57 protein-coding genes (2 of these 57 cut by a window edge) are annotated in these 55,553 nt (G+C 72.3%); 21 read left to right on the top strand and 36 right to left on the bottom strand.

Features of this window, described 5'->3' with window-relative positions; translation table 11 throughout:
• From AB0G52_RS25095 to AB0G52_RS25155, 13 genes are all read right to left on the bottom strand, one after another.
• On the bottom strand, nt 1–248 hold the 5' end (the start) of the coding sequence (locus AB0G52_RS25095) for a hypothetical protein (protein ID WP_132891205.1). Its footprint begins 337 nt before the window's first position; the window shows 248 of its 585 coding nt (coding positions 1–248); it begins with the start codon at nt 246–248; its stop codon lies off the left edge, out of view.
• 35 nt (nt 249–283) lie between these two features.
• Nucleotides 284–868 (bottom strand): pilus assembly protein TadG-related protein, encoded by a 585-nt coding sequence (locus tag AB0G52_RS25100; RefSeq protein ID WP_132891206.1) that lies wholly within the window; start codon nt 866–868, stop codon nt 284–286.
• Nucleotides 865–1,050: a hypothetical protein gene (locus AB0G52_RS25105; RefSeq protein ID WP_132891207.1), complete on the bottom strand. Its 186-nt coding sequence runs from the start codon at nt 1,048–1,050 to the stop codon at nt 865–867. The genes AB0G52_RS25100 and AB0G52_RS25105 overlap by 4 nt, the downstream gene beginning before the upstream one ends.
• A 93-nt stretch (nt 1,051–1,143) precedes the next feature.
• Nucleotides 1,144–1,899 (bottom strand): response regulator transcription factor, encoded by a 756-nt coding sequence (locus AB0G52_RS25110; RefSeq protein ID WP_361338786.1) that lies wholly within the window; start codon nt 1,897–1,899, stop codon nt 1,144–1,146.
• A 23-nt stretch (nt 1,900–1,922) separates the two neighbouring features.
• Nucleotides 1,923–3,314: a histidine kinase gene (locus AB0G52_RS25115; RefSeq protein WP_361338789.1), complete on the bottom strand. Its 1,392-nt coding sequence runs from the start codon at nt 3,312–3,314 to the stop codon at nt 1,923–1,925.
• A gap of 6 nt (nt 3,315–3,320) precedes the next feature.
• Nucleotides 3,321–4,208 carry a type II secretion system F family protein gene (locus tag AB0G52_RS25120; protein ID WP_132891209.1) on the bottom strand — a complete coding sequence of 296 codons (888 nt, stop codon included), beginning with the start codon at nt 4,206–4,208 and terminating at the stop codon, nt 3,321–3,323.
• Between the two features lie 11 nt (nt 4,209–4,219).
• A complete protein-coding gene (locus tag AB0G52_RS25125) occupies nt 4,220–5,164 on the bottom strand; it encodes a type II secretion system F family protein (protein ID WP_132891210.1) in 945 nt (314 codons plus the stop codon).
• A 4-nt stretch (nt 5,165–5,168) separates the two neighbouring features.
• A complete protein-coding gene (locus tag AB0G52_RS25130; protein WP_132891211.1) occupies nt 5,169–6,506 on the bottom strand; it encodes a CpaF family protein in 1,338 nt (445 codons plus the stop codon).
• Nucleotides 6,503–6,904: a TadE/TadG family type IV pilus assembly protein gene (locus AB0G52_RS25135; protein ID WP_361338794.1), complete on the bottom strand. Its 402-nt coding sequence runs from the start codon at nt 6,902–6,904 to the stop codon at nt 6,503–6,505. The genes AB0G52_RS25130 and AB0G52_RS25135 overlap by 4 nt, the downstream gene beginning before the upstream one ends.
• The gene (locus AB0G52_RS25140; protein WP_361338797.1) at nt 6,904–7,428 is read right to left on the bottom strand and encodes a TadE family protein; all 525 of its coding nucleotides are present in this window, start codon (nt 7,426–7,428) and stop codon (nt 6,904–6,906) included. Before AB0G52_RS25140 ends, AB0G52_RS25135 begins: the two co-directional genes overlap by 1 nt.
• Complete coding sequence (locus AB0G52_RS25145) at nt 7,425–8,657, bottom strand: P-loop NTPase (protein ID WP_132891214.1); 1,233 nt, start codon at nt 8,655–8,657, stop codon at nt 7,425–7,427. Before AB0G52_RS25145 ends, AB0G52_RS25140 begins: the two co-directional genes overlap by 4 nt.
• Before the next feature lie 14 nt (nt 8,658–8,671).
• Nucleotides 8,672–9,376, bottom strand: a complete 705-nt coding sequence (cpaB, locus tag AB0G52_RS25150) for a Flp pilus assembly protein CpaB (RefSeq protein ID WP_132891215.1) — start codon at nt 9,374–9,376, stop codon at nt 8,672–8,674.
• Nucleotides 9,377–9,468: 92 nt separating this feature from the next.
• The gene (locus AB0G52_RS25155) at nt 9,469–10,398 is read right to left on the bottom strand and encodes a hypothetical protein (RefSeq protein ID WP_207921839.1); all 930 of its coding nucleotides are present in this window, start codon (nt 10,396–10,398) and stop codon (nt 9,469–9,471) included.
• Nucleotides 10,399–10,590: 192 nt separating this feature from the next.
• Between AB0G52_RS25155 and AB0G52_RS25160 the strand changes: the two genes are divergently transcribed.
• A complete protein-coding gene (locus AB0G52_RS25160) occupies nt 10,591–12,315 on the top strand; it encodes a glycoside hydrolase family 18 protein (protein WP_361338801.1) in 1,725 nt (574 codons plus the stop codon).
• Between the two features lie 53 nt (nt 12,316–12,368).
• Here AB0G52_RS25160 and AB0G52_RS25165 read toward each other — a convergent pair whose 3' ends face one another.
• From AB0G52_RS25165 to AB0G52_RS25195, 7 genes are all read right to left on the bottom strand, one after another.
• The gene (locus AB0G52_RS25165) at nt 12,369–12,851 is read right to left on the bottom strand and encodes an ATP-binding protein (RefSeq protein WP_361338804.1); all 483 of its coding nucleotides are present in this window, start codon (nt 12,849–12,851) and stop codon (nt 12,369–12,371) included.
• Nucleotides 12,852–12,955: 104 nt separating this feature from the next.
• Nucleotides 12,956–13,876: an MEDS domain-containing protein gene (locus AB0G52_RS25170; protein ID WP_132891218.1), complete on the bottom strand. Its 921-nt coding sequence runs from the start codon at nt 13,874–13,876 to the stop codon at nt 12,956–12,958.
• Between the two features lie 15 nt (nt 13,877–13,891).
• Entirely contained in the window at nt 13,892–16,210 is a 2,319-nt protein-coding gene (locus tag AB0G52_RS25175; protein ID WP_361338807.1) for a LuxR C-terminal-related transcriptional regulator, read from the bottom strand.
• 122 nt (nt 16,211–16,332) lie between these two features.
• On the bottom strand, nt 16,333–16,959 hold the full coding sequence (locus tag AB0G52_RS25180) for a hypothetical protein (RefSeq protein ID WP_361338814.1): 627 nt from the start codon (nt 16,957–16,959) through the stop codon (nt 16,333–16,335).
• Nucleotides 16,960–17,039: 80 nt separating this feature from the next.
• Nucleotides 17,040–17,468: a RidA family protein gene (locus AB0G52_RS25185; protein WP_132891220.1), complete on the bottom strand. Its 429-nt coding sequence runs from the start codon at nt 17,466–17,468 to the stop codon at nt 17,040–17,042.
• Nucleotides 17,465–18,232 carry an IclR family transcriptional regulator gene (locus tag AB0G52_RS25190; RefSeq protein ID WP_132891221.1) on the bottom strand — a complete coding sequence of 256 codons (768 nt, stop codon included), beginning with the start codon at nt 18,230–18,232 and terminating at the stop codon, nt 17,465–17,467. The genes AB0G52_RS25185 and AB0G52_RS25190 overlap by 4 nt, the downstream gene beginning before the upstream one ends.
• On the bottom strand, nt 18,229–19,326 hold the full coding sequence (locus AB0G52_RS25195) for a sugar kinase (RefSeq protein WP_361338818.1): 1,098 nt from the start codon (nt 19,324–19,326) through the stop codon (nt 18,229–18,231). Before AB0G52_RS25195 ends, AB0G52_RS25190 begins: the two co-directional genes overlap by 4 nt.
• A gap of 145 nt (nt 19,327–19,471) precedes the next feature.
• Here AB0G52_RS25195 and AB0G52_RS25200 point away from each other — a divergent pair, with 145 nt between their 5' ends.
• Together AB0G52_RS25200 and AB0G52_RS25205 are read left to right on the top strand one after the other, a co-directional pair.
• Nucleotides 19,472–20,749, top strand: coding sequence for an alanine racemase (locus tag AB0G52_RS25200; protein ID WP_361338820.1), 1,278 nt, complete (start codon nt 19,472–19,474; stop codon nt 20,747–20,749).
• An 8-nt stretch (nt 20,750–20,757) separates the two neighbouring features.
• On the top strand, nt 20,758–22,368 hold the full coding sequence (locus tag AB0G52_RS25205) for a D-aminoacylase (RefSeq protein WP_361338822.1): 1,611 nt from the start codon (nt 20,758–20,760) through the stop codon (nt 22,366–22,368).
• Between the two features lie 55 nt (nt 22,369–22,423).
• Here the strand turns inward: AB0G52_RS25205 and AB0G52_RS25210 are convergent, their stop codons facing one another.
• Both AB0G52_RS25210 and AB0G52_RS25215 read right to left on the bottom strand, forming a co-directional pair.
• On the bottom strand, nt 22,424–23,251 hold the full coding sequence (locus AB0G52_RS25210) for a serine protease (RefSeq protein WP_132891224.1): 828 nt from the start codon (nt 23,249–23,251) through the stop codon (nt 22,424–22,426).
• Between the two features lie 189 nt (nt 23,252–23,440).
• On the bottom strand, nt 23,441–24,085 hold the full coding sequence (locus tag AB0G52_RS25215; RefSeq protein WP_361338824.1) for a hypothetical protein: 645 nt from the start codon (nt 24,083–24,085) through the stop codon (nt 23,441–23,443).
• Nucleotides 24,086–24,243: 158 nt separating this feature from the next.
• On the opposite strand from AB0G52_RS25215, the gene AB0G52_RS25220 reads away from it, so the two are divergent.
• Entirely contained in the window at nt 24,244–25,455 is a 1,212-nt protein-coding gene (locus tag AB0G52_RS25220; RefSeq protein WP_132891226.1) for a pyridoxal phosphate-dependent aminotransferase, read from the top strand.
• Between the two features lie 89 nt (nt 25,456–25,544).
• Nucleotides 25,545–25,952 (top strand): hypothetical protein, encoded by a 408-nt coding sequence (locus AB0G52_RS25225; RefSeq protein ID WP_132891227.1) that lies wholly within the window; start codon nt 25,545–25,547, stop codon nt 25,950–25,952.
• Between the two features lie 80 nt (nt 25,953–26,032).
• Here AB0G52_RS25225 and AB0G52_RS25230 read toward each other — a convergent pair whose 3' ends face one another.
• Nucleotides 26,033–26,212, bottom strand: a complete 180-nt coding sequence (locus AB0G52_RS25230) for a hypothetical protein (RefSeq protein ID WP_132891228.1) — start codon at nt 26,210–26,212, stop codon at nt 26,033–26,035.
• Between the two features lie 83 nt (nt 26,213–26,295).
• On the opposite strand from AB0G52_RS25230, the gene AB0G52_RS25235 reads away from it, so the two are divergent.
• Nucleotides 26,296–26,751, top strand: a complete 456-nt coding sequence (locus tag AB0G52_RS25235) for a hypothetical protein (protein ID WP_361338926.1) — start codon at nt 26,296–26,298, stop codon at nt 26,749–26,751.
• A gap of 173 nt (nt 26,752–26,924) precedes the next feature.
• On the opposite strand, the gene AB0G52_RS25240 is transcribed toward AB0G52_RS25235, so the two are convergent.
• On the bottom strand, nt 26,925–28,748 hold the full coding sequence (locus AB0G52_RS25240; protein ID WP_361338828.1) for a phosphoenolpyruvate carboxykinase (GTP): 1,824 nt from the start codon (nt 28,746–28,748) through the stop codon (nt 26,925–26,927).
• Between the two features lie 353 nt (nt 28,749–29,101).
• Between AB0G52_RS25240 and AB0G52_RS25245 the strand changes: the two genes are divergently transcribed.
• The 4 genes from AB0G52_RS25245 to AB0G52_RS25260 all read left to right on the top strand — a co-directional run bounded on the left by AB0G52_RS25245 (nt 29,102) and on the right by AB0G52_RS25260 (nt 32,911).
• Nucleotides 29,102–29,818 (top strand): hemolysin III family protein, encoded by a 717-nt coding sequence (locus tag AB0G52_RS25245; RefSeq protein ID WP_132891230.1) that lies wholly within the window; start codon nt 29,102–29,104, stop codon nt 29,816–29,818.
• A gap of 128 nt (nt 29,819–29,946) precedes the next feature.
• The gene (locus AB0G52_RS25250; RefSeq protein WP_361338831.1) at nt 29,947–31,518 is read left to right on the top strand and encodes an MFS transporter; all 1,572 of its coding nucleotides are present in this window, start codon (nt 29,947–29,949) and stop codon (nt 31,516–31,518) included.
• 5 nt (nt 31,519–31,523) lie between these two features.
• Nucleotides 31,524–32,156, top strand: coding sequence for a TetR/AcrR family transcriptional regulator (locus AB0G52_RS25255; RefSeq protein ID WP_132891232.1), 633 nt, complete (start codon nt 31,524–31,526; stop codon nt 32,154–32,156).
• Nucleotides 32,157–32,188: 32 nt separating this feature from the next.
• Nucleotides 32,189–32,911 (top strand): Mut7-C RNAse domain-containing protein, encoded by a 723-nt coding sequence (locus tag AB0G52_RS25260; protein WP_132891233.1) that lies wholly within the window; start codon nt 32,189–32,191, stop codon nt 32,909–32,911.
• Between the two features lie 26 nt (nt 32,912–32,937).
• On the opposite strand, the gene AB0G52_RS25265 is transcribed toward AB0G52_RS25260, so the two are convergent.
• The 3 genes from AB0G52_RS25265 to AB0G52_RS25275 all read right to left on the bottom strand — a co-directional run bounded on the left by AB0G52_RS25265 (nt 32,938) and on the right by AB0G52_RS25275 (nt 36,980).
• On the bottom strand, nt 32,938–34,968 hold the full coding sequence (locus AB0G52_RS25265; protein ID WP_361338835.1) for a thioredoxin domain-containing protein: 2,031 nt from the start codon (nt 34,966–34,968) through the stop codon (nt 32,938–32,940).
• A gap of 26 nt (nt 34,969–34,994) precedes the next feature.
• Nucleotides 34,995–36,302, bottom strand: a complete 1,308-nt coding sequence (locus AB0G52_RS25270; protein WP_132891235.1) for a recombinase family protein — start codon at nt 36,300–36,302, stop codon at nt 34,995–34,997.
• A 78-nt stretch (nt 36,303–36,380) separates the two neighbouring features.
• On the bottom strand, nt 36,381–36,980 hold the full coding sequence (locus AB0G52_RS25275; protein WP_361338838.1) for a helix-turn-helix domain-containing protein: 600 nt from the start codon (nt 36,978–36,980) through the stop codon (nt 36,381–36,383).
• A 162-nt stretch (nt 36,981–37,142) separates the two neighbouring features.
• Here AB0G52_RS25275 and AB0G52_RS25280 point away from each other — a divergent pair, with 162 nt between their 5' ends.
• Complete coding sequence (locus AB0G52_RS25280) at nt 37,143–37,559, top strand: hypothetical protein (RefSeq protein ID WP_132891237.1); 417 nt, start codon at nt 37,143–37,145, stop codon at nt 37,557–37,559.
• 90 nt (nt 37,560–37,649) lie between these two features.
• The gene (locus AB0G52_RS25285) at nt 37,650–40,868 is read left to right on the top strand and encodes a tetratricopeptide repeat protein (protein WP_361338841.1); all 3,219 of its coding nucleotides are present in this window, start codon (nt 37,650–37,652) and stop codon (nt 40,866–40,868) included.
• Nucleotides 40,869–40,874: 6 nt separating this feature from the next.
• Here the strand turns inward: AB0G52_RS25285 and AB0G52_RS25290 are convergent, their stop codons facing one another.
• On the bottom strand, nt 40,875–41,117 hold the full coding sequence (locus tag AB0G52_RS25290; protein ID WP_361338844.1) for a hypothetical protein: 243 nt from the start codon (nt 41,115–41,117) through the stop codon (nt 40,875–40,877).
• Entirely contained in the window at nt 41,110–41,991 is an 882-nt protein-coding gene (gene mca, locus AB0G52_RS25295) for a mycothiol conjugate amidase Mca (protein WP_361338847.1), read from the bottom strand. The genes AB0G52_RS25290 and mca overlap by 8 nt, the downstream gene beginning before the upstream one ends.
• Nucleotides 41,992–42,129: 138 nt before the next feature.
• Between mca and AB0G52_RS25300 the strand changes: the two genes are divergently transcribed.
• Entirely contained in the window at nt 42,130–42,528 is a 399-nt protein-coding gene (locus AB0G52_RS25300; RefSeq protein WP_132891241.1) for a DUF4307 domain-containing protein, read from the top strand.
• A 168-nt stretch (nt 42,529–42,696) separates the two neighbouring features.
• The gene (gene greA, locus AB0G52_RS25305; protein ID WP_132891242.1) at nt 42,697–43,197 is read left to right on the top strand and encodes a transcription elongation factor GreA; all 501 of its coding nucleotides are present in this window, start codon (nt 42,697–42,699) and stop codon (nt 43,195–43,197) included.
• 65 nt (nt 43,198–43,262) lie between these two features.
• Here greA and ilvA read toward each other — a convergent pair whose 3' ends face one another.
• Entirely contained in the window at nt 43,263–44,492 is a 1,230-nt protein-coding gene (gene ilvA / locus AB0G52_RS25310) for a threonine ammonia-lyase (protein ID WP_361338852.1), read from the bottom strand.
• Between the two features lie 169 nt (nt 44,493–44,661).
• On the opposite strand from ilvA, the gene AB0G52_RS25315 reads away from it, so the two are divergent.
• The 3 genes from AB0G52_RS25315 to AB0G52_RS25325 all read left to right on the top strand — a co-directional run bounded on the left by AB0G52_RS25315 (nt 44,662) and on the right by AB0G52_RS25325 (nt 46,062).
• A complete protein-coding gene (locus AB0G52_RS25315) occupies nt 44,662–45,156 on the top strand; it encodes a MarR family transcriptional regulator (protein ID WP_132891361.1) in 495 nt (164 codons plus the stop codon).
• Nucleotides 45,157–45,310: 154 nt separating this feature from the next.
• Entirely contained in the window at nt 45,311–45,817 is a 507-nt protein-coding gene (locus AB0G52_RS25320) for a sigma factor-like helix-turn-helix DNA-binding protein (protein ID WP_361338855.1), read from the top strand.
• Entirely contained in the window at nt 45,814–46,062 is a 249-nt protein-coding gene (locus AB0G52_RS25325) for a hypothetical protein (protein WP_361338858.1), read from the top strand. The genes AB0G52_RS25320 and AB0G52_RS25325 overlap by 4 nt, the downstream gene beginning before the upstream one ends.
• Before the next feature lie 4 nt (nt 46,063–46,066).
• Here the strand turns inward: AB0G52_RS25325 and AB0G52_RS25330 are convergent, their stop codons facing one another.
• Nucleotides 46,067–47,221, bottom strand: a complete 1,155-nt coding sequence (locus AB0G52_RS25330; protein ID WP_361338861.1) for a cystathionine gamma-synthase — start codon at nt 47,219–47,221, stop codon at nt 46,067–46,069.
• 96 nt (nt 47,222–47,317) lie between these two features.
• Here AB0G52_RS25330 and AB0G52_RS25335 point away from each other — a divergent pair, with 96 nt between their 5' ends.
• Nucleotides 47,318–48,436 carry a hypothetical protein gene (locus AB0G52_RS25335; protein ID WP_361338864.1) on the top strand — a complete coding sequence of 373 codons (1,119 nt, stop codon included), beginning with the start codon at nt 47,318–47,320 and terminating at the stop codon, nt 48,434–48,436.
• Between the two features lie 70 nt (nt 48,437–48,506).
• A complete protein-coding gene (locus AB0G52_RS25340) occupies nt 48,507–49,784 on the top strand; it encodes a bifunctional GNAT family N-acetyltransferase/ATP-binding protein (RefSeq protein WP_132891248.1) in 1,278 nt (425 codons plus the stop codon).
• A gap of 24 nt (nt 49,785–49,808) precedes the next feature.
• Here AB0G52_RS25340 and AB0G52_RS25345 read toward each other — a convergent pair whose 3' ends face one another.
• Both AB0G52_RS25345 and msrA read right to left on the bottom strand, forming a co-directional pair.
• Complete coding sequence (locus AB0G52_RS25345; RefSeq protein ID WP_132891249.1) at nt 49,809–50,306, bottom strand: hypothetical protein; 498 nt, start codon at nt 50,304–50,306, stop codon at nt 49,809–49,811.
• 49 nt (nt 50,307–50,355) lie between these two features.
• Nucleotides 50,356–50,868, bottom strand: coding sequence for a peptide-methionine (S)-S-oxide reductase MsrA (gene msrA, locus AB0G52_RS25350; protein WP_132891250.1), 513 nt, complete (start codon nt 50,866–50,868; stop codon nt 50,356–50,358).
• A gap of 157 nt (nt 50,869–51,025) precedes the next feature.
• Between msrA and AB0G52_RS25355 the strand changes: the two genes are divergently transcribed.
• Nucleotides 51,026–52,135, top strand: coding sequence for a serine hydrolase domain-containing protein (locus AB0G52_RS25355; protein ID WP_361338869.1), 1,110 nt, complete (start codon nt 51,026–51,028; stop codon nt 52,133–52,135).
• A gap of 13 nt (nt 52,136–52,148) precedes the next feature.
• Here AB0G52_RS25355 and AB0G52_RS25360 read toward each other — a convergent pair whose 3' ends face one another.
• Entirely contained in the window at nt 52,149–52,532 is a 384-nt protein-coding gene (locus AB0G52_RS25360) for a VOC family protein (protein WP_132891252.1), read from the bottom strand.
• A gap of 137 nt (nt 52,533–52,669) precedes the next feature.
• Nucleotides 52,670–53,713 (bottom strand): NAD(P)-dependent alcohol dehydrogenase, encoded by a 1,044-nt coding sequence (locus AB0G52_RS25365; RefSeq protein ID WP_132891253.1) that lies wholly within the window; start codon nt 53,711–53,713, stop codon nt 52,670–52,672.
• Between the two features lie 175 nt (nt 53,714–53,888).
• On the opposite strand from AB0G52_RS25365, the gene AB0G52_RS25370 reads away from it, so the two are divergent.
• Nucleotides 53,889–54,791: a helix-turn-helix domain-containing protein gene (locus AB0G52_RS25370; protein WP_132891254.1), complete on the top strand. Its 903-nt coding sequence runs from the start codon at nt 53,889–53,891 to the stop codon at nt 54,789–54,791.
• An 84-nt stretch (nt 54,792–54,875) separates the two neighbouring features.
• On the opposite strand, the gene AB0G52_RS25375 is transcribed toward AB0G52_RS25370, so the two are convergent.
• Nucleotides 54,876–55,553, bottom strand: partial view of a S8 family peptidase gene (locus AB0G52_RS25375; protein ID WP_361338874.1) — the 3' end only. It continues 2,634 nt past the right edge of the window; only the last 678 of its 3,312 coding nucleotides appear in the window; its start codon lies off the right edge, out of view; its stop codon occupies nt 54,876–54,878.

The following is a 55,553-nucleotide window of genomic DNA, read 5'->3' on the forward strand; positions in this document are numbered from 1 at the left end:
CGGACAGCGGAGGTCACTTGCAGGACCAGACCGGAGGGACCCTGCAGTTCGGCGAGGGGGGCCGCGGACTGCCCTTCCTGCGCACTCGGCTGGGAGCCACCACTCGGAGAGGCCGATGGCGACGCGCCGGGTTTCTTGTCGCCGCCGTCACCACCGCCGCCGCATCCGGCCAAGCCGAGAGCCAGACCGGCTGCGACGGCCACCGCCACCATCCCCCTACGAGCCCTCGCAGTGCACCGAATGCTCATCGCTCCGCTTCTTTCTTCACTCGTCGATTCGCTTGTCAGTCGGCCAGGTGGACGTCGAAGAGGTCCTCGGGACCCGGGAGATGCGTGAGATCGGTCGGGTCCAGGGTCCAGTTCCGGTCCCTGCAAGTGAGTTCGGGCAGTACACCCGCCCCGCCGGTCAGGGTGAACGTGCAGAGCGGATCGATCACGGCGGTGGCGTGGGCCGTCGACTTCATGTTCTCCGTACCGGGCACGACGGAGTCTCCGACGGTCTTGTTCGTCTCGGCGTCGACCTTGTAGCTCAACGGAGGCTCGGGCGTGCACTGGGCCGTCGCGTCGTTCTGGGCCGCCAGTTCGGCGGCCCGCCAGCAGGAGTCCGCGACGTCCACGTGCCCGTCGAAGATGTCCTGCCACTTGGTCGGGTCGAGTACGTCCTTCACCCACTGGTCCGCGAGCTCGTCACGGGTGTTCACGGCCGCGGCGAGCGCTGCCGCGTCGGCGGCCGTCTGGGCACCGTTCCGGTTCACCGCGGCCTGGCCGACGGCAAGATAGGCGAACGCGAGAAAGAGCAGGCCCCCCACAACGGTGATGTAGATGGGGAAGGCCTGCCCGGAGTCGCCGAAACGACGGACGCCTGTCACACGATTTTGGCAATCTGGTTCAGGATGGCCTGCAGCACCGCGTTCCCGATGCTCGTACCGGTCACCGCCAGCACGATCGCCACGACCACCGCGATGATTCCCAGATACTCGACCGCGGTCTGCCCCCGGTCGTCGGCGCGCCGCTGCATCGCAACAAGCATCCTCAGCATCAGGTCGCTCATGGTGCTCCCCTCCGGGTTCGGTACCGATCGTGGCACCGTACGGCGGAACATACCCTTCGGCGGAGGGTCTCAGGACCCAAATGCGGACCCAGTTCATCCTGAGCTCACCCCCAGCCACTTGGCCGTCGCCTGGGCGCGGGTGGTGGTGTGGAGCTTGGCGAAGATGCGGTTGATGTGGTTCTTCACCGTCTTCTCGCTGATGAAGCAGACGGCGGCGATCTGCCGGTTGTCCATGCCGGTCGCGATGAGGTCCATGATCTCCGCCTCTCTGCCGCTCAGTTGAAACCGGGACCGAGTAGACTGTCTCACATCTGATTGCATGTGCGAAGTGATTTGGGGAGAGAAATTCTGCCGATCCGCGGCCAGTTCCCCACGCGGGTGTGCAGTCGCAGCGTTCCTGATGTGCGCCAGCAACGCGTTCGTCGCCGTCGGGGAGAAGTGCGGTCGGCCCGTGCCCACGTCCCGGACCGCCTGGGTCAGCTGGGCGGTGGTGAACTCGCCGTGGACCAGGTAGCCGGCGGCGCCGAGGCGAACGGCCTCCTGGACGAGGGCCGTCTCGTCGCTGTACGTCAGCATCATGACCGGGGCGAGCCGGACCAGGTGGGGCAGGGCCGCCATGCCGTCGACGCCGGGCATGCGGACGTCGAGGAGGACGACGTCGGGGCGGTGGCGCAGGGCCGCCTCGTAGGCCGTGCGGCCGTCCTCGGCCTCGGCCACCACCGTGAGGTCGTCCGGCGCGGAGAGGACCGTCGTGAGGCCCGCGCGGATCACCGGGTTGTCGTCGGCCACCAGGAGGCGCAGGGCCGGCGGCGGGGGGTGCGCGGGCTCCGGGAAGGGGTGCTGCGGCATCGGGGGGCCTCCTCTCGTCTCCGTCATGGCAGGGGGAGCTCCACTCGGACCTGCGTGCCCCGGTCCGCGGACAGCTCGATGCGGGCGCCCACCGACGCCGCCCGTTCCGTCATCCCGAGCAGGCCGAAGTGCCCGGCGCGCCCCAGGTCTTCGACCGCCACGTGCGCGGGGAGCCCCCGGCCGTCGTCGTGGATGGTGAGCAGCAGGTGGGTCGCGGTCGTCTCGGCGCGTACGTCGACCCGGGTGGCGCGCGCGTGGCGGTGCGCGTTCTCCAGCGCCTCCGCCGTGATGCTGAGCAGCTCGCGGGAGGTCGCGGCGGGGAGCGGGACGGGAGCGGCCGGGCCGTCGTATGTCGCGCGGAGGGCCGTCCGGGCGCTGAAGTCGTCTACGAGGGACCTGAGTTGGGGCAGAACGTCGGGGGCTACCCCGTCCGGCTGGGCGCGCAGGTTTGTCAGGAGGTCACGGGACTGGGCGGCCGCGCTGCGGGCCGCGTTCGCCACCAGTTCCGCCTGCTGACTGATCAGCACCGGGTCCAGGCGGTCCGGCGACGCGGCCGCCGACTGCGCGAGGCCGTCCGCGATCAGGGCGACGCCGTACAGGGTCTTGGTCACCGAGTCGTGCATCTCGCGGGCGAGCCGGACGCGTTCGGCGCTCACCGCCTCCGTCGCGGCCAGCCGGGCCCGGGTCTCGGCCAGCGCCTCGGTGGCGGCGCCGAAGCGGAGCATCAGGGTGCGCAGGGTAGAGCCCATCGCGCCGGTGATGACGCAGAGGCCGGGCAGCAGGAGGGACTCGGCCACGACCGTGTGGTGCCGCAGGGTCGCCTGGACGAGCAGCAGGATCAGGGATTCGAGCGACGCGAACACGGCCGCTCCGCGCCAGCTGTAGAGGAGGCCGGCGAGGAGGGGGGTGCAGACGCTGACGTAGGCGAGGGTGGTGTCGGGACCTGCCGAGACCAGGAGGAAGGAGCCGAAGAGGGCGTCGGCGGCCAGCAGGGCGGGGTGGCGCAGCAGGAGGGGGCCGAAGCGCTGCCAGTCCCGGAACAGGACGTACGAGACCATGAAGGTGACGACCACCGCCGAGCCGACCAGGCGGGCGCCCAGGCCGGGGGTGGCGTTGAGGAGGGCCGCGGGGGTGGCCACGGCGATCATCGCGAGCCGGAAGCCGAAGACCTGCCGGCACATCGCCTGAAGCGCACGGACCTCGACCTTCGCCCCGAGCTCGCCGACCACACCGCCCTCACCGCCCTCACCCCGCTCGGCCCGCTCGGCGCGCTCGCCGGCCGCACCACTCCCTCCCCCTTCGGCCCGCTCGCAAGCCACACCGCTCCCACCCCCTTCGGCCCGCTCGCCGACCACACCGCTCCCACCCCCCTCGGCGCGCTCGTCTGCCTCCCGCGGCGGCACGGTCGTCGTCACCCCCGTCTACTTCCCCGTGACCGACCCGAAGTTGATGCCCGAGCCCAGCAGCAGGCCCGTCGCGAGCAGGAGCATCGTGGCCGGGACCATGAACGTGGTGATCATCAGCGTCGCCTTCGGGACCGCCCGGGCCGCCTTGCGGCGGGCGTTCTGGGCGTCCGTGCGGCGCATGTCCTTGGCCAGTGCGACCAGGGTGTCCACGATCGGTGCGCCCAGCTCCTCGCCCTGTTGCAGCGCCGTCACGAACATCGCGACCTGTTCCGAGTCGTTGCGCCTCCTGAGCTCCGTGAAGGCCTGGCGGCGGCTCATCCCCAGGTCCATCTGGCGCAGGGTGATGCGCAGTTCGTCCGCCCACGGCCCCTCGTAGTGCGTGGCGACCCGGTCCAGCGCCTGGCGGAAGCCGAGGCCCGCGCCCACCACCACCGCGAGGACGTCCAGGAAGTCCGGCAGGGTGCGTTCGATGACGTCCTTGCGGACGCGGATCGCCGACCAGATGCCGACCTCGGTCCAGAACGCGCCGAACAGGAGCAGGACCAGGGCGATCAGGTACTGGCCGCGCAGCAGGAAGACCAGGAAGCCGGTCCCGCCGAGCACGCCGTAGACCGCGCGGCGGGCCGCGTAGCGGTCGATGGTGAGGCCGCCCGGGTTGCCCGCCAGGTCGATCTTGCGCCGGTACTTGGCGACCAGCCGCGGCCCCATCAGGCGGAGCACCGCGGGGGCGTAGCGCATGCCCATGCGGTCGATGAGGGAGTTGGCGGCGCCGGTGCGGGTGGCGCCGATCTCCAGGGCTGTCGCGAGGTCGGTGGGGAGCTTGACCTCCGCGCGGTACATGCGGACGCCCGCGAACACCCCGTAGACGGCGAGGGCCATCAGGAGGGCCAGGAGCAGTGCCATCTTCCCGCCCCCTACACGTCGATCCGGCTCAGGCGCCGGATGAGGACGAAGCCGACCGCGTACAGGCCGAAGGCGACGACGACCGCTCCCTGGCCGAGCGCGGAGCCCGTCATGCGGTCCAGCGTGCCGCTCTTGACCCCGTTCATCAGGAACAGGGCGCCGATGCCGAGGACGGGGACGGCGTACGAGGTCATCGTCACCTGGGACAGCTGGGTGCGGATCTCGCGGCGGGTCTCCTTGCGCTCCTCCAGGGTCTCGGTGAGGTTGCGCAGGGCGGACACCACCTGACCGCCCGCCCTGTTGGAGAGGACGAGGGTGGTGACGAGGACGACCAGTTCCCGGGAGGGGAGGCGGTCGGCCAGTTCGCCGAGCGCGTCGTCCAGGGAGTGGCCGATCGCCAACTGGTCGGCGACCTTGCCCAGTTCCTCGCCCGCCGGGGCCTCCAGTTCCTCCGCCGCCATGCCGATCGCGGTGCGCAGGGCGAGGCCGGCGTGGGTGGCGTTGGCGAGGATGCGGGCGAGTTCGGGGAGTTGGCCGATGAACCGTTCGATGCGTTTCTGGCGCTGCCAGTTGAGGAACTGGACGGCGGCGAAGACACCGAGCAGGCCGGCGATCGGGCCGAAGAAGGGGGCGAGGGCGGCCTGGCCGATGAGCCAGAGGGCCACGACGGCCGCCAGCATGTAGGCGAAGAACTCGCCGGGCGTCACGTCCAGGCCGGTGGCCGCCAGGCGGAGTTCGAGGCGGCGGCCGATCCCGGTGCCGCGCAGCCGGCGGTCGAGGGTGCGGAAGCGGCGCCTGCGGCCGGACAGCGGCACCTGGCCGGTGCCCGAGAGGCGGTCCACCAGGGCGGCGCGCTGGGCCCGGCCGGAGGCGTAGCTGTGCAGGCCCACCACGGCCAGCAGGCACGCCAGCAGCGTGACCCCGGTGGTGAGGGTGACGAGGTCGTGCAGAGGCATGGGGCTACCTCGCTTCTCGGGTGGTGAGCTGGTCGAGGTGCTGGGCCACGCCGAAGGCCTGCGGGATCGGCTGGCTCGCCATGTAGAGGCGGTCGGCGGTGCGGCGCGGGAGCGGGAAGTACTGGAAGGCGCCGTGGACCCGGCCGTCGTGGGTCATGGGCCGGGCGTCGAACCGGGCCACGGTGGCCAGCCGGTACGGCTCGCTGCCGTGGCTGTCGAGTACGGCGATCTCGGTGATCCGGCGGGCGCCGTCGGCGAACCGGGTGAGCTGGACGATGACGTCGACGGCGCTGTTGATCTGGTCGTGCAGGGCGACGAAGGGGACCTCGACGTCCGACATGGAGGCCAGGGTCTGGAGCCGGGTCAGGGCGTCCTCGGCGCTGTTGGCGTGGACCGTGGCGAGGGACCCGTCGTGGCCGGTGGACATGGCCTGGAGCATGTCGAGGGACTCGCCGCCGCGGACCTCACCGACCACGATCCGGTCGGGGCGCATCCGCAGCGAGTTGCGGACGAGGTCGCGGATGGTGACCTGGCCCTTGCCCTCGACGTTCGCGGGACGGGACTCCAGGCGGACCACGTGCGACTGCTGGAGCTGGAGTTCGGCGGAGTCCTCGATGGTGATGATGCGTTCGTGGGCGGGGATCAGGCCGGAGAGGGCGTTGAGGAGGGTCGTCTTGCCGGTGCCGGTGGCCCCGGACACGATGATGTTGAACTTCGCCTGCACCAGGCCCGCCAGCAGGAACACCATGTGCTCGTCGAGCGAGCCGAAGCCGATCAGCTCCTGGAGGGTGAAGGAGCGCGGGAAGCGGCGGATGGTGAGGGTGGGGCCGGTGAGCGAGAGCGGCGGGATGATGACGTTGACGCGTTCGCCGGAGGGCAGGCGGGCGTCGACCATGGGGTTGGACTCGTCGACGCGGCGGTTGACCGTCGAGACGATGCGTTCGATGGTCTGCATCAGCTGGTCGGCCGAGACGAAGCGCAACGGCAGCTGCTCCACCCGGCCGCCGCGTTCCACGAAGATCGCGTCGGGGCCGTTCACCATGATCTCGGTGATCGACGCGTCTTCGAGGAGCGGCTCCAGGATGCCGAGCCCGAGTGCCTCGTCGACCACGCGGCGGATCAGCTGGGAGCGTTCCACGGTGGAGAGGACGGGGCCCTCGCGGCTGATGATGTGACCGAGGACGCGTTCGAGACGGGCCCGGCGCTCGGCGGCGGCCAGCGCGCTCATCTCCGCGAGGTCGATCTCCTCCAGGAGTTTGGCCCGGTACGAGGAGACCAGGTGGCCGTCCTCGCCCCGGCTGCCGTTCTCCTCAGGGGAGTTGATGCGTGCCCGCAGGCTCATGGTGCCGTGCTCCTCGTTCCGTGGTCGACGGGCATCGTGGCGGACTTGGTGGCGTTGCCCAGGTCCCAGACGATCTTCGGGATGTGGACGGTGGCGGTGACGGTGACGGAGTCGCCGCCGCCGGAGGAGGCGCAGCGCACGTCGATCCCGCCGCTGACCGCGCCGGCGCAGGCGGCGCCGACGTCCTGTTGCAGCGAGGCGGCGCGGGCACCGGCCCGGGCCGCCGTCCCGGCCTGCTCGGCGGCGTAGGCGACGGCGCCGAGCTGGATGCCGGCCAGGGCGACGACGAGGAGGATCGGGACGAAGCCGAGGTACTCGACGGCGACCTGGCCGCGGTCGCGGGGCTGCCGACGGCGGTTCGGCGGGGGGTTCGGGGGGCGGTTCGGCGGGGGGTTCATCAGCGCTTCACCTCCTCCACCGTGCCGGCGTGGCCGTGCACGGTGACCGGGAAGTCGATCGTGCCGGGGAACAGGACCGGGACGCGCAGGGAGACGTCCGCGACGACCGTGCCGGTGCCGCCGCAGCGGTCCACCGTGGCGCCCTCCCGCCAGGCGCCGGAGAGGTCCTTCAGGGCGGCGGCCTGGCAGACGCCGAAGCGTTCGCCACGCGGCACGGCCGTGCCGGCGCGGGCGCCCTCGTCGGCGGCGTTCCCGGCGAGGGTGAAGGCGTAGCCGGTGAGGACGGCCTGCCAGACGAGGACGAGGGTGAGGATGATGACCGGCGTCATGCCGATGAGCTCGATGGAGACCTGGCCGCGGTCGCGCGGTCGTCGGCCGGGTGCGACCCGGTGGGGGTTGCTCGCGTAGTTCCCCGCGCCCCTGAAGGGGCGCTCACGGCGGCGCCCTGCTTTCAGGGGCGCGGGGAACTGCGCGACCGGCCCCCACGCACCCGCACCCGACCGACGACCCCCCCGCCCCCTCACGGCAGTTCCTTCCGTCGGCGGAATCCCGCGGACGCCCTGCGCGGCACCGTCCGCTCCCCCGTCCGCACCAGCCCCAGCTCCCCCGCCAGCGCCCACAGCGCCTGCCGTACCGTGCTCCGCGCGTCCAGCTCGTGCATCCGCCCGGCGTCCACCGCCCCCTGGAGTTCCTTGAAGTTGGCGGGGACCGACGTGCCCGCGACCGCCGTCCCGGTGATCCGCTGGATCAGGGCCGGCTGGATCTCGGTGGCCCTCGTGTAGCGGTTCACCACCACCGTGGTCTCCTCCGCCTTGCGGATCTGCAGCCGGTCCCACATCCGGACCGTGCGCTTGGCCGCGCGTACGGCGACCACGTCCGGCGTGGTGACCAGCAGCGCCAGGTCCGCGGTCTCCACGGCCGCCGCCCCGGCCGCGGCGAGCTGGGCGCCGCAGTCGACGACCACCACCTCGTAGCGGGAGCGCAGGGCGCTGAGGATCTGCCGGGCGGCGCGGTCGGTGACCTCCTCGCCGCGTTCGCCCTCGGCGGGCGCCAGCAGCAGCGCCAGCCCGGAGTCGTGGCGGAAGACGGCCTCGGCCATGACGCGCGGGGAGATGTCGCCCACCGCGGCGAGGTCGGCGACCGAGCGGCGGAACTGGACGTCGAGGTAGGAGGCGATGTCCCCGGTCTGGAGGTCGAGGTCGACCAGGGCGGTGGGGTGGCCGGAGGCCTGCGCGGCGAGGGCGATCTGGACGGCGACCAGGGTCGCGCCGGTGCCGCCCTTCGCGCCGCTGACGGTGACGACGGTGCCGCCGACGCCGGCGAGGACGTCGGCGCCGTGGCCGAGGTGCCGGCGTACGCCCGTGGACCACTGGGCGACGGCCTGCACGCGGCCCGCCAGTTCCTCGTAGCTCAGCGGGAGTCCGACCAGGCCGCGGGCGCCGGAGTCCATCGCGGCGGCGAACAGGCCGGGGCTGGTGTCGGTGGTGACGAGGACGACGCCCACGGCGGGGAAGCGGAGCGCGACCTCGCGGATCAGTTCCAGGGCCGGGACCGGTCCGATGCGTTCGTGGACGACGACGACCTCGGGGAGTTCGTCGACCGACTCGGCGGCGAACCGGGCGAGCAGGTCCACGAGCTGGGTGGAGTCCACGACGGGGGACAGCGGTTCGGCGTCCGGGAGCTGGCTGAGCAGGGCGACCAGGGACCGGGCGGCGTCCGCGTCACCGACGGCGGGGAGGATCCTGATGGGCATGCGCGAGGCGCCTCTCACTTGTCCGTCGCGAGTTCGTACGTACGGTCCTTGTCCGGCACGCTGGTGTGGGTGCCGGGGGCGACCAGGGCGAGCCGGACCCGCTGGGCGAAGGACTCCGCGTAGGTGAGGCGCTGGGCGTCGAGCGTGGACAGCGCGAAGGTGATGGGGACGGCGTCGGTGGGCTGCTGGTTGCGGTTGTCGGGGTCGACGTAGCTGAGCTGGGCGCCGACGTCCAGGACCCGGGCGTCGGTCACGATGATCTTCGACTGGTCGGGGGCGCCGGCCTGCTTGCCCTGGAAGGTGGCGTAGACGTTGACCAGGGCGCCCGGGGTGATCTTGCCGGCCACGCCGGTGGCCGCGTCGATCATGATGGCGACCTCCTGCTCGCCCGGTTTCAGCTCGGGCTGGTCGACGACCATGTCGGTCTGGAGCAGGGAGCCCTTCTTCAGCGTGGTGACCGCGATCTTGCCCTGGATCTCGCCGAGACTGGTGACGGCGTTGGCGGAGAGCCACCGCTTGGGCATCTCGACCTTCTGGAACTGTCCCGCGGTCAGTGTCGTGTACGGCTTGACGTCCGACCGGACCTTGTACGCGGTGACCTCGGGGCCGACCTGCGACTTCACGTCGTCGATGACGGAGAGCACGCCGGCGAACGCGCCGAGCGCGCAGAGCACCGACAGGATCAGGAGTATCACGCCGCGGCGCTGACGGGAGTTCATGGACCGTGCGACCTCATCGGGGAAGCGGAGGAAGTGGGGGAACCGTGCGGTGGGCGGTACGGGTTCGTCCGGGGCGGCCGCCGCCCCGGCCGTCAGGCGGGCGTGCGCTGTTCCAGGGCGCGGGGCGCGGGCGGATCGGGGACCGGCGGGGTGGCGGAGCAGAAGACGCAGCGGTCGCCGATGACGTCGATGCCGCACCAGTGACAACTGGTCTGCCGTACGGAGGTGACCAGTTGGTAGAGGACCGAGAGGTCGGCGAGGTAGCTGGTGAACTCGATCAGCCGGCCGGTCCCCCACCACTCGGCCGACTCGGCGGGCAGCGGGGTCTCCCGCAGGCCGTGCGCGCCCCAGGACGGGGCGAGGCCGCCGATCCAGTCCGACTGCAACTGGCCCCTGGCGACGAGCAGCCAGGTGCTGAACTCGGGGCCGCCCAGCACGGCGTCCGGGCCGACGCGGACCAGCTGGGGTTCGGGGTGCGCGACGACCGCGAACTGGGTGCCGGGCATCCAGGACTTGGCGTGTGCCTTGAGGGTGACCGGGACCCGGTCCAGCTTGGCGACCGAGCCGAGGACGGCGCCGGAGTGGAGGTAGTGGGTGAGCAGCCGGCCGGCCGAGGCGAGCACGCCGGGGCTGAGGTCGCAGGTGGCGAGCTGCCGCAACTGCCGTGCCAGCACGGCGATGCCGAGAGGGGGCAGGTCCGGGCGGAAGAGCGCGATCCGGTCGCTCTCCAGAAGGGAGCGCAGGGTGTGCAGGCGGCGGGTGACGGCGTCCGGTACGGCGCCGGAGTACACGACGACCACATGTCCGTACTGCTCGATGAGGGCCACGAACTCGGCGAGGGTCTGTTCGAGCGGGCGCTTGTCGAGGTCCTTCAGGACGACCGCGGGCATGGTCCGCTCGTCCTGCACCGGCAGCGCCATGTCGGCACTGGTCACGGCAATGGCAGTTGGCACGCGCAGCTCCCCGCTCTTCACACCCCGACGGCTCACCGGTGTTACTCCAGAGAGCCGGGACGACTTCATTGCGTGACTACCTCAGCACTGTAACCACGCCCCTGTGGCCGGAGAACAGCGTTTGTGCAGCTGTCTGGGATCTGTGACCACACAACCAGCTCCAAATCGGGACAGGTTGAGCATATGACCGGGGCCTGAGGCGGTACGAAATTTGGTCTGGACCTATTGACAGGAGAATTGGTCTGGACCAACTTGTTTGTCATGCCCAGACTCATCCCGCGACCGGCGTCCCCCCGCACCGGACGGCGACGCATCCGCACCTGGTCGGCCGTGGCCACCCTCGCCACGGCCCTCGCGATGGCGGGCCTGACCGCCGCCCCCGCCTCCGCCGCCGACGTCAACAACGCGAAGAACGCCGGCTTCGAGTCGGGCCTGTCCGACTGGACCTGCTCCGCGGGCAGCGGCACGACGGTCTCCTCCCCCGTCCACTCGGGCAGCGCCGCGCTGAAGGCGACCCCCGCCGGACAGGACTACGCCCAGTGCAGCCAGACGGTGGCGGTGCAGGCCAACTCGACGTACACGCTGAGCGCGTGGGTGCAGGGCTCCTACACCTACCTCGGGGTGACCGGCACCGGCACCACGGACGTGTCGACCTGGACCCCCAACACGTCCTGGACGCAACTGTCGACGACCTTCACCACCGGTGCCGCCACCACCTCGGTCACGGTCTGGACCCACGGCTGGTACGGCCAGGCCGCCTACTACGCCGACGACGTCTCGGTCTACGGCCCCGACGGCGGTGGCGGCTCAGGACCGGCCCCGACCGTCCCGGCGACCCCCACGGGCCTCGCGGTCTCCGGTACGACCTCGTCCTCGGCGTCCCTGTCCTGGGGCGCGGTGTCGGGCGCGACCGGCTACAACGTCTACCAGAACGGCACCAAGGTCTCGGCGGTCACCGGAGCCTCGGCCACCGTCACCGGGCTCGCGGCCTCGACGTCGTACTCGTTCCAGGTCAGCGCGACCAACTCGGCCGGTGAGTCGGCGAAGTCGGCGGCGGTGACGGCGACGACCACCACGACCGGCACGGGGGGCGGCGGCGCCCTGCCCAAGCACGCCGTCACGGGCTACTGGCAGAACTTCAACAACGGCGCCACCGTCCAGAAGATCTCGGACGTGCCGTCCTCGTACGACATCATCGCCGTCGCCTTCGCGGACGCGACCGGCACACCGGGCGCGGTGAGCTTCACCCTCGACTCCTCCGGGCTCGGCGGCTACACGGTCGACCAGTTCAAGGCCGACATCAGGGCCAAGCAGGCGGCCGGCAAGAAGGTCGTCATCTCGATCGGCGGCCAGAACGGCACGATCTCGGTGAGCGACTCGGCCTCCGCGACGAACTTCGCCAACTCCGTGTACGCGCTGATGCAGACGTACGGGTTCGACGGCGTCGACATCGACCTGGAGAACGGCATCAACGCGACCTACATGAGCCAGGCGCTGCGCTCGCTGTCGTCGAAGGCGGGCTCCTCGCTGATCATCACGATGGCCCCGCAGACGATCGACATGCAGTCGACGTCCAACGGGTACTTCCAGACGGCCCTGAACATCAAGGACATCCTCACCGTCGTCAACATGCAGTACTACAACAGCGGTTCGATGCTGGGCTGCGACGGCAAGGTGTACAGCCAGGGCTCGGTGGACTTCCTCACCGCGCTGGCCTGCATCCAGTTGCAGGGCGGTCTGTCGCCGTCCCAGGTGGGCCTCGGCCTGCCGGCGTCGACCAGCGCGGCGGGCAGCGGCTACGTGTCGCCCACCGTCGTCAACAACGCCCTCGACTGCCTGACCAAGCTCACCAACTGCGGGTCGTTCAAGCCGTCGACGGCCTACCCCGGCCTGCGGGGCGCGATGACCTGGTCGACCAACTGGGACGCGTCCGCCGGGAACGCGTGGTCGTCCTCGGTGGGCGCCCACGTGCACGCCCTGCCGTGACCGCTGAGGTCCCGGCGGCCGGGCACGCCGCCGGGACCCGGCCCGCGGGGGCGCTACGGCTGCCGCCGGCCGCAGCCGTCGCACCCGCAGGTGCCGAGCTCGAACCACACGGTCTTGCCCGGCCCGTCCTGGTGGCAGCCCCAGCGCCGGGCGAGCGCGTCCACCAGGTACATCCCCCTGCCGCCCTCCGCGAGGCCCGCGTCCAGGACCCGCGGGGGGCGGCGGTCCTCGTCGGTGACCTCGCAGCGCAGCAGTCCGTGCGAGGCCGACAGGGTGAGCCGGAACCGGCTCGCCGCATGGCACAGCGCGTTCGCCGCCAGCTCGCCGGCCAGCAGCTCGCACACGTACGCCACGTCGTCCTGGTCGGCCAGCCCCCACTCCTCCAGCTGCCGCCGCACCGCCGCCCGCGCGTCGCCCGCCGCCGTCGGACGCGGCTCGTACTCGACACTCAGATGACCGGCCCGGGTCGGTGGCTGCGGATACGCGGCGTACGGGGGGCCGGTGTCCGGGAGCCGGCCACCGAAGGGTTGCAGCATGCCCTCCAGCGTGCCGGTGACCGGCTCCCCGCACAGGGGGAGGAATACCTGATCGGGTACCCGCGTACGGGGAGCCCCGGCAGTACGCGCGTACGGCGTCCCGCTCACGCGTACTGGACGCGGATCCTCGCCCCGTCGCCCATCACCCCGTCCCGCACGTCGACGTACGCGCACACCTGGCGGGTGAACCACAGCCCCTGCCCGGGCTCCGGGTCCCCGCTGCCCGGCGGCACGAACCCGGCCAGCGGATCCGCCACGGCCCGGCACAGCCGCAGCTCGCAGACGCAGCCCGGGGCCTCGCCCCAGGCGAGGAACTCGATGACGGGCCCGTACGCCTCGGCCGCCTCGGCCACCGCCCGCGTGAACAGCTCCGCCTCCGCGGGCGCGAGCCCCTGCCCGGCGGCCCAGTCCCGCACCCCCTCCACCGCCGTCAGCCGGACGGCCGACCGCGGGGACGGCGCCAACGGCACGGCGTCCAACTCCTTCACCAGTACCTCCGGTTGCTCGTACACCCCGGTGCCGGGGTGGGCACGGCGGGCCGCGTCGACCACGGCGTCGCCGGCCGTCCGGGTGTCGTACGCGCACATGGCCGTGGTGGCGAAGGGGGCGAACAGCAGGTTCGCGAGGGACTCGTAGCGGATCCACTCGGCGCTCTCCCGGACCGAACGGCCCGCGCGTCCCGCCCAGTCGGGCTCCATGAGCAGGTGGACGCGGCCGCCGGGTCCGGCGTTCGCCGCGAGGAAACCGGCGCCCTGTGCCACGGCGTTGGCGGCCGTGCCGGTGTACCAGTCGGTGTGGTCGATGAAACCGATGCCCTTGGCGTCGGTGCCGAGCGCGTCGCGCAGGACGGCCAGGTGGGCCGGTGCGGCGATGGCGACCGGCGGCGGCTCGTCCGGCGCGGCCAGGCCCTCGGCGAGGAACGGCAGGGCGGCCGCGAGGAACGCGTCGTCCGAGCCGAAGACGGCCATCCGGTGGTCGAACCGCCCCTGGGCCGCGGCGGGGCGGGCGCTCGTACTGCTGCTCATCAGGTCTCCTGTGCGTCAGCGCCGGGCGGTCACCCAGGCGGCGATCTGGCTGCGGTTGCGGAAGCCGAGCTTGCCGAGGATGCGTTCCACGTGGCCCTCGGCGGTACGGCGGGCGATCACCAGGCGGTCGGCGATCTGCTGGTTGCCGAGCCCCTCGGCGACGAGTTCGGCGACCTCGGTCTCCCGGCGCGTGAGCCGGACCGGAGCCGCCCCCGGCTCCGGGCGCGTCCGGGGCCCCGGCGGCCGCTCGTCCAGCGCGTAGGCCACGATCTCCGCCAGGGCCGACGCGCCGCCCCTGCCGTACGCGGCCTCGAACCCGTCCGCCCCGAGGGCGGCCCTCGCGTGCTCCTCGCAGGCGCGGCGGGCCGAGTTGAGGGCGGTGGAGCCCCAGCGGTCGCGGTCGATGTCGGACCAGACACGGTCGGCGCCGCCGAGGAGTACGGCGGTGCGCTCGGCGGCGCCCAGTGCGTCGGCGATCCTCGCGAGCAGGTCCAGGGTCAGCCCGATGCCGATCACGTCGTGGACGTCGAGTTTGCGGCGCAGTGCCTCGCGGGCGTGCGGCTCGGCCCGGCGCCAGTCGGCGCGGACGGCGTGGGCGAGGGCGAGGATGCGCAGCACGTAGGAGCGGACCCAGTCCTCGTCGTGCGCCTCGCACAGCCGCAGGGCCCGCTCGCAGACGGCGACGGCCCGCTCCGCGCCGCCCAGGAAGGCGTGCGCACAGGCGAGTTCGACCAGGTCCAGGCCGTGCAGGCTGAGGTGCTGGCCGGGTACGGGACCCCGGGCGACGGTGGTCTCGAAGTGGGCGCGGGCGGCGGGCAGGTCGTCGGCGAACAGCTGTACGACACCGATCACGTAGTCGGCGTGGGCGGCCTCCGCCGGGTCGCCGAGCCGCTCGGCGAGGGCGCGGGCCTCGCGGGCCCGGCGCAGGCCCCGGGTGAGGTCCTCGGGGCTGCCGGCGAGCAGGGCGGAGACCCAGAGGGCACGGGCGCGTTCGGGGGTCGGCTCGGGGTTGGCTTCGAGGGCGCGGTCGAGCCAGTAGCGGCCCTCGCGCGGGGCGCCGCAGGCGTGCCAGTAGAACCAGAGGGTGCCCGCGAGCCGCAGCCCGGCGTGGGCCCGGCCGGGGGTGGCGAGGCTGAAGTCGAGGGCGGCGCGCAGGTTGTCCTGGTCGGCGCGGAGCCGGGCGACGGTCTCCCGCTGGCCGGGCCCGAACCAGGCCGCCTCGCAGGCGTCCGCGTGCTCCTGGACCCGGTTCAGGTGCCGGAGCCGGGCGGCTGCCTCCTCGCCGGGGCGTTCCCGGAGCCGGTCGAGGCCGTACTGGCGGAGGGTGTCGAGGAGCCGGTAGCGGGCGGCGCCGCCGGCCGGGGCCTCCTCCCGGGTGAGGACGGACTTGTCGACCAGTCCGGCCACGGCTTCCAGGACGTCCGGCGGGCGCAGGTCGTGACAGACGGCTTCGGCCGTCTCCAGGTCGAAGCCGCCGGCCAGCACCGAGAGCCGCGCCCACGCCGTCCGCTCGGGACCGGTGCACAGCTCATGGCTCCAGTCGACGGCCGCGCGCAGCGTCTGGTGGCGGGGCAGGGCCGCGGGGCTGCCGGCGGTCAGCAGCCGGTAGCGGTCGTCGAGGCGGGCGAGGAGCTGGTCGAGGCCGAGGACGCGCATCCGGACGGCGGCGAGTTCGATGGCGAGGGGCAGCCCGTCGAGGCGACGGCACAGCCGGGCGGCGGCGGCCCGGTTGGCGGGGGTGAGCCGGAAGCCGGGGAGTACGGCGGCGGCGCGGTCGGCGAAGAGGGCGAGGGCGGGGTGGGAGCCGGGCGCCGAGAGGTCGCCGTCCGGGTCGGGGACCGCCAGCGGCCGTACTTCGAGGAGGTGTTCCTCGGTGAGCCCGAGGCGGTGCCGGCTGGTGGCGAGGACCCGGACGGCGGTGGTGCCGTGCAGCAGGGCGGCGGCGAGACCGGCGCAGGCGGCGAGCAGATGCTCGCAGTTGTCCACGACGAGCAGCAGGCGGCGGTCGCGCAGCCGCGCCACCAGCGCGTCCAGGGGCGGCCGGGCGGAGTGGTCGTGCAGTCCGAGGGCGTCGGCCGCGGCCAGCGGGACGAGTTCCGGGTCGCGCAGGCCGGCGAGGGCGACGTGGCGGACGCCGTCGGGGAAGGCGCGGGCGACCCGGGCCGCGATGTGCGTGGCGAGCCGGGTCTTGCCCACGCCGCCGGGGCCGGTGAGCGTGACGAGGCGGGCCTTCGCCAGCAGTTCCCGTCCGGCGGCCTGTTCGTCCCGCCGGTCGACGAAGCTGGTCGTCTCGACCGGCAGGTGACAGCCCCCGCTCGGCGCCGGTCCGCCCATGATCAGCGAGCCCTCCTCTCGGCCGTGGGTCCACGGTGCCGTGGCGGGCCGAGGAGGGACAGGCGGGGGTCACGCCGCCGAGTGCACTTCGGGAAGGCCCGGGTCCCTGGACTGCGGGTGGGCTATAGTGCGGCGCTCGCCTCCGCGCCGTCCGCGCCGTCCGTGCCGTCCCCGCCGTCCGTGCCGTCTTCGCCGTCCGTGCCGTCCTCGAAGTACGCGTCCAGGACGGCGTCCAGCTGTTGCTCCCACTCCGGGAAGCGGGAGCGGGACGTCGCCTCGATCTCGATGGGGTACCAGCGGCGGTCCGGGGTGTGGACGGTGATCGTGAAGCGCTTGCCGAAGCGCGGTGTCTCGGTCTCGACCGCGCCGATCTCGTCCCAGCGGAACTCGCACTTCTCCTCGTCGAGGCTGAGCCGCACACCGGTCGCGTCGGCCACTATCCGCGCACGGCGGTCGGCGGCCTCGAAGACGGGCCCGTCGGCGGCCGCCCCGGCCCCCTCGCCGTCCTCGGCCGCGGCCTCCTCGGCCGCGTCCCCGGCTTCCGCGGCCGGTGCGGCCGACTCGACGACGGTACCGGCCCCGGCCTCGCCGGCCTCGGCGTCCGCCGCCTCGACGGCCGTCGCCGGCGCGTCCTGCGGTTCCGCGTCCTGCGGCCGGGCGGGCGCGGGTGAGGTGAGCCCGGGGATGAAGGCCGGGTCGAATCCGGCACCCTCCAGGGGCTGGCTGTTGGCTCCTATGCGCTGCTCCACAGCGGGCAGTATGGTCGAAGAACCTGTGCCGGACACAGTCGACCCCAACTTCGTTATGAGACGCCTACCCGAACAGGCCGTCAGGACGCCGGGGCCGGTGAGTCGAGCACGGCCAGCGCGTCGATCTCGATCAGCAGCCCCGGGGGCAGGCCGACGTACACCGTCGTGCGCGCCGGGTAGGCCTGGGTGAGGCCCTGCTCGTCGAAGTAGCGGTCGTAGATCTCGTTCAGCTCGGCGAAGTGGCCGACGTCCGTCAGGTAGACGCGCATCATCATCACGTCGTCCCAGCAGGCGCCGCCCTCCTCCAGGATCGCCTTGACGTTGGCGAGGGTCTGCAGGGTCTGCTCGCGCAGGGTCGGGCCGGCCGGGGTCGGGGGCCGGCCCTCCTCGGCGGGCAGGAAGCCGACCTGGCCGGCGACCTGGAGGAGGTTGCCCTTGCGGACGCCGTGCGAGAACTTCGCGGGCGGGGTGGTGTGGGTCTTCGGGGTGAGGGCGGTCTTCTCGGTCATCGGTTGCCGGCTTCCTTGATCGGGGTCCTGCCTGAGTACTCGCCGCTGATCGCGTCCGCCGTACGGCGGACCTGCGGGAGCAGGGTGAGGAGGTCGTCGGCGGTGACGACGACGTTGGGCGCGGAGACCGACAGCGCGGCGACGACGCGCCCGTCGGCGCCGCGCACCGGTGCGGCCACGCAGTTGATGGACTCCTCGTGGCCGCCGAGGTCGGTGGCCCAGCCCTGTTCGCGCACCGCGGCGAGCTCCCTGAGGAACGCCTCCGCGTTCGGTGTCGAACGGGCCGTGTACATGGGGTAGTCGAGCCGGTCGGCGAGGGCCCGCCGCTCCGGCTCGGGCAGGTCGGCGATGAGCAGCTTCGCCACGGCGGCGACGGTGATGGCGACCGGCTTGCCGATCCGGGAGTACATGCGCACCGGGTAGCGGCTCTCGACCTTGTCGATGTAGAGGACCTCGCCCTCCTCCAGGACGGCGAGGTGCACGGTGTGTCCGCAGGCGTCGTTGAGGCGGGCCAGGTGGGGGTGGGCGATCTCGCGGACGTCGAGGTTCTCCATGGCCTCCTGGGCGAGCGCGAAGAGGCGGGCGCCGAGGCGGTAGCGCTGGTCGGACTGGCGGTAGACCAGGCCGTGTTCGTGGAGGGTGCGCAGCAGCCGCAGCGCGGTCGACTTGTGCACGCCGAGGCGGTCGGCGACCTGGCCGAGGTCGGCGGGGCCCTCCGCCAGCAGGGGCAGGATGCTGAGCGCTCGGTCGACGGTCTGGCTCATGGGGTGCGTCCCTCCTCTTCGGCCGCTGCGGCCCGCGTCCAGCCGGGGCCGAGTCGAAGTGTCCCCCAGGCGGGGGCGCCGAGAGCGGTCAGCCGGTCGGCGGTGTCGCGGTCGGGGGGCGGGGCGAGGTCGGCGGGGCTGGTGAGGGCGGCGGCGGCGAACAGGTGACCGAGCCTGAGCGTCTGCCCGACCGGAAGGCCGCGCAGGATGCCGGAGAGAAAACCGGCGGCGAAGGCATCACCGGCGCCGACGGTTGCCACGACGTCGACGGCGGGGGCGGGTTCGAAGGTGGGCCGGGGCGTGAAGCGCCCCGGAAGGGGCGCGGGGAACCGCTCGCCCAGCCCCCACGCACCCGCGGCCGACACGAAAGCCGTCGCCCCCGCACCTCCCTGCTTCACCACCAGCACCCCTGGCTCCGGCAGCAGCTCCCTGACCCCGGCCGGCCCTCCCGTCACCCCCCACGCCTGCTCCGCCTCGTCCTCCCCCACGAACACGATGTCGGCCCGGCGTGCCAGCTCCAGCAGCACATCCGCGCCGCCCGAGCCGGTCCACAGCCCCGCCCGGAAGTTCACGTCGAACGACACCACCGGCGTTCGTTCCCCGGTGGGAGCCGTCAGTTCGCGCAGCAGTCCCAGGCACTCCCGGGACAGCGCGGCCGTGATCCCCGACAGGTGCAGGACCCGGCCCGCACGCACCGCGGCCGGATCCACCGTCCGCACCGACATCGCGGACGCGGCCGACCCCGCCCGGTAGTAGGCCACCTCGTGCGCGTCCGTGGCCCGGTCCCCCGCCGTGCGGAAGTACACCCCGGTCGGGCGCACCGGGTCACGGCCCACGTGGGAGACGTCGACGCCGTGCGACGCGACCGTCGCCACGAGGTGGTCGCCGAACCCGTCCGCGCCGACCCGGCTGACCCACCGCACGGTGTGTCCGGCGGCGGCCAGCGCGCAGGCCACGTTGGACTCGGCGCCGCCGATGGCACGGTCGAAGGACGGTACGTCCGCGAGCCGCCCCGGCCGGCCGGGCAGGAAGGTGACCATGGACTCGCCGAGCGCGACGACATCCACGACGTCAACGCCGTCCGTGGCCTTCACGATGGTGGGGGCTCCTCGTCGTCTCGGGTCGTCTCGGGTCGCCGCGGGCTCCGTTGACCCGGCGTCGGCGTGGATGTTAGACAGCGACAAGCGCTCTACGCAATGAGCGTTGCGGAGAACGCAACCACCTGATCAGGGAGGCACCGTGTCCCTCGACACCGGCACCGACGCACTCGCCCGGCTCGCGGAGGAACGCGTCGACCACCGTTTCAAGGGTCTCCCGCCGGACGCCGAGGGCCACACCGTCGGCGAGCTGGCCGCCCAGCGCCGCAACCTCTTCTCCGACGGCTTCACGACCCCGGTACTGGCGCTGTCCGCCGAGCACCTGGAGCACAACCTCGCGCTCATGGAGGCGTACACGGCACGGCACGGCCTCGCCTTCGCGCCGCACGGCAAGACCTCCATGGCACCCCAGCTGTTCCGTCGCCAGGTCGAGCGCGGGGCGTGGGGCATCACCCTGGCCATGCCGCACCAGGTGCGGGTGGCGCGGGCCTTCGGCACCCGCCGGGTCTTCCTCGCCAATGAACTCGTGGACGCCCCGGCGCTCCGCTGGATCGCCGCGGAGCTGGCCCGGGACGAGCAGTTCGGCTTCGTCTGCTACGTCGACTCCGTGCGCGGGGTCGCGCTGATGGACGCGGCGCTGCGGGGGACCGGGCGCCGCGTGGACGTCGTCGTCGAACTGGCCGCCGGGGAGGGGGCCCGTACCGGCGTGCGCACCGCCGAGGAGTGCGCGGCGGTCGCCGACGCGGTGGCCGCGACCGGCACGCTGCGGCTGGTGGGGGTGGCCGGGTACGAGGGCGAGGTCCCGCGGGCGGACCCGGACCGGGTGCGCGCCTATGTGCGCCGCCTGGTCGCGCTCGCCGCCGGCTTCGACGCGGCGGGACGGTTCGCGGGGCTCTCGGAGATCGTGGTCAGCGCGGGCGGCAGCGCCTGGTTCGACGTGGTGGCGGAGGTCTTCGCGGAGATCCCCGAACTCTCCCTCCCGGTGCTGAAGTTGCTCCGCTCGGGCGCGTACGTCTCGCACGACGACGGCCACTACCGCGAGCTCACCCCCTTCAACCGCGTCCCCGAGGAGGGCGCGCTGGAGCCGGCCTTCCGGCTCTGGGCGCAGGTCGTCTCCCGCCCCTCCCCCGGGCAGGCCTTCGCCAACGCGGGCAAGCGGGACGCCGCCCACGACCTCCACCTGCCGTCCGCCCGGGTGGTCCGCCGGGGCGGTGTCCGGCGTCCGGCGACGGGCATCACGGTGACCGGGCTGTCCGACCAGCACACCTGGCTGGAGACGACCCCGGAGGCGGACCTGGAGGTCGGGGACTGGATCGGGCTCGGCCTGTCCCACCCCTGCACCTCGTTCGACAAGTGGCAGCTGCTCCCGGTCGCCGAGGCGGACGGGACGGTCGTCGACTACATCCGTACGTTCTTCTAGGAGGGGCCGTGGAGGACCTGGTCATCCGGGACGCGGACGTCGTCGACGGCAGCGGCGAGCCCTCCTACCGCGCGGACGTGGTCGTCGACGACGGCAGGATCGTGTCGATCGTCAAGGAGGCCGCGGCGGCCGGCTGCCAGCGTCCCCGCGCCGTGCGCGAGCTGGACGCGGAGGGCCTGGTGCTGTCCCCCGGGTTCGTCGACATGCACGCGCACAGCGATCTGGCCCTGCTGCGCGACCCCGACCACAGCGCCAAGGCCGCGCAGGGGGTGACCCTGGAGGTGCTCGGCCAGGACGGGCTGTCGTACGCGCCGGTCGACGACCGCACCCTGGCGGAGGTCCGCCGGGCGATCGCCGGCTGGCACGGCCACGGCGACGACCTCGACTTCGACTGGCGGTCCGTGGGCGAGTACCTGGACCGCCTCGACCGGGGGATCGCGGTGAACGCGGCGTACCTGGTCCCCCAGGGCACGGTCCGGGCGCTCGTCGTCGGCTGGGAGGACCGCGCGGCGACCCCCGCCGAACTGGACCGGATGCGCCGGCTGGTCGCCGAGGGCCTGGAACAGGGCGCGGTCGGCCTGTCCTCCGGGCTCACCTACACCCCGGGCATGTACGCCCCGGACGCCGAACTGACCGCGCTGTGCCGGGTGGTGGCGGAGTACGGCGGCTACTACTGCCCGCACCACCGCTCCTACGGCGCGGGCGCCCTGGACGCCTACGCGGAGATGGTGGCCCTGGCCCGGGAGGCGGGCTGCCCGCTGCACCTGGCCCACGCCACCATGAACTTCGCCGTGAACGAGGGCCGGGCACCCGAGCTGCTGTCCCTCCTCGACGAGGCCCTCGCCGCGGGCGCCGACATCACCCTGGACACCTACCCGTACACCCCCGGCAGCACGACCCTCGCGGCGCTGCTGCCGGGCTGGGCGAACGAGGGCGGCCCGGAGGCGGCCCTGGCCCGGCTGGCGGACGACGACACGTCCGAACGGATCCGCCACCACCTGGAGGACATCGGCTCCGACGGCTGCCACGGCGTGCCCGTCGAGTGGGACACGATCGAGATCTCGGGCGTCGCCGACCCCGGGCTGGCCGAGTTCGTCGGCCGCACGGTCGAGGAGTCGGCGCGGCGGCGCGGTGAGAGCCCCTGGGCGACGGCCCGCCACCTGCTCCTGGCGGACCGGCTGGCCCCTTCCGTGCTCCAGCACGTCGGCCACGAGGAGAACGTCCGCACGATCATGCGCCACCGGGCCCACACCGGCGGCTCGGACGGCATCCTCCAGGGCGCCAAGCCCCACCCCCGGGCGTACGGCACGTTCCCGCACTACCTCGGCCACTACGTGCGGGAGTTGGGCGTCCTCTCCCTGGAGGAGTGCGTCGCCCACCTCACGTCCCGCCCCGCGGCCCGGCTGCGCCTGCCGGACCGCGGCCTGATCCGCGAGGGCTACCGGGCCGACCTTGTCCTCTTCGACCCGCGGACGGTGGCGGCGGGCGCGACGTTCGAGAACCCGCGCCACCTGCCGACGGGCATCCCCCACGTCCTGGTCGACGGCCGCTTCGTGATCGAGGACGGCCGCAGAACCGGCGAACTGGCGGGACGAGCGGTACGCAGAGCGCCCCTTTAGGGGCGCGAGGAACTGCGCGACCAGCCCCCACCCGCCGGTAGCCGAGATACAACCCCTACGGTTTCGGCAACGTGCACCCGCTCGCGCTCAGGTTCAGCACGTTCCCCGTCGTGAAGCACGCCGGGATGTTGTACGTCTCCTCGGCGTAGTTGATCCCCTGGCGGACCGTCACCGTCCCGTTCGCGTCCACCTCGCACGGGTTGTCGACGGTGCACCGCTCCCCGTCCTCGTTGCCGGTGTTGTTGACGGCGACGACCTGCCCGGTGCTGGTGTCGATCACCGGCGACCCCGAGGTCCCCCCGATCGTGTTGCACGCGGAGGTGTAGCGGACCGAGTCCTTCCAGGTCCAGTCGCCCTCCTTCAGCCGGTACACGAACCCGTCGATGTTGCAGCTGTAGATCGTCTTCCAGTACCCGGAGACGACCTTGATGGCGGTGCCGGCGACGGGGTGGGTGCTGCTGACGGTCAGCGGGCTGATGCCGTAGGAGTTCTTGATCGCCGCGTACGTCGTGGTGGTGCGGTAGATCGTGACGTCCGTGTCGGTCATCGTCGAGTAGACGACCTGGTTGGCGCGGAGCGTGGCCACCTTCGTGCCGGAGGAGTTGAGCAGGCCGAAGGTACGGCTGGAGGACTGGCCGGTGATGACCTCGCCGGGGTCGGGGAAGCCGGTCTCCAGGCAGTGGCCGTTGGTGAGGACCAGGGCCGGGTCGCTGTCCGCGGAGTTCGGGAAGCGGATGACGGAGCCGGAGCAGTTGCTGAGCGAGACGGTGCCGGCGAAGTTGACGGTCACCGCCGCGGCCTGCCGGGGAGCGGCGACCGCGGGTGCCGTGCCGATCCCGGTGATGGCCAGGGAGGCGAGCGCGGCGACGAGAGGCTTGTTCATGTGGGGTCCCCTCTGTACGACGAGGTGACCGGAGATCTTCCGGCCACCCGCTTTTTTGTCATGCGCATTCTCAATGCGCGCGCACGCGGGGGCAAGGAGTCGTTTCCGGAACGGCCGTGGCGGATTTCCGCCCGTGACAACGGCTGGGGCAAGCGGTACGCACTCCGCGGGCCGGCCCCCGGTCGCGCCTCAGTGGGACCGGCCGCCGCCCCTCCCGTGGCCCCACCCGTGCCCCCCGTAGCCGGGGGACGCGGTCGGGGTCGCGCCGGTGGGGGATGGCGTGGGCGCGGGACGCGCGCCGGGGGTGGTGCCGGCCCCCGGCGCGGGGACCGTGGCCGAGGGCGCCGCGGTGGCCGTGGGCGCTCCCGCCGCCGACGTGGCGGCTCCGGCCGACGGCGTCACCGCGGCGGGCGCGGCCGACTCCGGTGACGGCGCGGCGGACGTGACCGCCGGGCTCGCCCCCTGCGCCGGGGCGGACGACGCGGCCGGCGCACGCTCCGTACGGTCCTGTTCGCCGTGCGTGCCGCCGCCGGAGGAGGACGAGGTCAGGGCGACGCCTGCGAGCAGCGCGGCCACGGACGCGGCGCCGATCGCCCCGACGGCCGCCGCCCTGCGTCGCGGCCGTCGGCCGGCTGCCGCCCGGCGCCGCTCCGCCCGGCCCGGCGGCGGTGCGGCCGGCGCGACCCTGGGCAGCTCGCGTGTCTCGTCGTAGGCGTTGAGCCAGCCGTGCGCGGACGCCGGATCCGGGTACTCCTCGTACACCGGGGCCGGCTCGCCCTGGGGCTGGTAGACGCTGGGCGCCCCCGTCTCGTCGTTCTCGGCAGGTCTCGGCATGGACGCGGATTGTAGGGAGAGCAGGCTGCTTTGAGACAGCTACCGGCGATAACAGGCCAAAGCGCCGCCTTCCGAGGTGTCCCCCATGTCCCTCGTCCGTGTCTCACGTGGTGGGAAACACGGCCCGGCGGGCGTTACCGGGCCGTAAGCTCACCGACATGCAGGTGATCCAGTCGACCAAGCTCGCCAATGTCTGTTACGAGATCCGCGGCCCGGTTCTCGAGGAGGCGATGCGGCTTGAGGCGGCGGGACACCGCATCCTCAAGCTGAACACCGGGAACCCCGCCGCCTTCGGCTTCGAGTGCCCGCCGGAGATCCTGGAGGACATCCTCCGCAACGTCTCCACCGCGCACGGCTACGGCGACGCCAAGGGCCTGCTGGCCGCCCGCCGGGCGGTCGTCATGCACAACCAGACCATCGGCATCGAGACCGACGTCGAGCACGTCTTCATCGGCAACGGCGTCTCCGAGCTGATCGTGATGGCGATGCAGGGGCTGCTCGACGACGGCGACGAGGTGCTCGTACCGGCGCCGGACTACCCGCTGTGGACCGCCGCCGTCTCGCTCTCCGGCGGCACGGCCGTGCACTACCGCTGCGACGAGCAGGCGGACTGGATGCCGGACCTCGCCGACATCGAGCGCAAGGTCACCGACCGCACCAGGGCGATCGTCATCATCAACCCGAACAACCCGACGGGCGCGGTGTACGACGAGGCGATGCTGAAGGGCCTGACCGACATCGCCCGCCGGCACAACCTGCTGGTCTGCTCGGACGAGATCTACGACAAGATCCTCTACGACGGTGCCACCCACACGCCGACCGCCGCCGTCGCCCCCGACCTGCTCACACTCACCTTCAACGGCATGTCCAAGGCGTACCGGGTGGCGGGCTACCGAGTCGGCTGGATGTCCGTCTCCGGGCCCCGCGCGCACGCCGACTCCTACCTGGAGGGTCTGACGATCCTCGCGAACATGCGGCTGTGCGCCAACATGCCGGGGCAGCACGGGGTGGTGGCCGCGCTCAGCGGCCGGCAGTCCATCAAGGACCTGGTCCTGCCGGGCGGGCGACTGAAGGAGCAGGTGGACCTCGCCTACGACCTGCTCACCCAGATCCCGGGCGTGAGCTGCGTACGCCCCAAGGGCGCCCTCTACCTCTTCCCGCGCCTCGACCCGCAGGTCTTCAAGATCAAGGACGACCGGCAGATGGTCCTGGACCTGCTGCGGCAGGAGAAGATCATGGTCGTCCAGGGCAGCGGGTTCAACTGGCCGGAGCCGGACCACTTCCGGGTGGTGACCCTGCCGTCGGTCGGCGACCTGCGGGACGCGATCACCAGGATCGGACGGTTCCTGGAGGGGTACGGCCAGCCGTAGCCACCGGACCACCGTCCGTGAACCGGGTCAACTTTAGACGAGATCTAAGCTAGGATGGCTTCCTGACAGGACACAGGAGGCCATCTCCCATGTATGAGCCGATCCGCAGCAAGTCGGTGCACAGCACGATGGCCGACACACCCTCGGACTTCCCGCACCGCACCCGCGAGGAGGAGCTGGACATCCAGCTCGCGGGACACCTCGCGGCACTGCTCGCCGTCACGGACGAGCTGCGTGCCCTCACGCCGTCCGCCGACCTCGACGCCGCCGCGACCCGGCTGGCCGAGCAGGTGACCCGGCTGCGGGGCGGACGCACCCCGGCCCGCACGGCCCAGACGGCGGGCCGGCGGCCCGCCGCGCTGCACGAGCGCGCCCACGCACTGGCGGGCCGCGCCCTGGTGGTCGCCGCCTCCCGGGCGGACACCGCGGCGGCGATCCTCGCGGCGGAGCGCATGGACGCGCACACGGCGGCGGCGGAACTCACGACGGCGGGCTGACCCCCGTACCGCGCCGCCCCTCGAACGGCCCCGGTCCGCGCGCACAGAAGCGGCGCGCGGACCGGGTTGCCACCTCGTCCTCAGAACCAGAAGACGACCAGCAGGACCAGGATCACCGCCGCCGCCACCAGCCACCAGATCCACACATGCCGGTGCCCGGTGACCGGCCGGTCCTCGGGACCGCCGCCGCGCGGACGGTCCTCCGCCAGGCTCGGGTTCTCCGGTCGGTCCTGGCTGTAGAAGTCGTCACCCTGCGCCATGCGCTCACCAACTCCTCTCTGGACGGACCGAGTACCCGGCGGGCCGCCCGCCTACCACGGACGGAAGTTCTGATTCCGGTTGCATACCGGGATCGGCCGGTCACCGCCCGTTCAGTGCGGCGGGGCCCTACTGGCCGGTGGTGGCGGGCCCGTACGGCGCGGGCGCGCTCGTCGCCCCGCCGGAGCGTCCGCCGCTGCCGGACTTCCCGACACTCTCGGCGCGGTTAGGCGCGGTGCGCGAGGACTTCGGCAAGCCGGCCGGATACCTGGCCGAGGTGGACCTGCCGCCGACCGCGACGGAGGGCGTGCACACCCTGTCCCGGATCGTTCGCCAGGACCTCCCGGAGGCGGTCGACAGCTTCGTACGGACGCGGTGGTGGACGCGTCTGACGCCGGGCCAGAAGCCGCCGGAACGGCACCTGGAACGCCAGCTCACCGTCCTCAGGGAGGAGGCGGAGCACCTGGCGTCGGCCTTGCGGGACGCCGAGGTCAGACGCCAGGAGACGCATACCCGCCACCTGGAGGAGAGGGGCGGCTGAGGAAACAGGCGAAGGCCTGCCGCCCCCGGCTCCGTCGGGGCGGACGGAGCCGGGTGGCGGCAGGCCTGTCGGCCGCACACGCCGTTGTGCGCGGCCTCGCCGGTTCACACCGCGGCCGGTCGTGACGATCGCTGGTCAGGGCACATCCGGACCGGCCGCGGAGTCTTGCGGGCTCAGCCCAGGCGTTCGACCAGCGCCCGGTACTCGTCCCACAGCTCCTTCGGGGTGTGCTCGCCGAAGGTGTTGAGGTGGTCCGGGACCAGCGAGGCCTCCTCGCGCCAGACCTCCTTGTCGACGGTCAGCAGGAAGTCGAGGTCGCTGTCGGACAGGTCGAGCCCGTCGGTGTCGAGGGCGTCGCGGGTGGGCAGCACGCCGATCGGCGTCTCCACACCGTCCGCCTTGCCGTCCAGCCGCTCCACGATCCACTTCAGGACCCGGGAGTTCTCGCCGAAGCCGGGCCAGACGAACTTGCCCTCGTCGTCCTTGCGGAACCAGTTGACGTAGTAGATCTTCGGCAGCTTGGACTGGTCCTTGTCCTTGGCCACGTCGATCCAGTGGGCCATGTAGTCGCCCATGTTGTAGCCGCAGAACGGCAGCATCGCGAACGGGTCGCGGCGCAGTTCGCCGACCTTGCCCTCGGCGGCGGCGGTCTTCTCGGAGGCCACGTTGGCGCCGAGGAAGACGCCGTGGTTCCAGTCGAAGGACTCCGTCACCAGCGGGACCGCGCTGGCACGGCGGCCGCCGAAGAGGATCGCCGAGATCGGCACGCCCTTGGGGTCCTCCCACTCCGGCGCGATGATCGGGCACTGCGCGGCGGGCACGGTGAAGCGGGCGTTGGGGTGGGCGGCCGGGGTCTCGGAGTCCGGCGTCCAGTCGTTGCCCTTCCAGTCGGTCAGGTGGGCCGGGAGCTCCTCCGTCATGCCCTCCCACCAGACGTCGTCGTCGTCGGTGAGCGCGACGTTCGTGAAGACCGCGTTGCCCCACAGCGTCTTCATGGCGTTGGCGTTGGTGTGCTCACCGGTGCCGGGCGCGACACCGAAGAAGCCGGCCTCGGGGTTGATCGCGTAGAGGCGGCCGTCCTCGCCGAACCGCATCCAGGCGATGTCGTCGCCGATCGTCTCCACGGTCCAGCCGGAGACGGTGGGCTCCAGCATGGCGAGGTTGGTCTTGCCGCAGGCGCTCGGGAAGGCGGCGGCGACGTACTTGGACTCGCCCTGGGGAGGGGTGAGCTTGAGGATCAGCATGTGCTCGGCCAGCCAGCCCTCGTCGCGCGCCATGACGGAGGCGATGCGCAGGGCGTAGCACTTCTTGCCGAGCAGGGCGTTGCCGCCGTAGCCGGAGCCGTACGACCAGATCTCGCGCGACTCGGGGAAGTGCGAGATGTACTTGGTGCTGTTGCAGGGCCACGGGACGTCGTCCTGGCCCGGCTCCAGCGGGGCGCCGAGGGTGTGCACGGCCTTCACGAAGAAGCCGTCGTCGCCGAGTTCGTCGAGGACCGCCTGGCCCATGCGCGTCATGGTGCGCATGGAGACCGCGACGTACGCGGAGTCGGTGATCTCGACGCCGAGCGCGGAGAGCGGAGAGCCGAGCGGGCCCATGCAGAACGGGACGACGTACATCGTCCGGCCCCTCATCGAGCCGCGGAACAGGCCCTTCTCACCGGAGAAGATCTCGCGCATCTCGGCGGGATCCTTCCAGTGGTTGGTCGGGCCCGCGTCCTTCTCCTGCTCGGAGCAGATGAACGTGCGGTCCTCGACCCGGGCGACATCGGTCGGGTCGGAGGCCGCGTAGTACGAGTGGGGGCGCTTGATCGGGTCGAGCTTCTTGAAGGTGCCCTTCGCCACGAGCTCCTCTGCCAGTCGCTCGTACTCGGCCTCGGATCCGTCACACCAGACCACGCTGTCCGGCTGGGTCAGTTCGGCGATCTCGTTGACCCACGAGATCAGTTCCTGATGGTGGGTGGGGATGACGGGGGGAGCCGCGATGTCGCGCGCCACGATTGCTCCTAAATGAGGGATTTTGGATCTTGTGGCCTTGCTGGAAGGCCTTGTTGCCCCGTGGGGGCTGCGACCCGGATGCTTCGTAGCCGCTCATCCGGTGCCGACCGCACTCATTTGATCCTCCGACTCGATCTCCCATCTGTCCAGAGGGAGTCACAGATGAGCGACGTGAGGAAGGCCACGGTTTCCGTGTTTTCCGGCGTTTCTTTGCGTCCACGTGGAGTTCGACTGGAGATCTTTTTGCCCGCGTCCGCCCACACCCGGGGGGCGCGTGAGACGATGGCCACTGTGCCTGGCACACCGACCGGGACTGACGCGTAACCTACGGTTCCGTAGGTACGATGCGAGGCATGACTGCGTCCGTCCCCGATGCGCCCACGGACTCGCCGGCCGCCGGCCGCGGTCCCGCCGCGCTCTCCTCACTGTCGCAACAGGTCAAGCCCAAGCTGCGTGGCTGGCTGCACCTGGGCATGTTCCCGGCCGTACTCATAGCGGGTCTCGTCCTCACCGCCCTCGCCGACTCCCCGCGCGGCCGTGTCGCCTGCGGGATCTACGTGCTGACGGCATGCCTGCTGTTCGGCGTCAGCGCGCTGTACCACCGGGGCGACTGGAGCCCGCGCATGGACGGCATCCTGCGCAGACTCGACCACGCGAACATCTTCCTGATCATCGCGGGCACCTACACGCCCCTGACCCTGCTCCTGCTGCCGGGGACGAAGGGCCGGTGGCTGCTGTGGAGCATCTGGGGCGCGGCGGCCGCGGGCATCGTCTTCCGGGTGTTCTGGGTCGGCGCACCCCGCTGGCTGTACACGCCCTGCTACATAGCGATGGGCTGGGCGGCGGTCTTCTTCCTGCCCGACTTCATGCGCACCGGCGGCATCGCCGTGCTGGTCCTGGTGGTCGTCGGCGGCCTGCTCTACAGCGCGGGCGGCGTGATCTACGGCATCAAGCGCCCGAACCCGTCACCGCGCTACTTCGGGTTCCACGAGGTCTTCCACTCGCTCACGCTGGCCGCGTTCGCCGTCCACTACGTGGGCATCTCCCTGGTGGCGTACCAGCACGCATAGCCCCACCGCCCTCCCCGCAAGGCCACGGCTCTTCGAGCCGTGGCCTTTTTCACGCCCTGACACCGGTTCATGGTCTGACAGCGGCTACATATTGACACTACCCAGATTTTGAGAGCTACTCTCATTTCATGTCTACTGTCACTCCGTCGGACGAGACGCGTCCCGACCCCCGCCGCTGGTGGGCCCTGGGGGCCCTGGTCGCGAGCATGCTGGTGCTCGGCTTCGACACGACGATCCTCAACGTGGCGCTGCCGACCATGGCCGGACAGCTCGGCGCCACCACCAGCGCGCAGCAGTGGATGGCCGACTCCTACGTCATCGTCTTCGCCGCCCTGATGCTCCCGGCCGGTCTGCTCGGCGACCGCTTCGGCCGCCGCCGGATGCTCGTCACCGGCCTCGTGGTCTTCCTCGCCGGCTCCGTGGCCGGCGCCCTCGCCGACGACGTACCCCAGGTGATCGCCGCCCGCACGGTGATGGGCGTCGGCGCGGCCCTGGTGATGCCGCTGGCGATGTCCGTGCTGCCCTCGCTGTTCGGACCGGGCGAGCGCACCCGGGCCGTCGGCGTCGTCTCCGCCGCCTCCGCGCTCGGTCTGCCGCTCGGCCCCCTCGTCGGCGGCTGGCTGCTCAACCACTTCTGGTGGGGTTCGGTCTTCCTGATCAACGTGCCGATGACCGCGATCGGCGTCGCCGCCTGCGTCTTCCTGCTCCCCGAGACCAGCGACCCCGCCTCCCCGAAGGTCGACGCGCTGTCCACCGTGCTCACCGCGACCGGCCTCGGCGCCCTGGTCTACGCCATCATCGAGGCCCCCGACCGCGGCTGGGGCGACCCGCTGGTCCTCGTCCTGTTCGCGCTCGCCGTGGTCCTCATCGGGACCCTGGTGGTGCGCGAACGCCGGGTCGAGCGCCCCATGCTCGACATGGAGCTGCTCACCCGTCGCGGCTTCCTGCTGAACACGCTGGCCGCCACCCTCGTGATGTTCGTCCTCTCCGGCCTGATGTTCGTCCTGCCGCCCTACCTCCAGGCGGTCCTCGGCAACGACGCCTTCGGCACCGGCCTGCGCATGCTGCCCATGATGGGCGGCCTGATGGTCGCCGCCCGTGGCGCCCAGCCCCTCGTGGCACGCTTCGGAGCCCGCGCGGTGGTCTCCGCGGGCCTGGTCGTCCTCGCCTTCGCCGCCCTCCTCGGCAGCCGTACGAGCGTCCACGACGGCTACGGCTTCACCGCGCTGTGGCTCTCCACGGCGGGCCTCGGTTTCGGCTTCTCCGTCGTCCCGTCGATGGACGGCGCGCTCGGCGCCCTGCCCGCCGACCGGGCCGGCAGCGGCTCCGGCCTGCTGATGACCCAGCGCCAGGTCGGCGGCGCCATCGGCATCGCCTTCCTCGGCAGCCTGCTGGCCGGCGCCTTCCGCGACCGCCTGGACACCACCGGTCTGCCCGCCCCGCTCGGCCACACCGCCGGCGAGTCGGTGGTCGCCGCCCACCTGGTCGCCGTACGGACCGGCTCGGCCCGTCTGGCCGACTCCGCGAACGCCTCCTACGTGCACGGCATGGGCCTGGTCCTGCTGGTCTGCGGGATCGCCGCGCTCGTGACCGCGCTGCTGGCCGCCGCCCTGCTGCCCGACGCACCCGGCGCCATGAGCCGCACCGAGGGGGGTGACACCCCGGCCGTGGCCCCCACCACGGTCGATGCCGGAGAATGACCGGCATGACGGCACCAGACACCTCCTCCCCCGCCGCCGACAACCCCCGGCTCGGACTGCGCGAACGCAAGAAGATCAAGACCCGCGAGGCGATCCGCTCCGCGACGTACGCGCTGGTCGAGGAGCAGGGGTACGACGCCACGACGGTCGAGCAGATCGCCGAGCGGGCCGAGGTGTCGCCGTCCACCGTCTTCCGGTACTTCCCCACCAAGGAGGACATCGTCCTCACGGACGAGTACGACCCGCTCATGCTGGAGGAGCTCCGGACCCGGCCCGCCGACGAACCGTGGCCGGACTCCCTCCGGTACGTGCTGCACCGGGCGGTCCAGCTGGGCATGAAGGAGCCCCTGCGGGTCTCCCGGCTCCGCACCAGGCTGATGACCGAGGTCCCCGCGGTGCGTTCGCGGATGCTGGAGAGCATGTCGGCCACCGGCCGCATGCTCTGCCGGGCCATCGGCGAGCGCACCGGCCGCGACCCGGACAGCCTGGAGGTCCGGGTCTACGCCATGTCGATCATCGGCGGTCTCATGGAGACCTCGATGTACTGGGCCGAGAACGGCCACGAGGCCGACTTCGACACCCTCGTCGACCGCGCCCTGAACGTCATCGGACACGGCCTGCCCCCGGAAAACCACTGAGGTCACCGCCGCCCGCGTGCCATCCTGACCACGTGAACGCCGCCGAGATCCACGTCGAAGTCGCCCCCGAGCTGGCCTTGTTCGTCCCGCACGCCCGCCGCGCCGGCAGCCATCCGCTCGCCGTCGACGGAGTCTCCACCCTCGGCCACGTGATCGAGTCCCTGGGCGTCCCGCTGACCGAGGTCGGCACCCTGGTGGTGGACGGCGTCGAGGTCGCCGTCGGCCACATCCCGGCGGACGGCGAGCGGGTGACCGTACACCCGGTCGGCCGCCCCCAGCCGGTCCCCGGCGCCCCGCTGCGCTTCCTCCTCGACGTGCACCTCGGCACCCTGGCCCGCCGCCTGCGCCTGCTCGGCGTGGACACCGCGTACGAGTCGACCGACATCGGCGACCCGGCCCTCGCGGCCCGCTCGGCCGCCGAGCGGCGGGTGCTGCTCAGCCGCGACCGGGGCCTGCTGCGCCGCCGCGAACTCTGGGCCGGCGCCTACGTCTACAGCACCAGCCCCGACGACCAGCTCCACGACGTCCTGGCCCGCTTCGCCCCCGCCCTCCGCCCGTGGACCCGCTGCACGGCCTGCAACGGCCTGCTCCGCCCGGCGACCAAGGACGAGGTGGCGGAGCAGCTCAAGGGCGGGACGCAGAAGTCGTACGACGTCTTCGCCCGGTGCGAGGAGTGCGGGCGCGCCTACTGGAAGGGCGCGCACCACCAGCAGCTGGAGGCCATCGTGGCCCGCGCCCTCGCCGAGTTCGCCTGAGCCCTTCCGGCCGCCGGGCGCCGCCGTCAGCCGCCGAGCGCCGCTCGGAGCCGCTCGGGGTCGGTGGTCGGGGCGTCACAGGTGAAGTTCCGGCAGACGTACGCGGCCGCCGCACCGCCGACCAGCGGCCGGTCCGCGAGCAGCGGGAACTCGTCACTGCCCACGGTCCCCACCGCCACGACCGCGCCGGGCGCGGTGCCGAGCAGCGCGGTGCGGTGCAGGGCGGCCGTGGCCGGATCGGACGCGTCCGGCCCGACGACCGCGACCTCGCGCGGCCCGTCGAGCAGCGCCTCGGCGACGGCGAGCCCCCAGCCGACGAACCGCGGCACCCGCGGCCCGAGCGTCCTGACGACACCCAACGCCCGCTCCGCGGCGGTGCGATGGGGCTCGGAGCCGGTGTGGGCGGCGAAGCCCAGCAGGGCGCCCGCGGCGGCGGTCCAGCCGGAGGGGGCGGCGTTGTCGGTCGGGTCCTGGGGCCTGCGGATGAGCTGCTCGGCGTCCGACGCGGTGTCGTACAGGGCGCCGTTCTCCGGGTCGGTGAAGCGGGCCAGGACCTGGTCGAGCAGCAGGCCGGCGAAGTCCAGCCAGACGCCCTCGCCGGTCACGGACGCGAGGGCGAGGAACCCTTCGGCGACGTCGCCGTAGTCCTCCAGCACCCCCGCGTTGGCACCGGCCCGGCCGTCCCGGCTGGTGCGGGTCAGGCGGGCGTGGTCGTCCAGGTGCAGTCGTACGAGGAGATCCGCGGCGCCGACGGCGGCCTCGACCAGGTCGGGGCGGTCGAAGTAGGCGCCGGTCTCGGCGAGCGCGGCGACGGCGAGGCCGTTCCAGGCGGCGACGACCTTGTCGTCCCGGCCGGGGGCGGGGCGGGCGGCCCGCGCCGCGAGCAGCCGGCGCTTCACGGACTCGGTCTTCTCCGCGTCGAACACGCCTTCCTGCTGCGGGAGCTGGAGGACGGACTGGCCGTGCTCGAAGGTGCCCTCCGCGGTGACGCCGAAGTACTGGGCGGCCAGGTCCGCGTCGTCGCCGAGGACCTCGCGCAGCTGCGCGGGGGTCCAGACGTAGTACGCGCCCTCGACGTGCCTGCCGGTCCCGTCGTCGCTGTCGGCGTCGAGGGCGGAGGCGAAGCCGCCCTCGCCGGTGCGCAGTTCGCGGACCATGAAGTCGGCGGTCTCCAGGGCGACCCGGCGGGCGAGCTCCGATCCGGTGGCCCGCCACAGGTGGGCGTACGCACGGCACAGCAGGGCGTTGTCGTAGAGCATCTTCTCGAAGTGCGGCACGACCCAGTCGCGGTCGACGGAGTAGCGGGCGAAGCCGCCGCCGAGCTGGTCGTAGAGGCCGCCGCGGGCCATGCGCTCGCAGGTGTCCGCGGCCATCTGGAGGGCGCCGTCGGCACCGGTGCGGGCGTGGTGGCGCAGCAGGAACTCGATGACCATGGACGGCGGGAACTTGGGGGCGCCGCCGAACCCGCCGCGCTGCGGGTCGTACTCGCGGGTGAGGCCGAGCAGGGCCTGGGCGAGTTCCTGCTCGCCGGGCGGCCGGGAGCCCTGGTGGCTGATCTCGCGCTGGGCGAGGTCGCGGACGATCTTCCCGGCGACCTCGGCGACCTCGTCCCGCCGGTCGGCCCAGGCACTCCGCACCCCTTCCAGCACCTGCCGGAAGGAGGGCATGCCGTGCCGGGGGGCGGGCGGGAAGTAGGTCCCGAAGTAGAAGGGTTCGGCGTCGGGGGTGAGGAAGACGGTCATGGGCCAGCCGCCCTGCCCGGTGGCGGCCTGCACGGCCTCCATGTAGACGGCGTCCACGTCGGGCCGCTCCTCCCGGTCGACCTTGACGCTGACGAAGTGCTCGTTCAGGAAGTCGGCGGTGGCCCGGTCCTCGAAGCTCTCGCGCGCGAGGACATGGCACCAGTGGCAACTGGAATAGCCGACGCTGAGCAGTACCGGAACGCCTCGCCGCCGCGCCTCGTGAAACGCCTCCTCCGACCAGGGCCACCAGTCGACGGGGTTGTCGGCGTGCTGAAGAAGATAGGGGGACGTCTCGTGAGCCAGTCGGTTCGGCATACTCCCATCCTCCCCCACTGGGTCCGCTACGGGCTCTCACCCACCACGCGTCGGAACACGGGTTGCACACGGGTGTGATCCCAGGACGGGTTTCCCTTCACTCCCGGTCGGACGACGCAGCAGGCCAGTACGGACCTGAGGGCGCGGCGCTTCTCGTCCACGTCCATGTCGCCGCCCGTCCAGCGTCGGCGCACGGTTTCCGAGAGCCTGGCGTGCTCCGGCGCAGCGGAAAACAGGAGTCGCTCCAGGGCCTCGTCCGCCAGCGGCCCGCTGATGCTGCACCGGCTGCACGAGCGGCACGTGTAGACGTACGGGCTCCGCTTGCTTCTTCCCTTCTGTGCACTCATGGCACCGCGGCACTCCGTACCGTCGGACCGCTGGCTACCGCATCGCAGAAGACCCGAACCGATACGGCGAGGCTTCGCCCTTTCCTCGGTGAGCCTCGGAGCACCACTTCCCCTGTGCAGGTACAAGCTGCCCGGCGAAAAGGTCGCGCACACCGCCTGCCACCGTTCGGGCGGCACAATGGGCGCCCACTGCCCCGGTACCGGCCGTGTCGTGCCGGGAACCAGCAGGAGCACACCTTTGTTGGCTCTGTAGCCGCACACCCTGGGCGCTGTGATGATCTGCGTGACGGTCTGCGCGTTGGGCCTGCCTCCGCGGGTCCCGGTGACACCGAGGTCGCACCAGTCCCGGGCGATGGCGCGCACCGCCTTGCCTCCGATGCGGTCGCTGATCGCCCGTTGCACCAGCACGGCCTCGTAGGGGTGCAAGGTGATCCTGTCCTCCTGCCAGCCGAACGGCCGCGGTCCGCTGTGGGGGACGCCTTCCACGGCTCGTGCCCAGTGCCAGTTCGTGATCCTCTGGCTTCTGACCCGTGTCTCCGTGACGGCAGCGTCCAGAGAGCGCACGGCCTGCAGCAGCCCTTCCTGCGAATACGGGTCCCGGACACCCCGCGGGTCCACGTAGACGCGTCCTTCTCGCGCGGTGAGCGACGCGTAGAACCGGGAGAAGTCCTCCGGACGGCGATAGAGCCGATCGTCCGCGACGCAGACCACCCCGCGGATCTCCTGGCCGTCCGAGGTGCTCCCACGGAGCAGATCACCGAGCATGCGGTCGAATCCGGGTCTCGCCACTCCAGGCCGACTGGCACTGAGCCCGTTGTCGGCATAGACAGCGACGACTCGACACCCCTGCTGCCGGGCGGTCCGCTCATTGATCCGCAACTGGTGGCGAACTCCGTGCCCGTCCCGCTGACGGAAGTCCTCGGAGGTACGGGCATACGAAGCGACCGGGATCAGTCCGGTCCCCCGATACGCGACAAGGTCGTTCACTGGCCCCCCATTCGATTTCCAGCTCGACGTCCACAAGAACGATCGAGGGTCCTCCAGGTCACCGGGGCACGCAGCAGATCAGTGGTCGGCCGATCCGCCGCTCGGCTCACCTTCGGCGTCCGGGGCCGCGTAGAAGCGCACGTTGATGCGGCGTGCCCCCTCGGGGACGGCGTCGTCGGGGTGGCCGTAGCGGTCCAGGAGGTCCTGGTAGGCGCGGACGAAGGCGTGGAGGTCGTCCTTGGTCATCCAGGTGCCGGTGCGCTGGACCTGGGCCCAGCCGTCCGGGCCCCGGTATTCCCGGTGGGCGCGGCGGAACAGCCGGGTGTCCAGCTCGATCTTCAGCAGGGCGAGTTGTTCGGCCGCGGCGTGCTCCTCGTGGGTCATGGTCGCCGGGTCGGGCATGGTGTGGCTGAAGGGCAGGCTCCGCCACCAGCGCTCGCGGCCCGCCGACTTCTCCGGGATCTCCTCGATGAGCCGCTGCTCGGCGAGTTTGCGCAGGTGGTAGCTGGTGGTGCCGGAACTCTCGCCGAGTTCGCGGGCGAGCACGGTGGAGTTGGCCTCACCGTGCCGGCCGAGGTAGTCGAGGATGCGGCGGCGCAGCGGGTTGCCGAGCGACTTGTAGAGGGCGGTGCGCTCCAGGCTGGTCGGCTCGGGCGTCTCGGGCGTGCCGTCGGTCATGCGGTCACGGTAACCCTGAGAACCCTGAGCCGTCCCCGATGTCTGCCGAATTTTCTTTGCAGAACTTTCTCTGCGGTCTAGCGTGGGGGCATGCGGAATGGACCGCCACGGGCGGGACAACCGATGGACGGAACAAGGCGGGGGGCGATCACGTTGGCAGGGGTGACGACGACGAGGGCGCGGCTGATGAAACGGACGAAGCGGTGGGCACTGATCCTGCTCGGCTCTTCCGCCGTGCTGCTCGTGCCCTGGATGGTGGTGCTGGCCGTGACGTTGCCGGCCAGCACCGAGGTGCACCACTGGTCACTGGCGTGGATCGGCCTCGACGTGCTGATGGCGGCCGGCTGCGCGGCGACGGCGGTGCTGGGGCTGCTCGGCGACGCCCGGGCCCGCCTCACCGCCTCGGCGACGGCGTCGGTGGCCGTCCTGGACGCGTGGTTCGACATAACGACGTCGCCGGTGGGCCGGGCGCTGGTGGAGGCACTCGCGAGCGCGGTGGCGGAGGCGGGTCTGGCCGTGGCGTGCGTGTTCCTCGCGTTGTCCAAGGGACGGCAGGGCGAATCCGTCGTCCGGGGCTGACGGGCCCGGGATGATCAGGCCCTCTCGCCACTTCGCCTCCCCCGAAGGACACTCGTAGGCAACGGAGTTGCCGCGGGAGGGGGACGGGACATGCGGGACGCCCATCGGGCGGAGGCCGACCGGCTGCTGGTACGGGCCGTGGAGGAGGAGGTCCGCCGCTCCGGCGGGCGCGTCGACGGGCAGCTGCTCCTGTCCCGCGCACGCGCCGGCCTGGAGACCATGGCGCAGTCGGCCGCCGAGGAGTACGCGTCGTACACCGACGCGCTGGACGAGACGGAGGCGGGCCGGCAGAGCTTCGGCCAGCGGTACGCGCGCGAGGGCGGCACAACTCCCCTGCTGGTCGCGGCCGTCGCGGCAGTCGCCGCCACCGTCGCCGACCTCTCCCTGGGCACCGGGGCGGGCACGGCGTTCGGTGCGGGTGTGGTCGTCGGGGTGGCCGGCGCCGTCGCCACCGTCGTCAAGGTCGCCGGTTCCCATCTGCCGGCCGCCCACCATCGCGCCGGTGCGGCCGGGCAGCCCGGGGGGCCCGAGCAGTTGCGGCTGCAGTGGCTGACCGCGCTGGAGGTGCGCGGCATCCGTCCGTTCCTCGACCAGCAGCGGGTGCTCAGTGCCGCCACGGGACCGAAGAAGCAGGGCCCGGGGCTGCGCGGCACGGACAAGAGCGCGGCGGCCCGCAGGCGAACGGTGTTGCAGCAGTCGTTCGGTCAGCTCCCGGCCCCGGCGGGGCCGTTCGCCGGCCGACAGCAGGAGCTGGCGCGGATCCGGCAGTGGGCGCAGGCCGCGCGGGCCGCCTCGGAGACCCGTCCGGCGGTCGTCGTCCTGCACGGTGAGCCCGGCTCCGGCCGTACGGCGCTGGCGGTGCGGGCCACCCACGAGTTGAAGGATCTCTTCCGGGGGGCGGTGGTGGTGGATCTGCGCGGGGGCAGCGGGGACGAGCCGCCGCTGTCCACCAGGGACGCCCTGCTGCATCTGCTCAACCGGCTGGGCGCGCCGCGTGAGCAGTTGCTGTTCCGTGAGCGTTCCTCACCGGACCAGCAGGTCAAAAGGCTGGGCGAGTTGTACCACCAGCACCTCACGGGTCTGCCGGTGGTGATCGTGCTGGACGACGCCTCCGACGCCGAGCAGGTGCGCACGCTGGTCCCGGAGCGTTCCGACAGCCTGGTCCTGGTGACCGCCCGGGAGGAGCTGGACCTGCCGGCCGATCTGCCGGCCTGGGTGCACCGGTTGCCGGTGACCGCGCTGGACGCGGCGGGCGCGGAGGAGCTGCTCGACGCGGCGGCGCAGGACGCGGCGGGGCCGTACGACGCGCAGTCGGCGGAGCGGATCCGGGAGTTGTGCGGCGGGCTGCCGCTGGCGCTGCGGATCGCGGGGTCGTCGCTGGGGTCGGGGGCGTCGCCGGGGTCGCGTTCACCGGCCCGGCTGGCCGCGGATCTCGGCGCGTACGGGCCGGTGGAGCCGGTGGAGCGGGCGTTGTGGCTGCGTTACACGGACCAGTCGGAGACGGGGCGCCGGCTGCTGAGGAGGCTGGCGCTGGCGGGCCGGGCCTCGCTCGGCGCGGCGGCCGCGGCCGCTCTGCTGGGCACGGACGAGGCGGAGGCGACCCGTCAGCTGGTGGCGCTGGCGGGGGCCGGTCTGATCGACCATGTCCGCGGCAGCCGCTACCGGCTGCACGACCTGGTCCGCTCGTTCGCGCAGGCCCGCCTCGTGGACGAGGAGGAGCCGGCCGACCGTACGGCCGCGCAGGAGCGGCTGATCGTGAACTACGCGGAGCTCGCGGACTCCGTGCTGCGTCTGGTCGACGGCAACATGTCGACGCGTTCGGACCGGTTCAGCCCGCACGGCTTCACCTCGCTCGACGAGGCGCTGCGCTGGCTGGACGACGAGTCGAGTTTCATCACGGCGGCGCTTCGGCACGCCGAGGGGGTCGACCGGGCGGCCGTGCAGAACCTGCTGGGCGCCCTGTGCGACTACTGCCTGCTGCGGGGTGACCTGTACCGGCTGGGCGAGATCAGTGAGCTGGCGCAGAGCGTGGACCAGGGGCTGATGGTCCGTTCCGTGCAGTGGCGCACGGGTATCGCGGCCCGTCAGCTGGGCGAGCTGGACAAGGCCCGCACCACCCTCGCCTCGGTCGTCGACCTCTACCGGGAGGCGCACCACGACGCCGGCGCGGCCCGCGCGCTGTGTTCGCTCGGGATCACCCTGCACCACCAGGGCCAGCTGACCGAGGCGGCGGCCAGGCTCCAGGAGGCACTGGACCTCCAGGCGGCCCCGGAGCTGGCCACCGACCGGGCGTGGACGATGCACGCGCTGGCGGCGGTGCAGCGCGACCGGGCCCGGCTGCCGGAGGCCCTGGACCTGCTCACCCGTTCGCTGGTCCTGCACCGCGAGGGCGGTTCGGTGCACGGCGAGGCGTGGGCGCACTTCCAGCTGGGGCAGCTGGCGCTGCGGCTGGGGGACGTGCCGCGGGCGGAGGGGGAGCTGGGCGCGGCACTGGACCGTTACGGCCGTACCCGGGACGCCCGGGGTGAGGCGTGGGCGCTGACCCAGCTGGCGCGGGCCCGGCTGGTGGCCGGTGACACCTCCCCGGCGGTGGACGGGCTGCGCGCGGCCGCGGCCCGGCACCGGGACAACGAGGACGCGCGGGGGCAGGCGTGGACCGTGTACTACCTGGGCCAGGCGCTTGAGGAGGCGGGCGACCTGGACCGGGCGGTGCGTGAGCTGGAGCGCTCGCGGACGATGTTCTCCCGGATGCGGGACGTGTACGGCCTGGCCTGTGCCCGGCACCACTCGGCCCGGGCCACCCGTGACCAGCGGGCCGCGCAGACCGGCTCGCTGCGCAACTCCGGCTTCGCCCGGCAGCTGCTCGTCGACGCCCGCGCCGACTTCCAGCGGATCGGCGTCGCCCACGGCGAGGCGTGGACCTGTCTGGAGCTGGCCGTCGTGGACGCCGGCAACGCCCGCACCGGGCAGGCGCTGGACCTGTGCGACGAGGCGGTCGCCCTGTTCGCGTCGTACGGCGACCGCCGCGGCGAGGACTGGGCGCGCTTCCTGCGCTGCACCCTGCTCCCCTACGCCGCGCCCGGCGGGACGGAGGTCGGGACCGCGGTCGCCCAGGAGGACCTGGCGCAGCTCGCCCGCGCCGGGCACCCGCTGCGCGACGAGAAGCTGACCGGGTACGTCACGGCGTACGGGCTGCTCCTGGAGCGCGGCGTGAGCCTGGAGTCCGGCTGGCAGGCCTGGCGGCTGGGCATGGTGCCCGGCCGGCACGCCCGTGAGGTGATGGGGGTGCCGGTGCCGGGCGCGGGGTGACGCCGGTCAGCTCTTGGTGTCGGCCGCGGAGGTCCCCGCGTCGGCCCCGGCCGCCGGGGACTCCTTGGGTTCCTTGAAGTCGACCTTCTGCATGTGCTTGTTCATGGACTTCATCAGGCCCCAGACCGCCAGGGCCATCACCGCGAAGACGATGAAGCCGAGGACGCCGGGGGTGACCTTGTTCTCGTCGACCTCCTTGGCGAGGGGGACGAGGTGCGTCAGTGCCAGGCTTGCGCTCATGTCAGGCATTGTCGCGGATGCCCGCAAAGAGGTCGTCCTCGGGGAGGGAGGTGTCGACGAGGGACTTCGCGAGCTCGTACTCCTCGGTCGGCCAGACCTCCTTCTGGAGGTCGAGCGGCACCTTGAACCAGCCGCCGTCCGGGTCGATCTGGGTGGCGTGCGCGATCAGCGCCTTGTCGCGGATCTCGAAGAACTCCGCGCACGGGATGTGCGTGGTCAGGGTGCGCTCGGCGCGCTCGAACTCGCTCCACCGCTTGAGCCAGTCCCCGTACGGGGACTCCATGCCGCGCTCCAGGAGGGCGTTGTGCAGCGCCTCGGTGCGGGGGCGGTTGAAGCCCTGGTTGTAGTAGAGCTTCAGCGGCTGGTACACGGGGCCGTACTCGGCCTCGGGGTACTTCTCGGGGTCGGCCGCGCCCTCGAAGGCCACCATGGAGATCTTGTGGGTCATGATGTGGTCGGGGTGCGGGTAGCCGCCGTTCTCGTCGTAGGTGGTGATCACCTGCGGGCGGAAGGCGCGGATCTTGCGGACCAGCTCGCCGGCCGCCTTGTCGACGTCCTCCAGGGCGAAGCAGCCCTCGGGCAGCGGCGGCAGCGGGTCGCCCTCGGGCAGGCCGGAGTCGACGAAGCCGAGCCACTCCTGCTTGACGCCGAGGATCTCGCGGGCCTCGTCCATCTCCTTCTTGCGTACCTCGTGGATGTGCTCCTCGATGTACTTGTCGCCCTGCAGCTTGGGGTTGAGGATGGAGCCGCGCTCCCCGCCCGTGCAGGTCACGACCAGCACGTCCACCCCCTCGGACACGTACTTCGCCATGGTCGCCGCGCCCTTGCTCGACTCGTCGTCGGGGTGGGCGTGGACGGCCATCAGTCGCAGCTGGTCAGTCAAGACTCAATCCTCAGTAAGTCGGCGCCCCGGCAGCCCGGGGGCATTCGGCGGCTTCTATAGTGACCGAATCGGGGGGCGAATAATTCCGGGGTCCGGGTTGTGCCGGATCCGGGGGTGGTTCCGGCCAGGAGGACGATCATGAGTACCGCGAGCACGCGGCTGCCCGAGGGCCGCTACGGCCGCTCCTCGGACGCGCGCGCCGACCGCAAGCTCAAGGTCGCCGGCGCGGTCCTGGGCGCCCTGGTGCTGGTCCTCGTCGGCTACCTGGCCTACCACTACGTCGTGCAGAACAAGATCAGCGCCCAGGTCGTCACCTTCGACGCCTCCGCCGACGCGGTCAAGGTGCATCTGGAGGTCCACAAGGACGCCGGCGCCTCCGGGTACTGCACGCTGCGCTCCCAGGCGGCGGACGGCTCCGAGGTGGGCCGGGCGGACTTCCGTTTCACCGGTTCGGCGACCCAGATCGACCGGATCGTCACGCTCCGCACCACGGCCCGGGGCACCACGGCGGAGCTGCTGGGCTGCCACGCCGACTGAGGTCAGCCGGAATACGTAGGCGCTGACCTGCGTTGACGTGATTCTGGTGGCTTATGTCCTCCCCCTTTCGCCGTTGAATTGTTAGGCTCGTGGTTTCGCCCTTCCATGAAGGAACATGCTTCGGGGTAGGGCGATGCTTTGTATTCCCAGTACCGACGAGGAGCACCTGTGACCCAGACCAGCGAGAACGTCACCTGGCTGACCCAGGAGGCGTACAACCAGCTCAAGGCCGAGCTGGAGTACCTGTCTGGTCCTGCGCGCACGGAGATCGCCGCCAAGATCGCGGCCGCGCGCGAGGAGGGCGACCTGCGCGAGAACGGCGGGTACCACGCGGCCAAGGAGGAGCAGGGCAAGCAGGAGCTCCGTGTGCGCCAGCTGACCCAGCTCCTCGAGAACGCCAAGGTCGGCGAGGCGCCGGCGTCCGCGGACGGCGCCGTCGCGCCCGGCATGGTGGTGACCATCGCCTTCGACGGCGACGAGGACGACACCATGACGTTCCTCCTGGCGTCGCGCGAGTACGCGAGTGCCGACGTCGAGACGTACTCCCCGCAGTCCCCCCTGGGCACCGGTGTCATCGGCCACAAGGTGGGCGAGGACGCGGAGTACGAGCTGCCGAACGGCAAGAAGGCCTCGGTGAGGATCCTGAAGGCCGAGCCCTACTCGGGCTGACGGGCACCGGCGAGGCCCCCGGCGTCCACGCGACACCGGGGGCCTCGTCGTGTTCCGGGTCACGCTCAGTCCATGACCGTGTAGCCGGCCTCGCGCAGGGCCCGGCCGACCTCGGTGCAGTGCGCGGGCCCCTTGGTCTCCAGGTGCAGCTCCACCTCCGCCTCGGACAGCCCCAGCCGGGGATCGGTCCGGACGTGGCTCACGTCGAGGACGTTGGCGTCGGCCGCCGACAGCACGCCGAGCAGCGTGGCGAGGGCCCCGGGCCGGTCCGTCAGCCGCAGCCGTACGGCCAGGTAGCGGCCCTGCGCGGACATGCCGTGCCGCAGCACGCGCTGCAACAGCACCGGGTCGACATTGCCCCCGGACAGCACCGCGACGACCGGTCCCGCGAAGGAACCCGGCTCGGCCAGCAGCGCGGCCACCGGACTGGCGCCGGCCGGCTCCACGACCAGCTTGGCCCGCTCCAGGCACAGCAGCAGCGCGGCGGAGAGCTGGTCCTCGCCGACCGTACGGACCTCGTCGACCAGGTCCCTGACGATCGCGAACGGCACGTCGCCGGGCCGTCCGACCTTGATGCCGTCGGCCATCGTCGCCGGGTTCGCCACCGTCACCGGGTGCCCGGCCGCCAGTGAGGGCGGGTACGCGGCCGCGGTCGCCGCCTGCACGCCGACGATCCGCACGTCCGGCCTGATGGCCTTCACCGCGACGGCGATCCCGGCCGCGAGCCCGCCACCGCCGACACCGACGACGATCGTGCCGACCTCCGGGCACTGGTCCAGGATCTCCAGGCCGACCGTGCCCTGACCGGCGATGACGTCGGGGTGGTCGAAGGGGTGGATGAACACCGCGCCGGTCTCGGCCGCGTGCTCCTGGGCGGCGGCCAGCGTCTCGTCGACCACCTGCCCGTGCAGCCGTACCTCGGCGCCGTAGTGCCGGGTCGCGCTGATCTTGGGCAGGGGGGCGCCGACCGGCATGAACACCGTGGCGTGCACGCCGAGCAGCGACGAGGCCAGCGCCACGCCCTGCGCGTGGTTCCCGGCGCTGGCGGCCACCACCCCGGCGGCGCGCTCCTCGGGCAGCAGGCCGGCGATGCGGACGTAGGCGCCGCGCAGCTTGAACGAACCGGTCCGCTGCAGGTTCTCGCACTTGAGGTGCACCGGTGACCCGACCAGCTGGGACAGGTGCCTGCTGCCCTCCATCGCGGTCGCCCGCGCGACCCCCGTGAGCATCTTCTGGGCGCCGCGCACGTCGTCGAGGGTGACGGGGCGCAAGGAGTCAGCCGTGCCGTAGCTCATGACTCGAGTCTCGCAGTTCACCGGTCGAAGGGACGGGTGTGACCAAGCTCCGAGACCGGTTCGCGCAGCGCCGGTACGGCTCGCCCCCCGTCCGCGTACTCTGTCCCCCACACTCCAGCACTCTTCATGAAGTGAGCCCCCGGCCATGCCCACAACACCTGAAATGTCGATGGACATGACGACCGTCGGTGACACCGGTCTCCTCGACACGCTGCAGCACGAGGTGGCGGTGTTCGCCCGCCGTGCCGAACAGACCCGGCTCGGCGGCGTCGGGCAGGTGCGCAACTCCATGGACCGCGCCGCGTACCTGCTGCTCAACCGCCTCGACAGGGAAGGTCCCATGGGCGTCAAGGCGCTCGCCGCGAGCATGGGGATCGACTCCTCGACGGTCACCCGGCAGGTGGCTCCGCTGGTCGACACGGGGCTCGTCAAGCGCACCTCGCACCCCGAGGACGGGCGGGCCGTGGTGCTGCAGCTGTCCCCGCGCGGGCTGTCCCGGCTGGACGAAGTGCGTTCGTCGCGACGCCAGTTGATGGCGGAGCTGACGAAGGACTGGGCGCCGGAGGAACGCGAGACGTTCTGCGCCCTGCTGACCCGCTTCAACAGCGCCCTGTCCGCCCGCATGTCCGTGGCACCGGTCTCGGACACCCCACCGGCCTCCTGACCCACCGGGCCCGCCCCTGGGCCGGCCCGCCCCTGGGCCGGCCCGCCCCTGGACCGGGTGGTGCGCGGCTCTTGACCGTGGGTACGGCTCTGGCCTCATATGAGACCGGGTCCCGTCGCACCCCTGTCCGGGGCCCCGCAGAGAGGGAGGCGCGGTGCATGATCGGCAGGCGTCCCAGGACGCCGGCCGGGCCCGGGAGTTCGAGGCGTTCGTCGCGGGCGCGGCCGGACGGCTGCTGCATGCCGCGACCCTGCTGACCGCCGAGGCCCCGGACGCCAACCCGCGCGCGCGGCGCCTGCTGGCCCTCGCGCTCGCGCACACGTACGCCTGCTGGGACCGGCTGCGCGGCGACGATCCCTACGACCGGGCCCGTCAGCACCTCGCGCTGCGCTTCGCGAACTCCGCCTGGCACCAGCACGGGGGCCCGCTGAGCCGCGCCCGCCCGCACCCCGGCAGCACCCTGGCCGCCCTGGCCCCGCAGGAACGCCTGATCCTGGTGCTGCGGCTGTACGAGGGGGTCGCCGAGGAGCAGACGGCGGCCCTGCTCGGCCTGCCCGTGGACCGCGTGCGCGTGCTCTGCGACCGGGCGACGACCACCCTGCTGCGCCCGCCGGGCAAGACGGCGCGCACCGTCCTCGGCGCGAAGGTGGCGCCCTCGTGAACCGTGTCGAACGCGAGGCGGCGGCCCGCAGGCTCATGGAGCAGACGCCGCCCCCGGTGCCGCCGGACCTCTACGGAGAGGTGCTGCGGCGGGGCGGCCGCCTGCTGCGGCGCAGGCGCCGCGCCCGCCGGCTGCTGTGGCTGCTGCTGTGCGCGGCGGCGGTGGCGCTCACCGTGTGGGCGGCCACCGTCCACCCGTGGGCGCAGCCGCCGTCCTCGACGACTCCGCCCGTCACCGGCTGGTGACCGCTCAGCCGAGCGCCTGCTGAAGGTCTTCCAGCAGGTCGTCGACGTTCTCGATGCCCACGGAGAGCCGCACCAGGTCGGCGGGGACCTCCAGGGCGGAACCGGCCGCCGAGGCGTGCGTCATCCGCCCGGGGTGCTCGATCAGCGACTCCACACCGCCCAGGGACTCGCCGAGGGTGAAGACCTTGGCGCGGTCGCAGACCTTGACGGCCGCCTCCTCGCCGCCCTCGACCTGGAAGGACACCATGCCGCCGAAGGCCTTCATCTGCTTGGCGGCGGTCTCGTGCCCCGGGTGCTCGGGCAGCCCCGGGTAGAGGACGCGCGTCACGCGCGGGTGCCGGCTCAGCATGTCGGCGATCCTGGTGGCGTTCTCGCTGTGCCGGTCCATGCGCACCGCGAGCGTCTTGGTGCCGCGCAGCACCAGCCAGGAGTCGAACGGCCCGGCGACCGCGCCCATCGCGTTCTGGTGGTACGCCAGTTCCTCGCCCAGGGTCTGGTCCAACGCGATCAGCGCGCCGCCGACCACGTCCGAGTGACCGCCCATGTACTTCGTCAGGGAGTGCACGACGACGTCCGCGCCGAGCGAGAGCGGCTGCTGGAGGTAGGGCGTGGCGAAGGTGTTGTCGACGACGAGCCGGGCGCCCGCGTCGTGCGCGACCTGGGCGACGGCGGCGATGTCGGTGATGCCGAGCAGCGGGTTGGAGGGGGTCTCCACCCAGACCGCCTTGGTCTTCGGGGTGATCGCGGCCCGCACGGCGGCCGGGTCACTGGTGTCGGCGACGGACCACTCCACGCCCCACCGGGAGACGACCTTCGCGAACAGCCGGAACGTGCCGCCGTAGGCGTCGTTCGGGATGACCACGTGGTCGCCGGGGCTGAGCAGCGTGCGCAGCAGGGCGTCCTCGGCCGCCAGACCGGACGCGAACGCGAGCCCGCGGCGCCCGCCCTCCAGCGCGGCGAGGTTCTCCTCCAGGGCGGTCCTGGTGGGGTTGGCGCTACGGCTGTACTCGTAACCCCCGCGCAGACCGCCGACGCCGTCCTGCTTGTAGGTCGAGACCTGGTAGATCGGCGGTACGACCGCACCGGTGAGGGGGTCCGCCGTGTTGCCCGCGTGGATGGCGAGCGTCTCGAAGTGCTGACTGATGTGCCTGTCGCTCATGAGTCATGAGCCTAGTGCTCCCGCGCGCCCGACGCGTTGTCCACAGGCCGCGGCACCGGTTGGCCAATGGTCGGCCCCGTCTGGTTCGCTTGACGCATGGCGATTCTCTGGGCCCTGATGGCGGCGCTCCTGCTCAGTTTCGTGCTGCTCCCCGTCCTGCGGCGGCGGCGCGGCGTGATCGAGCGGGTCCACCCGAGCCACCCGGACGCCGCCGACCCGGCGGACTACGGCTTCGTGCGCGAGGAGGACCTGGACGTCCGTATGCCGGGTCCCGACCAGGACCTGCTCGACGTCCTCGACGTGGTGCAGCGCACCCAGGACCACCGGGCCGCCGCCCAGCTGCTCGCGGGCACGGAGACCGACGGCGAGGTGCGCTGGCAGCGCGTCCAGGCCTTCGCCGGCGCGGCGGCACTGGAGCTCAAGGAGCGGCCCGGCGGGGTCCACGAGACACCGGGTGGGCAGTGGCTGCGGGTGTGGCGGGCCGAGCAGCCCAAGGACGCGGGCGGCGCCGCCGTGCACGCCGAGTTCCTGGTGCAGCAGGCGTGGCGGACGTCGGCTCCGGGCACCGACGACTTCCGGATCATCATGGAGGAGGCCAGGGACGCCTGCGGGCAGGCGGCGCTGCTGTCCCCCGGTGACCCGGTGCCGTACGTCATCGAGCTGTCGGTGGCCCGCGGGCTGAACTACTCGCAGGCCGAGTTCGAGAAGCTGTGGCTGAAGATCCTGGACCGCGCGCCCGCGCACATGGGGGCGCACCTGGCGGCGCTGCACTACTGGTGCGAGAAGTGGCACGGTTCCCGTGAGCTGGCGTACTCCTTCGCCGAGGCCGCCGCCGCCCGTGCCCCGCGGGGCTCGCTGCTGGCCGCGCTGCCGCTGTTCGCCGTCTTCGAGCACCTGCCCGAGGTCAACCTGGTGGCGAGCTTCTACCGGAGCGAGGTCGTCACCAAGGCGGTGCACGGCGCCCTGCACGCCGTGCGCTCGGCACGGCAGGACGACCCGATGCTCGCCCATGTCCGGCATCTGCTGGTCTTCTTCCTGGTGCGCTCGGAGCGCTGGTCGGAAGCCATGGACGAGTTGATACGCGTCGACGGGCACGTGGGGGCCCTGCCCTGGACGCTGTCGGCCGACCCGGCCGCCGAGTTCGCCCTCTACCGCGCGCTGGCGGTGGCGGGCTACGAGGCGAACGGCGGGAGCCCGGCGACACTGCGGAGCTGAGGGCGACCGACGTGCCGTGCGGCACCCCGTGGGGAACAATGGGACCCCCGCGCCGGGTGAGGTGGTGCCGATGCCCGCTTGGCATCTGCGTGACTATCACGACGACGATCTCGACCAGGCGATCCAGATCTGGGACCAGAGCCGCCAGGCCGACGAGCAGCGGGTGTTCCCGGTCTCCGAGGTGATGGCCGCGGCCAAGGCCGGTCAGACGGCGGTGGTCGCGGTGGTCGGTGACCAACTGGTGGGCATGGCCGTGGCGCAGGCCCACGCCAAGCGGGGCTGGATCCTGCTGGTGGCGCTCGCCGCGCGATGGCGCGAGCGCGGGATCGGCAGCGCTCTGCTCGCCGAGCTGGAGCGCCGCCTGCGGAGCCTGGGGGTGCGCCACGTCAGCGCGCTGCTGCCGGCCGGAGCCGCCGGGACGAAGGCACTGGAGAACTCCGGCTACCGGTCCCGGACCGACCTGACCTACTACGAGAAGCTGGAACCGCCCGGTGCCGCGGGCGCCGACGTCCTCGCGGCGGTGGGCGGCCGCATGCTTCCCGAGGGGCTCTGGGACGCGATGGCCGGCATGGAGCGGGAGAAGCAGATCGTCGAACGCCGGGTGGTGCTGCCGCTGACCGAACCGGCCCTGGCGGACCGCTACGGCGTCGTCCCGCCCAAGTCGATCATCCTGTTCGGGCCGCCCGGCACCGGAAAGACCAGTTTCGCCAAGGCGGTGGCCTCGCGGCTCGGCTGGCCGTTCGTGGAACTCTTCCCGTCCCGGCTGGCGGCCGGCACGGACGGGGGACTGGCCGTCGCGCTGCGGGAGGCCTTCGCGGACCTCGCGGAACTGGATTCCGTGCTGCTCTTCATCGACGAGGTGGAGGAGATCGCCGGGGTCCGCTCCGGGAAGGCGGTCGACCCCGGACACGGGGTGACCAACGAACTGCTCAAGCTCATCCCCGTCTTCCGCGAGCACGACGCGCGGCTGCTGGCCTGCGCCACCAACTCGGTGCGCTCCCTGGACGCGGCGTTCCTGCGACCGGGCCGGTTCGACTACGTCATTCCCATCGGCCCGCCGGACCCCGCCGCCCGCGCGGCGATCTGGGCCCGCTATCTCAGGGGCTCGGCCCAGTCGGTGGACGTGGGCCGGCTGGTCGCGGCCAGCGAGCTGTTCACCCCCGCCGACATCGAGTTCGCCGCCCGCAAGGGCGCCCAGGCGGCGTTCGAGCACGAGGTCGCGCACCGCCAGGGACGAGCGGCCACCACCGAGGACTACATGACCGCCATCGCCGACACCCGGCCGACCCTCACCCCGCACACGATCGAGGAGTTCACCGAGGACATCGACGAGTACAGCCGCCTCTGACGCCCGCCGCGAGCGGCGTGCGCCTCACCCCTCCCGGCGCGGTTCCCGGACGGCTTTCATGAGGTCCGCCAGGGCGGACCGGCTCTCGTCGTCGCGCCGGTCGTCGATCGCCGCGAGGGCGGTGGCGGCGGCCGTGCGGATCCGGTGGGGCAGCCCCTCGGCGGCCGTGAGGCGGTAGGCGGCGGTGCGGCGGGCCAGACGCTCGGCCGCGTCCACCGCGTCGGGTCCCGACAGCGGGAAGACGGCGTCCCGGTACGCCGATATCCCGAGCAGCATCATGTCGGCGATCCCGTCGGCGTATCCGAGCGCGGCGGCCCGGCCCTGGCCCTCCCGAATGGTCGCGATCATGTGCCGGCGGGACAGGACCGACCCCAGAGCGCCACCGCCCCCGAGGGAGAGGGCGCAGGTGACGGCGAGGAACGGCCCGTCCCACACGTAACCGGTGATACCTCCGAGAACCGCGAGTGCGACCGTCCACGCGGCCGCTGTCCGGGCACTGATCCGCTCCGGTGTGGTGTCCATGACGGAAGTGTCGCAGCCGGTCGGGACACCACTCGCGCGGGGTGGGTGCTCAGCCCTCCGCGCGGGCCGGCAGGCGCCAGCCGGGGCGGGGGAAGTGGCAGGTGTAGCCGTCCGGGTAGCGCTCCAGGTAGTCCTGGTGCTCCGGCTCCGCCTCCCAGAACGGCCCCACCGGCTCCACCTCGGTGACGACCTTGCCGGGCCACAGCCCGGAGGCGTCCACGTCCGCGATGGTGTCCTCGGCGATCCGCTTCTGCTCGTCGTCCACGTAGTAGATCGCCGAGCGGTAGCTGAGGCCGATGTCGTTGCCCTGGCGGTTCCTGGTGCTCGGGTCGTGGATCTGGAAGAAGAACTCCAGGATCGCGCGGTAGTCCGTCTGCTCGGGATCGAAGAGGATCTCGATGGCCTCCGCGTGCGTGCCGTGGTTCCGGTACGTCGCGTTCGGCACGTCACCCCCGGTGTAGCCGACCCGGGTCGCGGTCACGCCCGGGAGCCGGCGGATCAGGTCCTGCATCCCCCAGAAGCATCCGCCCGCCAGCACGGCCCTCTGCGTCTGCGCAGCCATCGCGGCCCCTCCAATTTCTCTCAGCTGGGTCAACCACCCCCCTCAACACTCGAGGGTTCCGGACGATTCCACCTCCCGGCGGCGAAGGAAGCGCACCCCGTGCCGGGACGGGAAAAACGGGTTGCCCCGGTCCGGCCGAGGGTGCTGAATGGCGGGCATGGCCGACATCCAGGGCTCGTACGACGAACTGTTCGCGGCTGTGCCGGACCTGCTGTCCGGACTGCTGGACGCGGGGGACGCGGGAGGTGCCGTCGCGGTCTTCGTGGACGGGCAGGCCGTGGTGGACGTGTGGGGCGGGTTCGCCGACGGCGGGCGGGCCCGGCCGTGGGAGCGGGACACGATCGTCAACGTGTACTCCGTGACCAAGACGATGACCGCGCTGTCCGCGCTCGTGCTGATCGACCGGGGCGAACTGGACCCGGACGCGCCGGTCGCCCGCCACTGGTCCGAGTTCGCCGCGGCCGGCAAGGAGAACGTGCTGGTACGGCACCTGCTGTCGCACACCGCCGGGCTGCCCGACTGGGAGGGACCGGTCGAGGAGCTGTACGACTGGGCGTCCGCCACGGCGCGGCTCGCCCGTCAGGCCCCGCAGTGGGAGCCGGGCACCGCGGCCGGGTACCACTCGCTCACCCAGGGGTTCCTGGTGGGTGAAGTGGTGCGCCGGATCACCGGGCGGAGCGTGGGTGAGTTCTTCGCCGCCGAGGTGGCGGGGCCGCTCGGTGCGGACTTCCACATCGGGCTGGGCGCGGAGCACGACCGGCGGGTCGCGCTCACCGTGCCGCCGCCGGGCCGGGACGAGGACTACACGGCCGGTTCGCCGGGCCGCGACGCGACGGCCCCCTCCGCCGCCACCGCGCTCCGCCTCCGGGACGGCAACAGCATCGCCTGGCGGCGGGCCCAGATCCCGGCGGCGAGCGGCTTCGGCAACGCCCGCTCGGTCGCCCTCGTCCAGTCCCTGCTCGCCTGCGGGGGAACCGTCGGCGGGGTGCGGGTGCTGTCCCCGGCGGGCTGCGAGCGGGCGCGCCGAGTGCAGTTCGAGGGGACGGACCGGGTCCTCGGCATGCCGTGCCGGTACGGCCTCGGCTACGGCCTGTTCGGCGACGCCCTGGGCTGGGGCGGCTGGGGCGGTGCCCTGGTCTGGGTGGACCCGGGCGAACGGCTGGCGATGGCCTACGTGACGAACCAGATGCGCGAACCCGCCGCCGACAACCGCGGTGTCGAACTGGTCATGGCAGCGCAGGACGGCCTCAAGGGGCTGCGCGCCTGAGCTGCCGGGGGACTCAGCCGCCGCCTCCGTAGGGCCGGGTGAGGACCTCCAGGCGGTGGCCGTTGGGGTCGTCGAAGTAGGTGCCGCGGCCGCCGTCGTTGGTGTTGATCTCGCCGGGACGGCTGTGGGACGGATCCGCCCAGTAGTCGAGGCCGGCCTCCCGGATGCGGCTGAAGATCTCGTCGAAGTCGTCCTCGGAGACCAGGAAGGCGTAGTGCTGCGTCGGGATGCTCCCCGGCGCGTCCATGTAGTCGAGGGTGACGCCGTTCGGCAGGGTGACCGGGACGAACGGGCCGTAGTCCGGGCTGACCTGTAGTCCGAGGACGTCGGCGAGGAACCTGGCCGACGCGCGCTTGTCGTGTGCGGCGACGATGGTGTGGTTCAGGTTCACGGTCATCGTGGGCACCTCCTCCTGTCCAACGTACTCCCGGCACCGTCCAGGTCAGCCGCACCGTCATGGAGGACCGCCGACCGGCTGGCCCGGTCGGCGGTCCCCGCGGCCCCGCCCGCTCGGCCGCGGGCGGGAGCGCCGACTCAGATGGTCGCCGTGTCGATCACGAAGCGGTAGCGGACGTCGCTGTTCACGACCCGGTCGTAGGCCTCGTTGATCTGGTCGGCGCGGATGAGTTCGATCTCGGCGCCCAGGTTGTGCTCGGCGCAGAAGTCGAGCATCTCCTGGGTCTCCGGGATACCGCCGATGCCGGAGCTGCTCAGGCTGCGTCGGTTGCCGAACACGGAGGACAGGAGGATGTGGACCGGCTCCTCCGGGATGCCCACGTTCACCATGGCGCCGTCGGTGCGCAGCAGCGACAGGTAGGCGTCGAAGTCCAGCGGGGCCGAGACGGTGTTGAGGATGATGTCGAAGGTGCCCTTGAGCTCCTCGAAGGTCTTCGGGTCGCTGGTCGCGTGGTAGTGCGTGGCGCCCAGCTTCAGGCCGTCGTCCTTCTTGCGGAGGGACTGGGAGAGCACGGTGACCTCGGCGCCGAGCGCGGCGGCGATCTTCACGCCCATGTGGCCCAGGCCGCCGAGACCGACGACCGCGACCTTCTTGCCGGGACCGGCGTTCCAGTGCTTCAGCGGGGAGTACGTGGTGATGCCGGCGCACAGGAGGGGGGCGGCGACGTCGAGCGCGAGGCCGTCGGGGATGCGGACGACGTAGTTCTCGTCGACGACGATCTTCTGTGAGTAACCGCCGTAGGTGGGCTGCCCGTCCTTGCCGACGGCGTTGTAGGTCCAGGTGGGGCCGCCGCCGGTGCAGTACTGCTGGAGGCCGGCCTTGCAGTTGTCGCACTCGCGGCAGGAGTCGACCATGCAGCCGACGCCCACCCGGTCCCCCACCGCGTACTTGGTGACACCCGGGCCCACCTCGGAGACGACGCCCGCGATCTCGTGACCGGGCACCATCGGGAAGATCGCCGTACCCCAGCCCTCGCGGGCCTGGTGGATGTCGGAGTGGCAGATACCGGCGAACTCGACGTCGATGAGGACGTCGTTTTCACCGACCGCGCGCCGCTCGATCGTGGTCCGCTCCAGCGGAGCCTTGGCGGCGGGCGCGGCGTAAGCAGCAACAGTGGTCATGAGGGGGGTTCTCCTAAAAGACGTCTTCGCGCCCGGGTGCCTTGTCCCGTCCCGGGCACGCTGCCAGCCTCCACCACGCTACGTCCGTCACCCAGCCCCCGCCTCTGCGTACGTCTGCCGTGCCTACCACTGGCGGGGTCAGGTTCCGGTGCGTACGTCCGTGAATACTGGAGGTATGGAAGACCAGTCCCTGCCCCCCGCCTCCCCCGCCGTGCCCCTGGACCGGCGGGCCGAGCTCAGTGAGTTCCTGCGCACCCGGCGGGCCCGGCTGCGCCCCTCGGACGTGGGGCTGCCGGACTTCGGGCGGCACCGCAGGGTGCCGGGGCTCAGGCGGGAGGAGCTGGCGCAGCTGGCCGGGGTGTCGGTGGCGTACTACACGCGCCTCGAACAGGGCAACGGGCGGAACGTTTCGGCGGAGGTGCTGGACTCCATCGCCCGTGCGCTGCGGCTCTCCGACGCCGAGCACGCGCACCTCATCCACCTCGCCAAGGGCAAGCAGCACAAGAAGAAGGCGTCGGGGCGGCCGCAGCAGGTGCGGGCACCGCTGGCGGAGCTGCTGGACGCGATGGAGGGCGTACCGGCGTACATCGTGGGCCGGCGCTCGGAGATCCTGGCGTGGAACCGGATGGCGGCGGCGCTCTTCGGCGACTGGGCGGAGCTGCCCGCCGCGGAGCGCAACTGGGCGCGGCTGACGTTCCTGCGTCCCGACTACCGCGATCTGTTCGTGGAGTGGGAGCAGAAGGCCATCGACATCGTGTGCCAGCTGCGGATGGACGCGGGCTGCTATCCCGACGATCCCCGGCTGTCCGCGCTGGTGGGCGAACTCTCCGTGAAGAGCGAGGAGTTCCGGCGGCTGTGGGCGACGCACGACGTCAAGGAGAAGTCGTACGGGGTGAAGCGGATGCACCATCCGCTGGTGGGCGGAATGTCCCTCCACTACGAGTCGTTCCGGATGGCCGGCGACCAGGACCAGGCGCTGGTCACCTACCACGCGGAACCGGGCTCGGCGTCGGCGGAGGCACTGCGGCTGCTGGCCAGCTGGGGCACGGACGCGAACCGGCCCGTCCCGCAGGCCTGACCGGCCCGGACAGGGGGAACGGCCCGCCGGAAGCCGCGCTTCCGGCGGGCCGCTCGCTGTGGTCCTACTCGGCGACCGACGCGCTCACTTGGCGTAGTACGCGTTGTAGATCGAGATCGTCGACTTGTTGCCCTTCTTGTCGGCGATCTTGGCGTGGAACGAGATGGCCTTGCCCTTGGCCGGGTTCTTGACGGTGATCCTGCCGTGGCTGACCGTCAGCTTCTTCCAGGTCTTGCCGTAGTCGTACGACACGTAGACCACCAGGGACTTCAGGTTGCGGCCGGCGGCCGCGCCCTCGACGGTGACCGGGAAGGTGACCGTCCTGCCGGCGGCGACGCGGCTGTCGAGGCCGGTCGTGGCGCCGAAGTGGACCGTGGAGGCGGGCAGCTGGGCCAACGGGGTGTTGCTGCCCGGCTTCTTCGAGTGGAAGGTCCAGCTCGCGTCGATCCGGGTGGAGGCGGCGGCGACCTTGACCGAGCGGATGACCGAGGTGGTCAGCTTGTACTCGGCGTCACCGGACGGCACGTTGAACACGCCGTCACCGAACAGCGGGTCCTTGTTGGAGCCCACCTTGGTGCCGTTGCGGTACAGGGTGGTGTTCACCGACAGGAAGTCGGAGGACCCCGGGTGCTTCGCGCTGTCGGAGAACAGCGGGATCACGCCGAAGATCTGGTTGCCGTCGCGGTACAGGCCGTACTGCGAGGTCAGGTGCGGTCCGAAGACCGCGGTGTTGAAGGTGTTCCGGTAGGTACGGCCCGCCTT

The sequence above is a fragment of the Streptomyces sp. NPDC021562 genome (genome assembly GCF_040640875.1).
Taxonomy (GTDB): domain Bacteria; phylum Actinomycetota; class Actinomycetes; order Streptomycetales; family Streptomycetaceae; genus Streptomyces.

Coding starts and splice junctions, on each gene's coding strand:
- AB0G52_RS25345 (WP_132891249.1), bottom strand. CDS start 50,306: ATGGACACCACACCGGAGCGGATCAGTGCCCGGACAGCGGCCGCGTGG.
- AB0G52_RS25185 (WP_132891220.1), bottom strand. CDS start 17,468: ATGACCGAGAAGACCGCCCTCACCCCGAAGACCCACACCACCCCGCCC.
- AB0G52_RS25255 (WP_132891232.1), top strand. CDS start 31,524: ATGACGGCACCAGACACCTCCTCCCCCGCCGCCGACAACCCCCGGCTC.
- AB0G52_RS25130 (WP_132891211.1), bottom strand. CDS start 6,506: ATGAGCCTGCGGGCACGCATCAACTCCCCTGAGGAGAACGGCAGCCGG.
- AB0G52_RS25110 (WP_361338786.1), bottom strand. CDS start 1,899: ATGCCGCAGCACCCCTTCCCGGAGCCCGCGCACCCCCCGCCGCCGGCC.
- AB0G52_RS25190 (WP_132891221.1), bottom strand. CDS start 18,232: ATGAGCCAGACCGTCGACCGAGCGCTCAGCATCCTGCCCCTGCTGGCG.
- AB0G52_RS25230 (WP_132891228.1), bottom strand. CDS start 26,212: ATGGCGCAGGGTGACGACTTCTACAGCCAGGACCGACCGGAGAACCCG.
- AB0G52_RS25360 (WP_132891252.1), bottom strand. CDS start 52,532: ATGACCGTGAACCTGAACCACACCATCGTCGCCGCACACGACAAGCGC.
- AB0G52_RS25120 (WP_132891209.1), bottom strand. CDS start 4,208: ATGGCACTGCTCCTGGCCCTCCTGATGGCCCTCGCCGTCTACGGGGTG.
- AB0G52_RS25365 (WP_132891253.1), bottom strand. CDS start 53,713: ATGACCACTGTTGCTGCTTACGCCGCGCCCGCCGCCAAGGCTCCGCTG.
- AB0G52_RS25170 (WP_132891218.1), bottom strand. CDS start 13,876: ATGAGCAGCAGTACGAGCGCCCGCCCCGCCGCGGCCCAGGGGCGGTTC.
- AB0G52_RS25340 (WP_132891248.1), top strand. CDS start 48,507: ATGCCCGCTTGGCATCTGCGTGACTATCACGACGACGATCTCGACCAG.
- AB0G52_RS25275 (WP_361338838.1), bottom strand. CDS start 36,980: ATGACCGACGGCACGCCCGAGACGCCCGAGCCGACCAGCCTGGAGCGC.
- AB0G52_RS25330 (WP_361338861.1), bottom strand. CDS start 47,221: ATGAGCGACAGGCACATCAGTCAGCACTTCGAGACGCTCGCCATCCAC.
- cpaB (WP_132891215.1), bottom strand. CDS start 9,376: ATGAACTCCCGTCAGCGCCGCGGCGTGATACTCCTGATCCTGTCGGTG.
- AB0G52_RS25250 (WP_361338831.1), top strand. CDS start 29,947: ATGTCTACTGTCACTCCGTCGGACGAGACGCGTCCCGACCCCCGCCGC.
- AB0G52_RS25370 (WP_132891254.1), top strand. CDS start 53,889: ATGGAAGACCAGTCCCTGCCCCCCGCCTCCCCCGCCGTGCCCCTGGAC.
- AB0G52_RS25245 (WP_132891230.1), top strand. CDS start 29,102: ATGACTGCGTCCGTCCCCGATGCGCCCACGGACTCGCCGGCCGCCGGC.
- AB0G52_RS25300 (WP_132891241.1), top strand. CDS start 42,130: ATGAGTACCGCGAGCACGCGGCTGCCCGAGGGCCGCTACGGCCGCTCC.
- AB0G52_RS25125 (WP_132891210.1), bottom strand. CDS start 5,164: ATGCCTCTGCACGACCTCGTCACCCTCACCACCGGGGTCACGCTGCTG.
- AB0G52_RS25265 (WP_361338835.1), bottom strand. CDS start 34,968: ATGCCGAACCGACTGGCTCACGAGACGTCCCCCTATCTTCTTCAGCAC.
- msrA (WP_132891250.1), bottom strand. CDS start 50,868: ATGGCTGCGCAGACGCAGAGGGCCGTGCTGGCGGGCGGATGCTTCTGG.
- AB0G52_RS25215 (WP_361338824.1), bottom strand. CDS start 24,085: ATGCCGAGACCTGCCGAGAACGACGAGACGGGGGCGCCCAGCGTCTAC.
- AB0G52_RS25105 (WP_132891207.1), bottom strand. CDS start 1,050: ATGAGCGACCTGATGCTGAGGATGCTTGTTGCGATGCAGCGGCGCGCC.
- AB0G52_RS25210 (WP_132891224.1), bottom strand. CDS start 23,251: ATGAACAAGCCTCTCGTCGCCGCGCTCGCCTCCCTGGCCATCACCGGG.
- AB0G52_RS25220 (WP_132891226.1), top strand. CDS start 24,244: ATGCAGGTGATCCAGTCGACCAAGCTCGCCAATGTCTGTTACGAGATC.
- AB0G52_RS25135 (WP_361338794.1), bottom strand. CDS start 6,904: ATGAACCCCCCGCCGAACCGCCCCCCGAACCCCCCGCCGAACCGCCGT.
- AB0G52_RS25175 (WP_361338807.1), bottom strand. CDS start 16,210: ATGGGCGGACCGGCGCCGAGCGGGGGCTGTCACCTGCCGGTCGAGACG.
- AB0G52_RS25225 (WP_132891227.1), top strand. CDS start 25,545: ATGTATGAGCCGATCCGCAGCAAGTCGGTGCACAGCACGATGGCCGAC.
- AB0G52_RS25285 (WP_361338841.1), top strand. CDS start 37,650: ATGCGGGACGCCCATCGGGCGGAGGCCGACCGGCTGCTGGTACGGGCC.
- AB0G52_RS25335 (WP_361338864.1), top strand. CDS start 47,318: ATGGCGATTCTCTGGGCCCTGATGGCGGCGCTCCTGCTCAGTTTCGTG.
- AB0G52_RS25290 (WP_361338844.1), bottom strand. CDS start 41,117: ATGCCTGACATGAGCGCAAGCCTGGCACTGACGCACCTCGTCCCCCTC.
- AB0G52_RS25315 (WP_132891361.1), top strand. CDS start 44,662: ATGGACATGACGACCGTCGGTGACACCGGTCTCCTCGACACGCTGCAG.
- AB0G52_RS25355 (WP_361338869.1), top strand. CDS start 51,026: ATGGCCGACATCCAGGGCTCGTACGACGAACTGTTCGCGGCTGTGCCG.
- ilvA (WP_361338852.1), bottom strand. CDS start 44,492: ATGAGCTACGGCACGGCTGACTCCTTGCGCCCCGTCACCCTCGACGAC.
- AB0G52_RS25160 (WP_361338801.1), top strand. CDS start 10,591: ATGCCCAGACTCATCCCGCGACCGGCGTCCCCCCGCACCGGACGGCGA.
- AB0G52_RS25155 (WP_207921839.1), bottom strand. CDS start 10,398: ATGAAGTCGTCCCGGCTCTCTGGAGTAACACCGGTGAGCCGTCGGGGT.
- AB0G52_RS25145 (WP_132891214.1), bottom strand. CDS start 8,657: ATGCCCATCAGGATCCTCCCCGCCGTCGGTGACGCGGACGCCGCCCGG.
- AB0G52_RS25165 (WP_361338804.1), bottom strand. CDS start 12,851: ATGCTGCAACCCTTCGGTGGCCGGCTCCCGGACACCGGCCCCCCGTAC.